The sequence below is a fragment of the Amycolatopsis sp. NPDC043889 genome, from assembly GCF_056435645.1.
The window spans coordinates 1-56,192 of sequence record NZ_JBWKEC010000008.1 but is presented as its reverse complement, the minus strand read 5'-3'; the positions used below and the strand labels follow the sequence as shown (position 1 = coordinate 56,192).

General features: G+C 69.0%; 50 protein-coding genes, 1 rRNA gene and 1 pseudogene (1 of these 52 running past the window's edge). 22 read left to right on the top strand and 30 right to left on the bottom strand.

The genetic code is table 11. From position 1 onward, the window contains the following. On the bottom strand, positions 1-728 hold the 5' portion of the coding sequence (locus AC0685_RS17535) for an alpha/beta fold hydrolase (RefSeq protein WP_478226464.1). 142 nt of this gene lie to the left of the window's left edge; the window shows 728 of its 870 coding nt (coding positions 1-728); its start codon is at positions 726-728; the stop codon falls past the left edge of the window. Between the two features lie 61 nt (positions 729-789). On the opposite strand from AC0685_RS17535, the gene AC0685_RS17530 reads away from it, so the two are divergent. Next, positions 790-1,527: a TetR/AcrR family transcriptional regulator gene (locus tag AC0685_RS17530; RefSeq protein ID WP_478226463.1), complete on the top strand. Its 738-nt coding sequence runs from the start codon at positions 790-792 to the stop codon at positions 1,525-1,527. Between the two features lie 391 nt (positions 1,528-1,918). On the opposite strand, the gene AC0685_RS17525 is transcribed toward AC0685_RS17530, so the two are convergent. Both AC0685_RS17525 and AC0685_RS17520 read right to left on the bottom strand, forming a co-directional pair. After that, positions 1,919-2,539, bottom strand: coding sequence for a TetR/AcrR family transcriptional regulator (locus AC0685_RS17525; protein WP_478226462.1), 621 nt, complete (start codon positions 2,537-2,539; stop codon positions 1,919-1,921). A gap of 221 nt (positions 2,540-2,760) precedes the next feature. Further along, on the bottom strand, positions 2,761-4,125 hold the full coding sequence (locus AC0685_RS17520) for a sensor histidine kinase (RefSeq protein WP_478226461.1): 1,365 nt from the start codon (positions 4,123-4,125) through the stop codon (positions 2,761-2,763). Between the two features lie 77 nt (positions 4,126-4,202). On the opposite strand from AC0685_RS17520, the gene AC0685_RS17515 reads away from it, so the two are divergent. From AC0685_RS17515 to AC0685_RS17505, 3 genes are read left to right on the top strand one after another with little or no spacing between them, the layout of a single operon-like run. Continuing rightward, on the top strand, positions 4,203-4,715 hold the full coding sequence (locus tag AC0685_RS17515; RefSeq protein WP_478226460.1) for a P-loop NTPase family protein: 513 nt from the start codon (positions 4,203-4,205) through the stop codon (positions 4,713-4,715). Then, entirely contained in the window at positions 4,712-5,371 is a 660-nt protein-coding gene (locus AC0685_RS17510) for an ATP-binding cassette domain-containing protein (RefSeq protein WP_478226459.1), read from the top strand. Before AC0685_RS17515 ends, AC0685_RS17510 begins: the two co-directional genes overlap by 4 nt. After that, complete coding sequence (locus tag AC0685_RS17505; protein ID WP_478226458.1) at positions 5,368-6,483, top strand: ABC transporter permease; 1,116 nt, start codon at positions 5,368-5,370, stop codon at positions 6,481-6,483. Before AC0685_RS17510 ends, AC0685_RS17505 begins: the two co-directional genes overlap by 4 nt. 161 nt (positions 6,484-6,644) lie before the next feature. Here AC0685_RS17505 and AC0685_RS17500 read toward each other — a convergent pair whose 3' ends face one another. The 5 genes from AC0685_RS17500 to AC0685_RS17480 all read right to left on the bottom strand — a co-directional run bounded on the left by AC0685_RS17500 (position 6,645) and on the right by AC0685_RS17480 (position 12,041). Beyond that, positions 6,645-7,346: a response regulator transcription factor gene (locus AC0685_RS17500; protein ID WP_478226457.1), complete on the bottom strand. Its 702-nt coding sequence runs from the start codon at positions 7,344-7,346 to the stop codon at positions 6,645-6,647. Positions 7,347-7,422: 76 nt separating this feature from the next. Next, a complete protein-coding gene (locus tag AC0685_RS17495; protein ID WP_478226456.1) occupies positions 7,423-8,895 on the bottom strand; it encodes an apolipoprotein N-acyltransferase in 1,473 nt (490 codons plus the stop codon). 69 nt (positions 8,896-8,964) lie between these two features. Continuing rightward, positions 8,965-9,771, bottom strand: a complete 807-nt coding sequence (locus tag AC0685_RS17490; RefSeq protein WP_478226455.1) for a sugar phosphate isomerase/epimerase family protein — start codon at positions 9,769-9,771, stop codon at positions 8,965-8,967. After that, on the bottom strand, positions 9,771-10,922 hold the full coding sequence (locus tag AC0685_RS17485) for a dihydrodipicolinate synthase family protein (RefSeq protein ID WP_478226454.1): 1,152 nt from the start codon (positions 10,920-10,922) through the stop codon (positions 9,771-9,773). The genes AC0685_RS17490 and AC0685_RS17485 overlap by 1 nt, the downstream gene beginning before the upstream one ends. Positions 10,923-11,000: 78 nt before the next feature. Continuing rightward, entirely contained in the window at positions 11,001-12,041 is a 1,041-nt protein-coding gene (locus AC0685_RS17480; RefSeq protein ID WP_478226453.1) for a LacI family DNA-binding transcriptional regulator, read from the bottom strand. A gap of 38 nt (positions 12,042-12,079) precedes the next feature. Between AC0685_RS17480 and pip the strand changes: the two are divergent. The 4 genes and pseudogenes from pip to lpdA all read left to right on the top strand — a co-directional run. Continuing rightward, a pseudogene (gene pip / locus AC0685_RS17475) lies at positions 12,080-13,018 on the top strand (prolyl aminopeptidase); the annotation flags it as partial. A gap of 63 nt (positions 13,019-13,081) precedes the next feature. Next, entirely contained in the window at positions 13,082-13,489 is a 408-nt protein-coding gene (locus AC0685_RS17470) for a nitroreductase family deazaflavin-dependent oxidoreductase (RefSeq protein ID WP_425342037.1), read from the top strand. Between the two features lie 63 nt (positions 13,490-13,552). Further along, entirely contained in the window at positions 13,553-14,323 is a 771-nt protein-coding gene (locus AC0685_RS17465; protein WP_478226452.1) for a lysophospholipid acyltransferase family protein, read from the top strand. Between the two features lie 47 nt (positions 14,324-14,370). Then, positions 14,371-15,756, top strand: coding sequence for a dihydrolipoyl dehydrogenase (gene lpdA, locus AC0685_RS17460; RefSeq protein ID WP_478226451.1), 1,386 nt, complete (start codon positions 14,371-14,373; stop codon positions 15,754-15,756). A 419-nt stretch (positions 15,757-16,175) separates the two neighbouring features. On the opposite strand, the gene AC0685_RS17455 is transcribed toward lpdA, so the two are convergent. After that, positions 16,176-16,547, bottom strand: coding sequence for a PH domain-containing protein (locus AC0685_RS17455; RefSeq protein WP_026467493.1), 372 nt, complete (start codon positions 16,545-16,547; stop codon positions 16,176-16,178). Positions 16,548-16,631: 84 nt separating this feature from the next. Here AC0685_RS17455 and AC0685_RS17450 point away from each other — a divergent pair, with 84 nt between their 5' ends. Further along, entirely contained in the window at positions 16,632-17,402 is a 771-nt protein-coding gene (locus tag AC0685_RS17450; RefSeq protein ID WP_478226450.1) for an FHA domain-containing protein, read from the top strand. 19 nt (positions 17,403-17,421) lie between these two features. Here AC0685_RS17450 and AC0685_RS17445 read toward each other — a convergent pair whose 3' ends face one another. From AC0685_RS17445 to AC0685_RS17435, 3 genes are all read right to left on the bottom strand, one after another. After that, entirely contained in the window at positions 17,422-17,718 is a 297-nt protein-coding gene (locus AC0685_RS17445) for a hypothetical protein (RefSeq protein ID WP_478226449.1), read from the bottom strand. A gap of 74 nt (positions 17,719-17,792) precedes the next feature. Then, the gene (locus tag AC0685_RS17440; RefSeq protein ID WP_478226448.1) at positions 17,793-18,872 is read right to left on the bottom strand and encodes a winged helix DNA-binding domain-containing protein; all 1,080 of its coding nucleotides are present in this window, start codon (positions 18,870-18,872) and stop codon (positions 17,793-17,795) included. A 2-nt stretch (positions 18,873-18,874) separates the two neighbouring features. Then, on the bottom strand, positions 18,875-20,002 hold the full coding sequence (locus AC0685_RS17435; protein WP_478226447.1) for an epoxide hydrolase family protein: 1,128 nt from the start codon (positions 20,000-20,002) through the stop codon (positions 18,875-18,877). 62 nt (positions 20,003-20,064) lie between these two features. Here AC0685_RS17435 and AC0685_RS17430 point away from each other — a divergent pair, with 62 nt between their 5' ends. Continuing rightward, positions 20,065-21,018 carry a helix-turn-helix transcriptional regulator gene (locus AC0685_RS17430; RefSeq protein ID WP_478226446.1) on the top strand — a complete coding sequence of 318 codons (954 nt, stop codon included), beginning with the start codon at positions 20,065-20,067 and terminating at the stop codon, positions 21,016-21,018. On the opposite strand, the gene AC0685_RS17425 is transcribed toward AC0685_RS17430, so the two are convergent. After that, complete coding sequence (locus AC0685_RS17425; RefSeq protein ID WP_478226445.1) at positions 20,996-21,457, bottom strand: GNAT family N-acetyltransferase; 462 nt, start codon at positions 21,455-21,457, stop codon at positions 20,996-20,998. The genes AC0685_RS17430 and AC0685_RS17425 overlap by 23 nt on opposite strands. A 98-nt stretch (positions 21,458-21,555) precedes the next feature. Here AC0685_RS17425 and AC0685_RS17420 point away from each other — a divergent pair, with 98 nt between their 5' ends. Continuing rightward, a complete protein-coding gene (locus AC0685_RS17420; protein WP_478226444.1) occupies positions 21,556-22,467 on the top strand; it encodes an NADP-dependent oxidoreductase in 912 nt (303 codons plus the stop codon). Positions 22,468-22,683: 216 nt separating this feature from the next. Here the strand turns inward: AC0685_RS17420 and AC0685_RS17415 are convergent, their stop codons facing one another. From AC0685_RS17415 to pstC, 4 genes are read right to left on the bottom strand one after another with little or no spacing between them, the layout of a single operon-like run. Then, positions 22,684-24,249 carry a substrate-binding domain-containing protein gene (locus tag AC0685_RS17415; protein ID WP_478226443.1) on the bottom strand — a complete coding sequence of 522 codons (1,566 nt, stop codon included), beginning with the start codon at positions 24,247-24,249 and terminating at the stop codon, positions 22,684-22,686. Next, positions 24,246-25,061 (bottom strand): phosphate ABC transporter ATP-binding protein, encoded by an 816-nt coding sequence (locus AC0685_RS17410; protein WP_378440308.1) that lies wholly within the window; start codon positions 25,059-25,061, stop codon positions 24,246-24,248. Before AC0685_RS17410 ends, AC0685_RS17415 begins: the two co-directional genes overlap by 4 nt. A 23-nt stretch (positions 25,062-25,084) precedes the next feature. Then, positions 25,085-26,209: a phosphate ABC transporter permease PstA gene (pstA, locus tag AC0685_RS17405; protein ID WP_478226442.1), complete on the bottom strand. Its 1,125-nt coding sequence runs from the start codon at positions 26,207-26,209 to the stop codon at positions 25,085-25,087. Next, the gene (gene pstC / locus AC0685_RS17400; RefSeq protein WP_478226441.1) at positions 26,209-27,198 is read right to left on the bottom strand and encodes a phosphate ABC transporter permease subunit PstC; all 990 of its coding nucleotides are present in this window, start codon (positions 27,196-27,198) and stop codon (positions 26,209-26,211) included. The genes pstA and pstC overlap by 1 nt, the downstream gene beginning before the upstream one ends. A 257-nt stretch (positions 27,199-27,455) precedes the next feature. On the opposite strand from pstC, the gene AC0685_RS17395 reads away from it, so the two are divergent. The 3 genes from AC0685_RS17395 to AC0685_RS17385 all read left to right on the top strand — a co-directional run bounded on the left by AC0685_RS17395 (position 27,456) and on the right by AC0685_RS17385 (position 32,784). Further along, positions 27,456-29,810, top strand: coding sequence for a hypothetical protein (locus AC0685_RS17395; RefSeq protein WP_478226440.1), 2,355 nt, complete (start codon positions 27,456-27,458; stop codon positions 29,808-29,810). Beyond that, on the top strand, positions 29,807-30,697 hold the full coding sequence (locus AC0685_RS17390) for a sortase (protein WP_478226439.1): 891 nt from the start codon (positions 29,807-29,809) through the stop codon (positions 30,695-30,697). Before AC0685_RS17395 ends, AC0685_RS17390 begins: the two co-directional genes overlap by 4 nt. 194 nt (positions 30,698-30,891) lie before the next feature. Further along, a complete protein-coding gene (locus AC0685_RS17385) occupies positions 30,892-32,784 on the top strand; it encodes a S8 family peptidase (protein WP_478226438.1) in 1,893 nt (630 codons plus the stop codon). Between the two features lie 70 nt (positions 32,785-32,854). Here the strand turns inward: AC0685_RS17385 and AC0685_RS17380 are convergent, their stop codons facing one another. Continuing rightward, entirely contained in the window at positions 32,855-33,946 is a 1,092-nt protein-coding gene (locus tag AC0685_RS17380; protein ID WP_478226437.1) for a substrate-binding domain-containing protein, read from the bottom strand. Positions 33,947-34,102: 156 nt separating this feature from the next. Beyond that, on the bottom strand, positions 34,103-34,510 hold the full coding sequence (locus AC0685_RS17375) for a YegP family protein (protein ID WP_478226436.1): 408 nt from the start codon (positions 34,508-34,510) through the stop codon (positions 34,103-34,105). Positions 34,511-34,731: 221 nt separating this feature from the next. On the opposite strand from AC0685_RS17375, the gene AC0685_RS17370 reads away from it, so the two are divergent. Beyond that, the gene (locus AC0685_RS17370) at positions 34,732-35,472 is read left to right on the top strand and encodes an SDR family oxidoreductase (RefSeq protein WP_478226435.1); all 741 of its coding nucleotides are present in this window, start codon (positions 34,732-34,734) and stop codon (positions 35,470-35,472) included. Between the two features lie 666 nt (positions 35,473-36,138). Here the strand turns inward: AC0685_RS17370 and AC0685_RS17365 are convergent. Beyond that, positions 36,139-37,173 carry an SDR family oxidoreductase gene (locus tag AC0685_RS17365; protein WP_478226434.1) on the bottom strand — a complete coding sequence of 345 codons (1,035 nt, stop codon included), beginning with the start codon at positions 37,171-37,173 and terminating at the stop codon, positions 36,139-36,141. 71 nt (positions 37,174-37,244) lie between these two features. Here AC0685_RS17365 and AC0685_RS17360 point away from each other — a divergent pair, with 71 nt between their 5' ends. Next, positions 37,245-38,144 (top strand): LysR family transcriptional regulator, encoded by a 900-nt coding sequence (locus AC0685_RS17360; protein WP_478226433.1) that lies wholly within the window; start codon positions 37,245-37,247, stop codon positions 38,142-38,144. Here AC0685_RS17360 and AC0685_RS17355 read toward each other — a convergent pair. Next, positions 38,124-39,560: a peptide ABC transporter substrate-binding protein gene (locus AC0685_RS17355; RefSeq protein WP_478226432.1), complete on the bottom strand. Its 1,437-nt coding sequence runs from the start codon at positions 39,558-39,560 to the stop codon at positions 38,124-38,126. The two genes, AC0685_RS17360 and AC0685_RS17355, sit on opposite strands and share 21 nt — an antisense overlap. Positions 39,561-39,679: 119 nt before the next feature. Between AC0685_RS17355 and AC0685_RS17350 the strand changes: the two genes are divergently transcribed. From AC0685_RS17350 to AC0685_RS17340, 3 genes are all read left to right on the top strand, one after another. Beyond that, a complete protein-coding gene (locus AC0685_RS17350) occupies positions 39,680-41,017 on the top strand; it encodes an LVIVD repeat-containing protein (protein WP_478226668.1) in 1,338 nt (445 codons plus the stop codon). A gap of 15 nt (positions 41,018-41,032) precedes the next feature. After that, positions 41,033-41,470: a hypothetical protein gene (locus AC0685_RS17345; RefSeq protein ID WP_478226431.1), complete on the top strand. Its 438-nt coding sequence runs from the start codon at positions 41,033-41,035 to the stop codon at positions 41,468-41,470. Positions 41,471-41,536: 66 nt separating this feature from the next. Then, positions 41,537-42,610: a hypothetical protein gene (locus tag AC0685_RS17340; RefSeq protein WP_478226430.1), complete on the top strand. Its 1,074-nt coding sequence runs from the start codon at positions 41,537-41,539 to the stop codon at positions 42,608-42,610. On the opposite strand, the gene AC0685_RS17335 is transcribed toward AC0685_RS17340, so the two are convergent. Both AC0685_RS17335 and AC0685_RS17330 read right to left on the bottom strand, forming a co-directional pair. Continuing rightward, entirely contained in the window at positions 42,576-44,045 is a 1,470-nt protein-coding gene (locus tag AC0685_RS17335) for a HAMP domain-containing sensor histidine kinase (protein WP_478226429.1), read from the bottom strand. The two genes, AC0685_RS17340 and AC0685_RS17335, sit on opposite strands and share 35 nt — an antisense overlap. Continuing rightward, positions 44,042-44,731: a winged helix-turn-helix domain-containing protein gene (locus tag AC0685_RS17330; RefSeq protein ID WP_478226428.1), complete on the bottom strand. Its 690-nt coding sequence runs from the start codon at positions 44,729-44,731 to the stop codon at positions 44,042-44,044. The genes AC0685_RS17335 and AC0685_RS17330 overlap by 4 nt, the downstream gene beginning before the upstream one ends. A gap of 149 nt (positions 44,732-44,880) precedes the next feature. Here AC0685_RS17330 and AC0685_RS17325 point away from each other — a divergent pair, with 149 nt between their 5' ends. Next, positions 44,881-45,543 (top strand): hypothetical protein, encoded by a 663-nt coding sequence (locus tag AC0685_RS17325; protein ID WP_478226427.1) that lies wholly within the window; start codon positions 44,881-44,883, stop codon positions 45,541-45,543. Here AC0685_RS17325 and AC0685_RS17320 read toward each other — a convergent pair. The 5 genes from AC0685_RS17320 to AC0685_RS17300 form a co-directional block, all read right to left on the bottom strand. Further along, positions 45,533-46,075 (bottom strand): DUF4232 domain-containing protein, encoded by a 543-nt coding sequence (locus AC0685_RS17320; RefSeq protein ID WP_478226426.1) that lies wholly within the window; start codon positions 46,073-46,075, stop codon positions 45,533-45,535. The genes AC0685_RS17325 and AC0685_RS17320 overlap by 11 nt on opposite strands. A 94-nt stretch (positions 46,076-46,169) precedes the next feature. Then, the gene (locus tag AC0685_RS17315; protein ID WP_478226425.1) at positions 46,170-47,951 is read right to left on the bottom strand and encodes a choline/carnitine O-acyltransferase; all 1,782 of its coding nucleotides are present in this window, start codon (positions 47,949-47,951) and stop codon (positions 46,170-46,172) included. After that, complete coding sequence (locus AC0685_RS17310; RefSeq protein WP_478226424.1) at positions 47,948-48,802, bottom strand: class I SAM-dependent methyltransferase; 855 nt, start codon at positions 48,800-48,802, stop codon at positions 47,948-47,950. Before AC0685_RS17310 ends, AC0685_RS17315 begins: the two co-directional genes overlap by 4 nt. Before the next feature lie 9 nt (positions 48,803-48,811). After that, positions 48,812-49,663, bottom strand: coding sequence for a HalD/BesD family halogenase (locus AC0685_RS17305; RefSeq protein WP_478226423.1), 852 nt, complete (start codon positions 49,661-49,663; stop codon positions 48,812-48,814). Between the two features lie 150 nt (positions 49,664-49,813). Beyond that, positions 49,814-52,369, bottom strand: a complete 2,556-nt coding sequence (locus AC0685_RS17300; RefSeq protein WP_478226667.1) for a bifunctional FO biosynthesis protein CofGH — start codon at positions 52,367-52,369, stop codon at positions 49,814-49,816. A 185-nt stretch (positions 52,370-52,554) separates the two neighbouring features. On the opposite strand from AC0685_RS17300, the gene AC0685_RS17295 reads away from it, so the two are divergent. After that, positions 52,555-54,153, top strand: a complete 1,599-nt coding sequence (locus AC0685_RS17295; RefSeq protein ID WP_478226422.1) for an IS1634 family transposase — start codon at positions 52,555-52,557, stop codon at positions 54,151-54,153. On the opposite strand, the gene AC0685_RS17290 is transcribed toward AC0685_RS17295, so the two are convergent. Together AC0685_RS17290 and AC0685_RS17285 are read right to left on the bottom strand one after the other, a co-directional pair. Further along, positions 54,092-54,850 (bottom strand): SDR family oxidoreductase, encoded by a 759-nt coding sequence (locus tag AC0685_RS17290; protein ID WP_340688535.1) that lies wholly within the window; start codon positions 54,848-54,850, stop codon positions 54,092-54,094. The genes AC0685_RS17295 and AC0685_RS17290 overlap by 62 nt on opposite strands. An 8-nt stretch (positions 54,851-54,858) precedes the next feature. Further along, entirely contained in the window at positions 54,859-55,656 is a 798-nt protein-coding gene (locus AC0685_RS17285) for an alpha/beta fold hydrolase (protein ID WP_478226421.1), read from the bottom strand. A 461-nt stretch (positions 55,657-56,117) separates the two neighbouring features. Between AC0685_RS17285 and AC0685_RS17280 the strand changes: the two genes are divergently transcribed. Then, a 16S ribosomal RNA gene (locus AC0685_RS17280) occupies positions 56,118-56,192 on the top strand; the annotation flags it as partial.

Genomic DNA, 56,192 nt, shown 5'->3' with positions numbered 1-56,192 from the left:
ATCAGCGGATCGCTCTCGCCGTGGACGACCAGCGTCGGGACCCGGACCTCGCGCAGTTTCGCCGTGCGGTCACCCGAAGCGACGATGGCGGCGGCCTGCCGCAACGCGCCCGCGGGGTGATTCGCCCGGTCGTAGTTCCGGGTGGCCTTCATCCGCAGGAATTCCTCGTCGGACGGGTGACCGGGCGAACCGACGAGCTTGAACCACTCGACACCGTCTTCGATCGCCCGCTCCCGGGTGGCCGCCGGCGGCCGCGTCAGCCCGGCGAGCGCGGCGGGCTCGGGATGCCCGACCGAGGGATCCCCGGTGGTCGACATGATCGACGTGAGGCTGAGCAGTCGCTCCGGCGAGTCGATCGCGAGCTGCTGCACGATCATCCCGCCCATCGACGCGCCGACGACGTGCGCGCGGCCGAACCCGAGCGCGTCGAACAGCCCGGTGACGTCGGCGGCGAGATCCGACAGCAGGTACGGCGCGGAGGTCTGGTCGCCCGCGGCGAGCGCGGCCAGATCCGGCGCGGGGAGATCGTCCAGATAGGACGAAAGGCCGACGTCGCGGTTGTCGAACCGGACGACGTGGAACCCGTCGTCGGCGAGCAGCTCGCAGAAGCCAACCTCCCACGTCACCATCTGGGCCCCGAGTCCCATCACCAGTACCAGCGGCGGATCCGCGGGGGAGCCGAAGGTGTCGTACTCGAGTTCGAGGCCGTTCACACGCGCGCGGGGCATGGCACGATCCTGCCGGAAGCCCCCGCCGTACGACCAGACGAATGCGGATACGGTAGCCCGCATGCCGACTTTCCCCGAAGACGCGGGTTCGCGCCCCAGGTCCCGTGCGGCTTCCGGACGGCCGGCCGTCACCAGGGACCGGATCGTCGACGCCGCGCTGGAGCTGTCGGCCGAGTCGGGCCTGGAGAACTGGACGCTGCGGCAGCTCGCGGCCGCCGTCGACGCCTACCCCGCGGTCGTCTACCACCACGTGGGCGACCGGGACACCGTCGTCGTCGCGGTGCTGGACCGGGTGGTCGGCGAGCTGACCCTGCCCGACGAGACTCTGCCGTGGCGGGAATGGTTCGACGAGTTCCTGCCGACGGTGCGGAGGGTGCTGCGCCGCTATCCCGGTTCGGCGCGGCGGCTGGCCCTGTTCGGGCCGTCGGTCGCCGCCGCCGTGCCGACCATGAACGCCGGCATCGGCCGTCTCCTCGCGGCGGGCTTCGGCACCGAGTCGCCGTTCGCGTACAACCTGCTGCTCGCCACCGCGTGCCAGTTCGTCGCGATGGAGGACGACCGCGAGAGCGCGATGGCGCTCCAGCTCGACCGCTGCGAGGGCTACGCGTCGTACCGCACGCGCGAGGACCTGCCGGGGATGGCGGCGCTGGGCGAGTCGGTTTCGGCGCTGGTCGCGGACCCTGACCTCGCCGCCGGTTACTACGAGCGTCTTTACGACTACGCCGTGCAGCGCTGTCTCGACGGATTGGAACTCAGGCTCACCCAGTTGAACGCTCTCAGAAGTTTGACAGAGCCGTGACAGGGAATCGGCGTAGTGTGGAGGAATACCGGTGCTCGTCACCGGTCCCGAAGCCCCTGGCACCCACCTCCCCCTCGAGGTGCCGGGGGCTTCTCCCTGAGCGATGGCACCGGTGGCGTATCGGCCGGAGTGGTGTCTCAGGTACCTGCCGCAGCATGTGGCGGGAGTTGGTTGCAGGTCCGTGAAGGCCTCCTTGCCTACCCTGAGGGTAGGGAAGGAGGCCTTCACGGACTGTGCGATCGCCATCCGCGGCCCCAGCGACACCATCAGCCCCAGCAGTCACAGCGGCGGCGCGTGAAGGACCCCTTCCCCTCAAGTAGCTGGAGGGGCCTTCATGTACGCACGGCTCCAGTCGCGGGGATAGCCACTCACGATTACCCCAGCCGGCGCCTCAGCCTCGCTGGATCTCGGGGAAGACCTCGCCGACCAGCGTGACCAGTGACTTGCTGAGCAACGTGTGCACCTGCGCGCGATCGAGCGAGCCGCGTACGAGCCATTCGCGGCCCGCCGCCTTGACCATCCCGCCGAACGCGCGGACCAGCGCGTTCAGCTCCTGCCCGTGTTCGCTCTCGCGGGAGAGCCCGACCGCTTCGAGCACCCGGTCCGCCGATTCGCGATCGGCCTCCTCCAGGATCCGTTCGACTTCGAGGTCGCGGCCGATGCCCTCCGGCGCGATCGCGGCCAGCCACATCTTCTCCTGGCTGGTGACCATGTCCAGGAACCAGTCGATCGCGACGTCGGCCCGCAGTTCGAGCGGCCCTTCCGGCAGGATCTCGACGGCGAGCCGCGGCACGGTCAGTGCCCGCCGGATGATCTCCAGATAGAGCTCGCGTTTGGTACCGAAGTAGTGGTTGATCAGCCCCCTGGCGACCCCGGCCTCCGCCGCGATGTCCGAAGTGGACACTTCCGAGTACGGGCGGTCGGAGAAAAGGCGGGCCGCGCAGGCGAAGATCTGCTCCTTGCGTTCGTCCGGTTCCAGTCTCCGCCATCTCGGCGCCGGCTCGGTGGTCATGTGGTCAATCTTCCCACGATCGATTCAGCGGGGCCGGGCAGCGGCCGAATCCCTTTTCGCCGCCGAAAGGCGCTGTGACATCCAAAAGCAAAGTGTCAGTTAATCCGGCGTGTACCGTCTGTTGGCCCGCTGGTCTTTACCGTCTTCATTCAGGTGGCATGCCGTGCGCGCTGTCGGGGCGCGTTTGCCTCCTACCGGCCCGGCCTGGCGAGTAACCCCCCCTAGCTCGCCAGGCCCGGGCCTTCTTCTTGCGGTGAGGGACGTTCGGCGGGCAGAAGCAGCGTGAACGTCGTCGGCGACGGGCTGGTCAGCCGCAACCGCCCGCCCTCCGCCTCGGCCAGGCTCCGCGCCAGCCGCAGCCCGATCCCGTTGCCTTCGTGTTCCTCGGTCCGGTCGGCGGTCGCGAACGGATCGCGACCGTCCGGGATGGCGCCCTCGTCGCTCACGTCGATGGCCAGCGCGTCCCCGGCGTCGCGCGCGAGGACGGAGACCGTGCCGCGCCCGTGGGTCGCCGCGTTGTCCAGAAGCACGGCGAGCACCTGCCGCACCGCCGCGTCCGCCGCCCGCGCCGGGAGGGCCTCTCGTCCGCTGATGCGCAGCGCCCTGCCACGTCCGGCGAGCAGGCCGTGCCAGGTCTGCCGGACCTCTTCGAAGAGTTTGCCCAGGTCGAGCCGCGCTCGCGGGGCCCTGGTCTGCTTGGCCAGCGCCAGCAGGTCGTCGATGGTGCGCTCCAGGCGGTCGGCCGAGGCGATGCCGTCGCGGATCGTCGCGTAGGGGTCGCGATCGGGGCTCTCCAAGGCCGCCTCGAGCTGCAGGCGCAGGCCGGTCAGCGGCGTCCGCAGCTGGTGGGAGGCGTCGGAGGAGAAGGTCCGCTCGCGTTCCAGCGTCTCGCCGATCCGCTCGGACGTGACGTCGAGCGCTTCGGCGACCTGATCGATCTCGCGGACCCCCGTCCGGCGGGCGCGGACGGTGAAGTCGCCCTCGCCGAGGCGTTCGGCGGTGGCGGCCAGTTCCTCCAGCGGGCGCGCCAGCCGGGTGGCGATCCGGCGCCCGATCAGCCAGCTGGCCCCGATCGCGAGCCCGGCGAGCACGATCATCTTGAGCCAGGTCAGCCGGATCTGGGCGTCCAGTTCGGACCGGGGGTGGGCGGCGCGGACCACGCCGACCAGCGACTGTCCGCTGAGCACCGGGACGGCCAGGACGACCTCGTCTTCGCGGGTCCCGGTCGCCATGTCGGTGTAGTGCGCTTCGCGGACGTATCGGTCTTCGCTGGCCGGGCCGTTTCCTGCCAGGAGCCTGCCGGTCGGGGTGTAGACCGCGACCCTGATCCCGCGGATGCGGTCCTTGTCCGGTTTGACCGGCCGGAGTTCCGGGACCCGGCCGTTGGCGAGATCGCCGGTCACGTCGAGCACGACCGTGTCGGCGACCCGTTCGAGGTCGTGGGTCGAGTTGCCCTCGTGGAACCTGGCGACCGCGACGGCCAGCGGTGCCCCGAACAGGGTGATCGCCAGCACCGCGGCCAGCACGGTGAGAGTGACGATCCGGCGGCGCACGGACAGAGTGTGGCCGACGAGCGTGAGGATCACCCACCCGACGCGATATTTTGCCGTCCGTTGACCTGAGATCAAGGCGATGTTGACCCCGTTCGCCTTACCTTGGGGCCATGCGCCGACGTGCCGCCGTCATGGCAGGCCCGGGGCCCGGATCCGTCCCCCTCGTCCGGTTCGCCGTCCCGGGCGAGTGTGTGGCCGTGCTGCCCGCCGGAAGCGGTGACGCCCCCGGCGGAACTTCTGGTGTCGGCATGCTGCTCAGACGCGGCAACCTCTTCGATCACCTCACCGTCGCACGGAACGTCGTGCTGGCGGGACGGCTGGCCGGCCGCTCTCTCCGCGCTGCGGACGACCTGCTCGACCTGGTCGGCCTGGCCGGACGCGGTGACGACTACCCTGGCACGCTGTCGGCGCTGGAAAGCGCGCGTGCCGGAGTCGCCGTCGTGCTGGCCGGAGCCCCTGAGACGGTCCTCGCCGACGAGCCGGCCGGTGAACTCGACGGGCTCGCCGCACTCGAACTGATGGATCTGCTGTGCGCCGTCGCGGCCCGCGGGACGGCCGTCGTCGTGGCGACCCGCGACCCCGAGATCGCGGCGGCCGCGCACCGGATCGTGAGAGTGGCGTGACGGCACCACTGGTCCGCACCGACGAGCTGGCGCACACCTATGGTTCCGGGCTGACCGCCGTGGTCGCCGTGCACGGCGTCACCTGCGAGATCTGCGCGGAGACTCGCGCGGTGGTGACCGGCAGGGCCGGTGCCGGGAAGACCACGCTGCTGCATCTGCTCGCCGGGATGAAGAAACCGACGGCGGGCACCGTCGACTGGCCCGCCTTCGAGCCGTCGCCGCCGGGCCCAGACCTGGTCGGGCTGATGCTGCAGGACGGCGGGCTGCTGCGCGATCTCGACGTCCGGCTCAACGTCGCCCTGCCGCTGGTGCTCGCCGGCCGGACCGGCACCGCGGTCCGCGACGCCGTCGACGGCGCGCTGGAGCTGGTGGGCCTGGCGGGCTTCGCCAAGAAGGCCCCCCGCGACCTGACCGGTGAGCAGATCCGGCTGGCCGTCCTGGCCAGGGCGCTCGCGCCCGCGCCGAAACTGATCCTCGCCGACGACCCGGCGGGCTGGCTCGACCAGCGCGAGGGGGAGCGGCTCCTCGGCAGGCTCCTGGGGGCCGCGGACCGGCTGGGCGCCGGACTGCTGGTGGCCACCGCCGAAGAGGCCCCGGCCGGGCTGTTCGGCGAGCGCTGGGGGATGGTCGACGGGAAGCTGGTGCGGGACCGGTGATCGCGGCGATGGCGTTGTGGGTCGGCGGGATCGCGCGCGTGCGCCCCGCCAGGCTCGGTGTCCCCGCGGCCGGGGTCGCGATCGTGACCACACTGCTCGCGGTGCACGACTGGGCCTGGACCCCGGCACCGCGCTGGATACCCGCGATGGTGCTCGTGGTACTGCTGGCCACCCCCTCGGCGCGGGTGCTGCGGGCGGATCAGGACCTGCTGCGCGCCCGCGGCGCCACCGGCGGGCAGGTATTCGGACTGGCCGCCGCCGAAGCCGCGGCGGCGGGGCTCGCCGGCGGCGTGACCGGGGTGACCCTGTCCCTGGCCTGTGGCTTCTCGGCCGGCACCGGCATAGCGGTCGTCCGGGAAATCGTTCTCTTGCTGGTCGCCGGGCTGCTCGTCGCGGCACTCGCCATCCTGCCCCCGGTGCTGCGCGAGTGGTACTTCGTCCCGGCCGACGGCGGACCGCCCTGGTGGTCGCCCTACGGCATCGACCTCATCCTGCTCGCGCTCGCCTTCGTCTGGCCGCTGTTCGGCTGGGCGGGCGGCACGATGCTGTTGTGGCGGTTGGTGGAGCTGGGTCTGCGCAAGGGGAAGCGGGCGATCGGCGGGATACTCCGGCCGCTCGTTTCGGGGCTCGCGGGCGTGATCGCGCTGTCCATTTCGTGGCGGAGCGCGCTCCTGGCGCGATCGGTGGTGCTGGTCGCGCTGGCGGTGGCGTTCGCCATCTCGACCGCCCTCACCAAGGACGGCTGCGGCGAGGCCGAGGTGGATCTGATCGCGTCCCTGATCCTCGCGGCCGCCGCGGCGGGCCCCTCGTTCGGGGCGGCGCTCAACGAACGTCGCCGCGATCTGCTGATCGTGAGCACGCTCGGCGGGAAACGCCGCCAGGTGGCGGCGTTCATCGCGGGCGACGCGCTGGTGGTCGGCGGCGGTGGCCTGATCGCCGGGCACCTGCTGGGCGTGCTGTTCGTGTTCCTCGCGCAGGTGGAGAGATCACCTTCGCCGCACGGGTACTTCGGGTTGCTGGCGGTGGTGGTGATCGTGTCGTGTGTGGCGGCGTCGGCGCGGATCGCGCAGCTGGCCGCCCGGGACGAGGTCTCCGACCTGCGCGACTACTAGCCGCACTCGCGTGCTCCAACTCCGCACACACGTGTTTGAAGACCGCACTCGCGTGCTTGGAGACCGCACTCATGAGTGCGGTCTCCAAACACGCGAGATCCGGGTTCAAGCACGCGAGATCCGGGCTTGAGCACGCGAGTGCGGTGTTCGCGCTCGGATCCCTAGCCCTCGAAGGGCTGTTCGAGACGGTAGCCGTGGCCGCGCAGCGTCGAAATCCTCGGCGCCTGCTCGGGGGTGGGCGCCGACTCGGTCAGCTTCCGGCGCAGCGCGGCGATGTGGACGTCGAGGGTCTTCGTCGAGCCGTACCAGTGCGCGTCCCACACCTCCGACATCAGCGTGTCCCGGCTGACCGCGACGCCCGGCTGCTCGGCCAACCGGGCGAGCAGGTCGAACTCCTTGGCCCGCAACGAGATCTCCCGTCCGCCGACGCTGACCCGCCGTCCGGCGGTGTCCACCCGCAGATGGCCGATGGCGATCGCGGGCCTGCTCTCCGGCGGAGCCGTCCCGCGCCGCAGATGTGCCCGGACCCTGGCGAGCAGCTCGCCGAGCCGGATGGGTTTGGTGAGGTAGTCGTCGGCGCCGGCCTCCAGGCCGACGACGACGTCCATCTCCTCCTGCCGCGCGGTCAGGATGACCAGGACGGCGCCGGGAAGCTCCGCCCTCAGCCGACGGCAGACCTCGACCCCGTCCAGATCCGGCAGGCCGAGATCGAGCAGGACGAAGTCGATGCCGCCGTCCGCCGCGGCCGCGAGCGCGGTGCGGCCGTCCCGCTGCCAGGAAACCTCGTAGCCGTGCAGGCGGAGAGTCGATTCGAGGACACCGCCGATCGCGTCGTCGTCTTCCACCACCAGCAGTTTCGGCATGCGGGGGAGCTTAACCGTTGAACACTGTTCTTTTCGGGTATGACGTTAGGAACACCACGCATTCCGTAACGGGGCGCTAACGGTTCCTTCGATATGTCCATAAAGGACAGAGCGCGGCCGCGACGAGGCACAGCCAGGCGAACACGTCACCGACACGGCTGTACACGGTCTGTGTTCTCGGCTGCACCGGCAGATCGGCGACGAGCGTCTGCTGATCCGTGCGGTAGTAGTCGGCGTGCCCGAGTACCCGGCCCTGGCTGTCCACAGCTGTGGAATTCCCGTGGGTGGAGTGCCGGAAGAGGGAGTAACCGTTTTCCACCGCGCGGAAGCCCGCCTTCTCAGCGTGCAACGAGCCGAAACCCGGCCAGTCGTTGGCGGGGACGAGCATCAGCGAGGTCCCCTTGTCCGCGGCTTGGCGCATCAGGCCGGGAAAGTCGGCGTCGTAACAGATCACCGCCGCGAGCCGTCCGTACGGCGAATCCGAGGTCGGGACGTTCCCCGGGCCAGGGGGCATCGGCTCCATCGGCGTCGGATGCGTCTTGTCGTAGGTCCACAGCACCTCGCCGGACGGCCCGACGAGCACGGCCACGTTGCGGATGTAGGGAGCCTGCGACGTGTAGAGCGCGTACGCGAGCCCGACGTGGATACCGGCTTGTTTCGCTTGGTCGCCGACCCGCTTCAGCAGCGCCGCCTGATCCCGTTCCAGGACGCGAGCATGAGTTTCCGGCCAGAGCACGATCTTCGCCCCCGCCGACGCCTGCTGCCCGGTCCTCGTCACGAGATCGTCGGTGACCGGCGCGAACGCCGTACCTACCGCGACCGGGTCGGCGGCGGCGACTTCCTCGGCACGCCAATACTTCACGCCGATGCGCTCCAGCGCGTCGGAACTCGACCGGTCCGCCTCGGACGACGGGCTGATCCCCGCGATCCGCACGGTCTCCGTCGTGGGAGCGTCGAACAGCAACCGCGCGCCACCGGCGGCGAACACCACGCCGAGCAGGCACACGTGGACGAGGACCGTGCGCTTGACCGGCTGCCATCCCTCCGACCAGACGGTGTTCGCCACCGAGGCGAACCACGCGAGGACGAAGGTGAGTCCGTACACGCCGGTCACTGACGCCGTCTGGAGCAGGGGCAGGTTCGTGGCCTGGGTGCTGCCGAGCGCGCCGAAGTCCCCGAAGCCGGTGATCACCGTGAAGAGGTACTCGCCCGCGACGAGTGTCACCGGGAAAACCAGTGTCCTCACCGGCCCGGCACGGTCGGCGAGCAGCCGATCGGCCAGGAACGCCGTCGTCTGAAGTACCGCGAGCACGGTGAAGGCGAGCAGCGCGGAGAGCACGAACAGCAGGCCGGTGACCCCGAGCCAGAACAGTTGCCCGATCAGCAGGGACAGGCCGACCATCAGGATCGCGCGCCGGAGCGGGACCAGACGGGCGTAGTGGAGAAGGAAGACCGGGAACACCCATGCCGCGAGCGGGACGTTCCAGTCGGTGTGGACGGCGAGCAGGAGCAGCGCTGTGCCCAGCCACCAGAGCAGCCGTGGTTTCATACCGCGAACGCTAGGAAACCACGGCCGCCCGGACAGCGGACCAAGGGCAGCGAGGGACCCTTACTTTCGTCAGGAAACGTGGTCCCGGTAGGCCTGGACGGTCTCCGCGAGCACCTCGCCACCGGGGCGGCGCCAAAGGTCGGCGTCGAACACCTCGACCTCGATCGGCCCGGTGTACCCGGCGGCCTCGACACACGCCTTCAGATGCCGATGGTCGATCGGGCCGTCACCGGGCAGCGCCCTGCCGAGCAGGGTGTCGGTCAGGGGCACCTTCTGGTCGCAGACGTGGAATCCGGCGATCCGGCCCGCCGCCGCGGCGATCGACTCCTCGATCCGCGGGTCCCACCACACGTGGAACTCGTCGACGATCACGCCGACCTGGTCGGCCGGATGTTCCCGCGCGACCGCCAGTGCCTGGTCCACTGTGGACAGGACCGAGCGTTCGGCGCACTGCATGGGGTGCAGCGGTTCCAGGCCGAGGCGGACCCCGCGCTCACCGGCGTATGGCGCCAGCTCGCCGACCGCGTCCGCGACCCGCTGCCTCGACGACGCCAGGTCGCCGTTCACCCCGCCGACGACCAGGACGAGGACGTCCGCGCCCAGTGCGGCGGCTTCGTCGATCGCCTCCCTGGTCTGCGCGACACCGTCCACAGAGGACCCTTCCGGGGTGATCCCGGTGAAGAAACCACCGCGGCACAACGACGACACGCCGACGTCGTACTCCTTGAGCAGCCGGGCGGTCTCCTCGACACCGGTCTCGGCGACCTTGTCCCGCCACAGGCCGATCCAGCGGACGCCCGCTTCGGCGCAGCCCGCCACGGCTTCCGGCAGCGACCAGGCCTTGGTGGTGATCTGGTTCAGGCTCAACCGGTCCATCAGAGCGCCCCCGCCGCGGCCAGCAGCGGCCGCATCCGCGCGACGGCGAGATCCGGGTCGGTGAGCACCCCCGCGGCGTCCGCCAGGCGCAGCAGCTCGGCCAGATGCGTGATGGAGCGGGCCGACTCGCGGCCGGCGACCATGCGGAAGTGGTCCTGGTGCCCGTTGAGATAGGCGAGGAAGACGACACCGGTCTTGTAGTTCCTGGTGGGCGCCCGGAAGATGGCCCGGCTCAGCGCCACCGTCGGATCCAGCAGGCCGTGGAAGCCGTCTTTGTCGCCTTCGTCGAGCCGGGCGAGCGCGGCGCCGGCGACCTGCGCGACAGCGTCGAAGATGCCCAGGAGCGCCTCGCTGTGCCCCTGGTCGTCCCCGGCGATGAGCTCCGGGTAGTTGAAGTCGTCGCCGGTGTAGCACTTGACGCCGTCGGGCAGCGCGCGGCGGAATTCGGTCTCGATCGAGGCGTCGAGCACCGACACCTTGACCCCGGCGATCACGCCGGCGTGCTCGGCGCAGAGCCTGCCCAGTTCCTTCGCGGCCGCGCGGACGTCGCCGTGGCCCCAGTAGCCCGCCAGCGCCGGGTCGAACTGCTCGCCCAGCCAGTGCAGCAGGACCGGGCGGTCCGCGCCGGAGAGCAGTTTCCCGTACGCGGCATGGTAGTCCGCGGGCCCGGAGGCCGACGCGGCGAGCGCCCGGCTGGCCATCACGACCGGGATCGCGCCCGCCTCGCCGACCAGGTCCAGCTGCTCGCGCCAGGCGTCCACAATGGACTCGACGGTCGCTTCGCCGTGGGGAAGCTGGTCGGTGCCGACACCGGCCACCCACGGCCGTCCGGCGGCGAGTGCGCCGGTGCGCCGGATGAGGTCCTTGGTGGTGGCCCAGTCGAGGCCCATCCCGCGCTGCGCGGTGTCCATCGCTTCGGCGACGCCGAGACCGCAGGACCACAAGTGCTCGCGGAAGGCGAGCGTGGTGTCCCAGTCCAGCGCCGCGCCTTCTTCGGGATCGGCGAGGGCGAGCGGGTCGGCGACCACGTGCGCGGCCGCGTAAGCGATCCGGGAGGTCGGCGGCGTCGCCGGTTTCGCGGGCGTTTCCGCCCCTCGGGGCGTCCACTCCGCCAGTCCGCCGTCGGCGGTGGGCAGGGCGATCAAGGTCATCGGGTCTCCGTGGCGCGGGGGTGAGAAAGCGCTTTCTCGGGCCACGGTAAGTCACCTCGTGGGCCGCACACAAGGGTTTCAGCGAGCGGGGGCGGCGGTGCTGCGGCGCAGGACGACCTCGCCGGACATCCGCACCGTCCGCGGCCGGGTGCCGGGGGAGGCCTTGAGTGCCAGGTCCATGGCCCGTTCGCCCAGCTTCTCCAGCGGTAGCGCGACCGTGCTCAGCGCGGGCGTGAGATCGCGCACTACCGGGATGTCGTCGAAACCGGCGATCGACATCTCGCCGGGTACGGAGACGCCGGCGTCGCGCAGCGCCGACATCGCGCCGATGGCCATCACGTCGGTCACCGCGAACACACACGTCGGCCACTGCTTCCGCGGCCGGGCGAGGACCTTCTCCATCGCCTCGTAGCCGCCGTCGCGGGTGAACGCCGCCTCGAAGACGTCGTCCTCGGCCAGCTCGACACCGTGCTCCAGCAGTTCCGCCGCGAAACCGTCGAGACGGTCCACGACGGTCGTCAGGCCCTTCGGCCCGGCGAGCACGGCGAATCGCCGGTGCCCCAGGTCCAGCATGGCCTTCGCCAGTTCGGCGCCCCCACCGCGGTTGTCGGGCTGGACGGTGTCCACCTTGAGCCCGCGATGCCTGCTTACCGCGGCGACGTGCCCGCCGCCGCGCCGGTACGGCTCGAGTTCGGCGGCCATCGCCTTTTCCCACGCCTTGTCCTCGAACGCGGAACCGATCAGCAGAATGGCCGACGCGCGCTGGGCGCGCAGCGTCGAAACGTAGGCGACCTCCTTGGCCGGATCGCGGAACGTGCTCGCGAGCATCACCAGAAGATCGTTTTCACTCGCCACGCGCATGACCCCGCCGGCGATCGCGGCGAAATACGGATCGCCCACGTCGTGGCAGATCACCCCGACGGTGGGCTGTGAGCCACCGGCCAATGCCTGAGCGTGAGCATTGGGGGTATAGGACAGCTCGGAGGCCGCGGCGATCACTCGTTCGCGGAGATCTCCCCGGACGGTGGCGGTGCCGTTGAGTACGCGGGACGCGGTCGCTAGCGACACGTCCGCGGTGCGCGCCACATCTTCCAGCGTCACGTGGGGGCGGGCCTTCATCGATCCTCCAAGCTGGCGTTTGGGGCATAGTGGCGGGCATGCTCGGCCTTTATCCGGAAATCGAACCTTACGTCCAAGGGATGTTGCCTGTCGGTGACGGCAACGAGATCTATTGGGAGGAGTGCGGCGATCCCGAGGGCAAGCCGGTGATCTTCCTCCACGGTGGCCCCGGTGGCGGTTCGACTCCGAGACATCGCAGACTGTTCGACCCCGACCGATACCGGATCGTCCTTTTCGATCAACGCGGTTGCGGGCGCAGCACGCCGAACTGCGCCACCCCGGAGGCCGATCTTTCGGTCAACACGACGTGGCATCTGGTCGCCGACATCGAGCGCTTGCGCGAGCATCTGGACATCGAACACTGGATGGTCTTCGGCGGCTCGTGGGGGAGTGTGCTCGGGCTGACCTACGCGGAAACCCACCCCGGCCACGTCACGGAACTCGTTCTCCGCGGCGTCGCCACTTTGCGGGTGAAGGAACTGCAATGGCTCTACGGCGGGGGAGCGGCGTTCCTCTTCCCCGAGGCGTGGTCGCGTTTCCTCGCCCCGGTGCCGTATTCGCGCCGCCAGGAGAACCTGATCGAGGTCTACCACGAACTGCTGAGCCATCCGGATCCCGCCGTGCACGGCCCCGCCGCGATCGCGTGGAGCCGCTGGGAGGGGGAGACGGTCAAACTGCGCCCTCAGGACGAAGTGATCGACGCGTTCAGCGATCCTTCGTTCGCCCTCGCGATCGCGCGGATCGAGAACCACTACTTCCGGCATGGCGGCTGGCTGGCCGAAGATCAGCTGCTGCGCGACGCCGGGAAGCTCCGGGACATCCCGTGCGTTCTGGTCCAGGGACGCTACGACGTGGTCACCCCGGCCATCACCGCGTGGGAGCTCAGCCAGGTGCTGCCCACCGCGGAACTGAAGATCGCGGGCGACTCGGGTCACGCGTTCGACGAACCCGGCATCCTGCACGAGTTGATCAGCGCGACCGACCGGTTCGCGTCAGACTGGCAGGACGCCGGTATACGCCAGGACGAGAGGAACTCAGACATGCTTTTCGGTGACGAGCACGTCCGTCGCTACGAAGAGACCGACGGCGAGGTGGGCCACGACTGGGAGAAGGGCGCCCCTTGCCTCATCCTCACCACCAAGGGCCGCAAGACCGGCGAGGACCGCAAGTTCGCGCTGATCTACCAGTTCGACGACGACAACAACCCGGTGATCGTGGCGTCCAAGGGCGGCGCGCCGGAGGACCCGGGCTGGTACAAGAACCTGCAGGCCAACCCCGAGGTCAAGGCCCAGGTCAAGGCGGACAAGTTCACCGCGCGGGCCCGGACGCTGGAGGGCGAGGAGCGCGCGAAGCTGTGGGAGAAGCTCGCCGCCGTCTGGCCGGACTACAACGAGTACGCGAAGAAGACCGACCGTGAGATCCCCGTGGTGGTGCTCGAGCGCGTGTGATCCCCGCCGCGTTCGCGCGTGGTTTCAGCCGAACCCGGGCGGGTTCGGCTACGAATTACGTCCATGGTGCTGAGACCCCGTGAACGCTGGACCGCGCTGAGCCCCGCTTCGGGTGACCTGCTGACGTTCCGCCAGATGATCGCCTTCGGCCGGCGCTTCGCCCGCGCCGGCCGGGGCGCCTGGTTCGCCTTCGCGATCAACGTCGTGTGGCCGTTCCTGGTGCTGTTCACCCGGTTCAGGGTGCGCGGCGGGGAGCACCTGCCCTCGTCGGGCGGTTTCCTGGTGGCGTCGAACCACCTCTCGTTCGCCGACCCGACGACGGTGACCGCGTACTGCCTGGCCCACGGGCGCGTGCCGCGGTACCTGGCGAAGGCGAGCCTGTGGGACGCGCCCGTCATCGGCTCGGTGATGCGCTCGGGCAAGCACATCCCCGTCTACCGCGGCGCGGCCACGGCGTCCGACGCGTACCGCGACGCCGTCAGCGCCGTCCGTGAGGGTGAATGCGTCGTCATCTTCCCGGAGGCGACCTTCACGGATCACCCGGACGGGTGGCCCATGCGCGGCAAGACCGGGATCGCGCGGATCGCGCTGGAGACCGGTGTCCCGGTGATCCCGCTGGCGAACTGGGGCACGCACCACCTGCTGCCGTCCAACGCCGTGCTTCCGCGCGCCTTCCCGCGCAAGACGGTGAACCTGGTCGCCGGTCCGCCGGTGGACCTCTCGGACCTCATGATGCCCTCGCCGTCCCGTGAGGTGCTGGAGGAGGCCACGAAGCGGATCATGACCGCGGTGACCGACCTGCTGATCGAGATCCGCGGCTCGCGCCCCGAGTAGGCAGTCTCACCCTTCGGACCGTCCCGGTGAGGGGTAGGTTTCGGGGTATGAGTGCACACTATGACGTCGTTGTCCTGGGGGCCGGAGTCGGCGGTTACGTGGCGGCGATCCGGGCGTCGCAACTGGGGCTGAGCGCGGCGGTCGTGGAGGAGAAATACTGGGGCGGCGTTTGCCTCAACGTCGGCTGTATCCCGTCGAAGGCGCTGCTGCGCAACGCCGAACTCGCGCACATCGTGACCAAAGAGGCGAAGTCGTTCGGGATCCAGGTCGAAGGGAAGGTCAGCTTCGACTACCAGGCCGCCTTCGATCGCAGCCGCAAGGTCGCGGACGGGCGCGTCAAGGGCGTGCACTTCCTGATGAAGAAGAACAAGATCACCGAATACGACGGGCACGGCACCTTCCTCGACGCCAACACCATCGAGGTCAACGGCGAACGGGTCACCTTCGACCACTGCGTGATCGCCACGGGCGCCACCGCGCGCCTGCTGCCGGGCACCACGCGCAGCGACCGCGTGGTCACCTACGAACAGCAGATCATGGAAAACGAGCTGCCGGAGAGCATCATCATCGCCGGCGCGGGCGCGATCGGCGTCGAGTTCGCCTATGTGCTGCACAACTACGGCGTGAAGGTGACCATCGTCGAGTACCTCGACCGGATGGTCCCGCTCGAGGACGCCGAGGTCTCCGCGGAACTCGCGCGCCGCTACCGGAAGCTCGGCATCGAGGTGCTGACCTCCACCAAGGTCGAGTCGATCGACGACACCGGCTCCGGCGTGCGCGTGACCGTGTCGAAGAACAGCGAATCGCGCGTCCTCGAAGCGGACAAGGTGTTGCAGGCCATTGGTTTCCAGCCGCGGGTCGAGGGCTACGGCCTGGACAAGACCGGCGTGGAACTGACCGAACGTGGCGCCATCGCCGTCGACTCGCGCGGCCGCACCAACGTCCCGCACATCTTCGCGATCGGCGACGTCACCGCGAAACTGATGCTCGCGCACGCGTCCGAGTCCATGGGCGTCGTCGCCGCCGAAACCATCGCGGGTGCCGAGACCATGGAGCTCGACTTCGTGATGATCCCGCGCGCGACCTACTGCCAGCCGCAGATCGCCAGCTTCGGCTGGACCGAAGAACAGGCCCGCGAAAAGGGCTTCGACGTCCAGGTGGCGAAGTTCCCCTTCACCGCCAACGGAAAAGCGCACGGCCTCGGCGAGGCGGTTGGCTTCGTGAAGATCCTGAGCGACGCTACGCACGGCGAGCTCTTGGGCGCGCACCTGATCGGCCCTGAGGTGACCGAACTGCTGCCGGAGCTGACTTTGGCGCAGCAGTGGGACCTGACGGTGCATGAGATCTCGCGGAACGTGCACGCTCACCCGACTTTGGGGGAAGCAGTGAAGGAAGCCGTGCACGGGCTCGCAGGCCACATGATCAACATGTAACTGGCCTCGTGAGTGGTAAGGACGGTTCTAACCGTCCTTACCACTCACGAGCACCTGTACCGCACCGGCGGTCTCGCGTGCTTGTTGGGACGACACGTGTGATCCGGCGGGCGACGCGCGTGACTGGATGGACGACACGCGCGCGACGGGTGTTTCGCCGCGAGTCGTCCGCCTGAACACGCGTGTCGTCCCGTCAATCACGTGTGTCGTCCGTCCAATCACGCGAAACGGCCACCCGCGCACTCGCGAGACGCAGGCGACCAGCGTTGCGAAAGCCACAGCGCAACACCCGGGGCAGCAGGGACCAAGATCGGCCAGGTGGGTCGTGAGTGGCAATAAGGGTTAGAACCCGAATCGCCACTCACGACCCACCGGGCCCAGCGCCCACCGCAGCCCGCCTCCCGCAAGCAGCCGGCGAGCTAAAGCGTGTGGGTGGCGATCAGTTGGCCGATGGCGCGGATGTCCGAACCCCGGAACTCCAGCCGCACGTTCCCCAGCCCGCTGAACCAAAGGTCCAGCTCGGCATCGAGGTCGAAGGTGCCCGCGGTTTCGATCGAGAAGGCCTGGATCCTGTTGTACGGCAGCGAAGTGAAGTCCTTCTTCTTGCCCGTCATGCCCTGGACGTTCACCGCGATCAGCCGCTTGTTCGTGAACACCACGAAGTCGCGCACCGCCTTGAACGACGAGATGATCTCCTCGCCGGGGATGATGATCGGCTGCACCGTCGGCGCGATGTCCTTCGGCTTGCACGGCGTGAGTTTGAAGACGGTGTCCTTGGAGAAGTCAATCATGTAGTCCAACATACGGACGAACGCGACATCGGGACCCGTCCCCGGCTGCGTCCCTCATAATGCCGGGCAACAGGAGGAGGCACGATGAAGCGGCTCACGACGACGCACGAGAGCCTGGCGCTCGGCGTGCCGCCGTCGGCTCCCGGCGCGGTGTTCGCGCTCACGCTCGCGGGCGGCGTGTCCGTCGACCCCGGCGAAGGCGGCGAGATCACTTTCGGACGCAATCGGCCGCAGGTCGACGTCTGTGTGGGGGAAAACGACCTGCAGGTCAGCCGCAGGCACGGGCTGCTGAACTTCACCGACGGGCAATGGTGGGTCAGCAACACCGGCCAGCTGCCCATCCGCTTGCCGAATTCCCGCTGGCTGTCCCGCGGCGAGGAGCCGATCCCCCTGTCGGACGGCTATACACCGCTGTTCGTGCGCGGTTCGGGCAGGCGGGAGCACCTGCTCGAGTTGTACGTCGCGGGGCCCGAGGGAGGGCAGCCTGTCACTCGGCACGACGACGTCACCGTGCCGCCCCGCCGCTGGCGCCTCAGCGCGGAAGAACGCCTGGTCCTGGTCGTCTTCGGGCAACGGTATCTGCTGCACGACCTCAATCCGCAGCCGTTGTCCCGTCAGCAGACGGCCGAGGTGCTCGCCGAACTCCGGCCCGGCGAGACGTGGACCGCCCGCCGCGTCGAGCACGTCGTCATCGACGTCCGGGCGCGGCTGTCCGCCGGCGGCGTTTTCGGGCTGCGGCGAGAAGAAGTCGGCGAGCCGGTCGGCAACGCGTTGAACGACAACCTGTTGCGAGAGCTCGTGCTGTCCACGACCCTCGTCCCGCCGGATCTCGTCCTGCTCGAGGCGCTCGACTAAATGTGTCCATAAAGGACAGTCAGTTCACGCCTTCCATCGCCGCCTTCGCGACGTCGCTTCCCCTGTCCGCCTCGCCCGCGACCTTCACCAGCGCCGCCGTCGCCTGATCCCGGCTCTCTTCGGCCTTCACGCGTCCCGCCGAGGCCGCGTTCACGCCGAAGAAGGCGCCCACCACGGTGCCGATCACCGTTCCCGCCGCGGTGATCACCGCCGTGACGTCGGAGGTGTTCGGGTACCGCCAGACCGCCGCGACCGCGATCACCGCGAGCGCGCTCAGCCCCGCCAGCACCGTCATGAATCCGTAGTTCTTGCTCATGGCCCGCTCCCTTCAGGCTCTTGGCGGCTGCTTCGCCCGAACGGCGCCCATCGTTACGGCGAAAGGCCCGACTGTTATCCGCCGATGCCGAAACGGACGTCGTGTGCCGAGCCCGGCACTACGAATTCCAGGAGCCGTGTGCCCTCTTCGGCGATCGAATCCTGATCCCGCAACGGCTTCCGCGATTCGATCGTCAACGTCGCCCCTTTGATCGCCCAAATGGCCAGGAATTCACCGTCGACGAGCAGGGTGCCCCGGCGGCCGCCGTTTCCCGGCGGCAAGGGCACGCGACGGCCATCGGGGATCACTCGGACGCGGTCGGCGTGGGAGAGCAGGACGTTGTCGTACTCGGGAAGAAACCGGGTCGGCGCCGGGGTTTCCGGGTCTGGCCGCGGGGCGTCGGGAAGGTCGAACAGTTCCTTTCCCTCGGTGTCGCGGAAGGTGATCAGCCGTGGCCGGAGTCGCTCGAAGACCTCCTTGAGCCTGGTGAGCCCCGACCAGACCTGCGCGTCGCGGACGGTCGCCGGGCCGAACGCCTTCAGGTAACGCAGCACCAGGTCGTCGAGGGAGATCCCGGACGTGACCGGCTCACCGACCCACTCTTCGAGCAAGGCGAACGCGGCCGGGCCGGTCTGGCCCCACAGGCCACGCGGGGTCACGTGCGCGAGCGGGAGCAGGCTGTTGACCGCGTACGCGAGAGTCTGCGGGTCGGCGTCGGGCCATCGAGGCGCCAGCGCGGTCCGGATTTCGGCGCGTGTGCGGGGCCGTTCGGCCAGCAGTGCCCGTCCGGCTTCGGCGATCGCGGCGAGGTCGAGTCCGGCGATCTCCCGCGAGTAGTGGCCGAGGAAACCGCGCTCGACCACTGATCTGACGGTCGGCCACAGGGCGAGGCCGTCGGCGGCCGTGACCAGGTGGACCGTGCCGCGCATCAGCGTCGACCGGACGACCTCGCGGGCGGCCAGCGGTTTCGCCAGCTCGTCCACCTGGAAATCCCGCAGTCGTGACCACAGCCCGACATAGGACGAGTCGGGGGCCTGCGCCTGGAGGCCGGCCAGCCGCTCGATCGCGGTCACGGCGGGCAGATCGGCGCGATCGAGCAGGAGCTGCCTGGCCAGCGTCGCGCGGTTGAGGGCCCGTGGGCTCAGCTGATCCATGGTCAGACGCACTTTCGCAGGAAGGAACGGAGGTCTTCGGCGAACAGACCGGGGACCTCCATCGCCGGGAAGTGGCCGCCGGTGTCGTACTCGGACCAGTGTTCCACCGGGCCGTCCTGCAGGCTCCGGATCGTGGTGTCCCCGGCGAAGACGGCGATCCCACGCGGCGGACCGGCGGGCGCCTCGCCCCAGCCGCCTTGCGACATCTGCCGGTAGACCTCCATGCCTTCGTACACGGCGTGCGCGGAGGAGGCGCCCGCGCCGGTGAACCAGTAAAGGCTGACCGCGGTCAGCAGGTGGTCGCGGTCGACGGCATCGTCCGGCAGTTCCTTGGCCGGATCGGTCCATTCGGCGAACTTCTCCACGATCCAGGCGAGCTGGCCGGTGGGGGAGTCGTTCAGCGAATAGGCAAGCGTCTGCGGCCGGGTGGCCTGCAAGTGCAGGTAGCCGAGGCCGTCGGACTGGAACCGGTTGAAGCGTTCGCCGCGCTCGCGGTCCTTGTCGTCGAGGCCGTCCAGGTCGACCGCGGGTCCGAAGGGCATCCCCGCGCTCGTCCCGGTGAGGTGCACGCCGACCACACGGTGCGGGGCAATCATCGACAGGATGCCTGCGACCCCGGCGCCCGCGTCCGTGCCGTGGACGCCGAAGCGCTCGTAGCCGAGGCGGTCCATCAGCGTGGTCCATGCCTGGGCGACGCGGAACAGGTTGCCCCAGCCGGGGCCGCTCACCGGGTTCGAGAACCCGTAACCGGGCAGGGACGGGATGACCAGGTGGAACTCCTCGGTGAGCTCCTCGACGACCCGCCGGAATTCGAACGGCGAGCTGGGCCAGCCGTGCGTGAGGAGCACCGGCAGCGCGTCCGGGGCGGTCGAGCGGATGTGCAGGAAGTGGATGGTCTGGCCGTCGATCTCGGTGGTGAACTGCGGGAACTCGTTCAGCTCGGCTTCCTGGGCGCGCCAGTCGAAGCCGTCGGCCCAGTACTCGGCCAATCCCTTGAGGTAGGCGACCGGGACGCCTCTGCTCCAGTCGCCGGTGACCTCGCGGGGCCAGCGGGTGCGGTGCAGGCGGTCCTTGAGGTCGTCGAGTTCGGCCTGGTCGATGGCGATGCGGAAGGGCTTGATTTCGGTCATGGGGCTAGATTAGGAACGATTGCGGAAAGGTTCGTTCCGCGATTGCGGACAAGGTGGAATCCATGGCGGAAACTTCGGCGAGACTGCTGCGACTCCTGTCGTTGCTGCAGGCCAGGCGTAATTGGACGGGGCCGGAACTGGCGGACCGGCTCGACGTCACCACCAGGACCATCCGGAACGACATCGAGCGGCTTCGCGGCCTGGGCTATCCGGTCGACGCCACTCCCGGCGTCTCCGGTGGCTACAGCCTGGGCGCCGGCGCGGCGATGCCCCCACTGCTGCTCGACGACGAAGAGGCCGTCGCGGTGGCGATGGGCCTGCGCACGGCCGCGGGCGGCACGATCGCTGGGATCGAGGAGACGTCGGTGCGCGCGCTGGCGAAACTGGAGCAGGTGCTGCCGTCGCGGCTACGGCGCCGAGTCGCGGCGCTGAATTCCGCGACGCTCGCGGTGCAGGGCGGAGGGCCCACGGTCGACGCCGAGGTGCTCGCGGCCATCGCTGCCGCCTGCCGTGACCGCGAGACCCTGCGCTTCGACTACGTGGGGCACAGCGGATCCGAGACACGAAGGCAGATCGAGCCGCACCGCGTCGTGCACATGAGCCGCCGGTGGTACCTCGTCGGCTGGGACGTCGACAAGCAGGACTGGCGCACGTTCCGCGCCGATCGGGTGCGGCCGCGGATGCCCAACGGCCGACGGTTCGAGGAACGCGAACCACCCGAAGGCGGCGTGGTCGCCTACCTCCAACGTGGCGTCGGCGCCGCGTTGTGGCGGCACCACGCGACGATCCGGCTGCACGCCCCGGCCGCCGATGCCGTGGCGAAGGTGCCGCCCGCCGTCGTCGTCGAAGCCCTCGACGAGCGGACCTGCCTGCTCAAAGCCGGTGCGGACACGCTGGAGTACCTGGCGCTCTACCTGGGCCTGCTCGACACCGACTTCGAGGTCGTCGACTCCCCGGAATTCGCCGGGCACCTGCGCAAACTGATCGGCCGGTTCAGTCGTGCGGTGGATGCTTGATGTCGAAGACCAGTTCCGGGCGCTCCCAGGTGATCTTCGGCGGGCTGGGCGGTACGACGCCGACGCGGCGGGCGCCCATCCGCTCGTAGAACCCGGCCGCCGGCGGATGGGAGACGACGCGGAGCTCGGTCATGCCGAGGTCCGCGGCCTGCCCGAGCATGTGCTCGATCAGCCACGCGCCGATGCCCGTGCCCTGAGCCGAATCGGCGACGAACAGCAGGTCCAGCTCGGCCGGGTACTCGATCAGGCTGTAGAAGCCCACCACATCCCGCTGCGCGTGGGCGACGAACGCGGGATGGGTGGCGAGGTAGTCCTCCGTGACCTGGTAGTTCTCGAGGATCGACGCGTACTCCCCTTGGTAGGCGGCCGATTCGTGCATCAGCGCCGTCAGCCTGCCGGCGTCGGAAGCGCTTGCCCTGGAGATGCGGTAGCTCGTCACGAGCGCAGCTTAGAACGTCACACCGACAATTCTTGACCTCCAGCTATCTGGAGGTATGAGGCTGGGTTCCGACAGCAGGGACGAACTGGAGGAACAAGATGAAAGCGGCCGCGTTCACGGAAGCCGGTGGCCCGGGAGTGCTCCGGGTGCTGGAGCTGGAGGAGCCGCACGCCGGGGCGGGGGAAGTCCGGGTACGGGTGAAGGCGGCGGGGGTGCAGCCGTACGACGCGGCCGTGCGGGCGGGATGGGAACCCGCGGGGCTCGAGCTGCGTTGGCCGCGTGTCCCCGGGAACGAGTTCGCCGGGGTCGTCGACGAGGTCGGTTCCGGGGTTACCGGCCTCGTCGCGGGGGCCGAGGTGCTCGGCTTCACCACCGTGCAGGCATACGCCGAGTACATCGTGGTGCCCGCGGAGAACGTCACGCCGAAGCCGGCGGAGATGCCGTGGGAGGTCGCGGGCGGGTTCACGGCGGGGACCCAGACGGCGTATCTGGCGCTGGACGCCCTCCGGGTCGCCCGCGGCGAGACACTGCTGATCCACGGAGCGGCGGGCGCGGTGGGCACGGCCGCCGTCCAGCTCGCCGGGCTGCGCGGGGCGAAGGTGATCGGGACGGCGAGCGAGGCGAACCAGGACTACGTCCGTTCGCTCGGCGCCGAACCGGTGGTTTACGGCGACGGCCTCGCGGACCGGGTGCGTGGCCTCGCGCCGTCCGGCATCGACGCGGCGCTGGACGGCGCGGGCGGGGAAGCCTTCGACCTTTCCCTGGAGCTGGTCGGGAATCCGGACCGCGTGCTCACCCTGGTCGAGCACGGGCGCGCGCCCGAGGCCGGGGCGCGAGTGGTCACCGGGACGCGGTCGGCCGAGCGGCTGGGGATGCTGGCGTCGTCGTACGTCAAGGGGGAGTTGCGATTCCTCGTCCGGCGGACGTATCCGTTCACCGAAGCCGCGGCGGCGCACCGGGAGATCGAGACCGGGCACGGGCGGGGCAAGGTCGTGCTGACCTTCCCGTAGAGACCTCGTGAGTGGTAAGGACGGTTAGAGCCAACGGTGTCTTGCGTACCTACCGGAGGTGGCTGCCGGTCGATCGCGGGTCCGTGAAGGCCTCCTTCCCTACGCTCAAGGTAGGGAAGGAGGCCTTCACGGACACCAGAACGCCGGCAACGGCACGTTAAGGCTGGCCCAGGTCCCCTCGTGAGTGGTAAAGACGGCTAGAACGACCCGAAACACTCACGAGCCCCAAGATCCCCGCAGCTTCCTCACCACTCCGCGCACCACGAGCGGCGTCACGATCGCCACGAAGAGCACCAGCGCCGCCCAGCCCCCGAAGCCGCCGAACCCGCCTTCGTCGTAGGCCGCCGGTGCGGCTTCCCGCCAGTTCTTCGAGCCGCCGCCCGCCGATTCCTCGTCGGGGCTCGCCGTCGCGGTCGCGGTCTTGTCGCCGGTGGCCGGACCGTTGGCGGGCCCCGCCGACTTGCTCGGCCCACCCGCACTCGGCCCGGCCGCGGGTTTGCCGTTCGGGGCGATGATCCCGGCGGTCACCAGCGGGTCGGGCGGGCTGGTGGCGCCCGCGCCGAGACTGCCGCGGAAGGTCGGGTTGGCGCAGTTGCCCGCGTTCAGCTGTTTCGGCGGCTGCCCGGTGAGCCGCGCGTTGGAGTTCATGATCTCCTGCGACAGGTTCGGCGGCAGCGGCGAGTAGCCGATACGGGCCATGTTGATCTGGCCGTCGCAGGCCACGTGTTCGAGGAACGCGGTCATCGTGTCGGTCTTGCCCTGGTCGCCGTAGCCACCGCGGCAGGTGTCACGGCCGCTCGTACAGGGCATCATGATGTAGGAGTACGCCGAAATCGGGTAAGTCTTCGGGTCCGCGTTCGAGTAGACCTTGTCGAGTTTCTGGCTCAGGTCTGGGCGGAGTTCCGCGAACTTCAGCGCGGAGGCGATGTTCTCCGCGTAGGGCTGTGTGTACTGACCCGCGCCGTTCTGCACCCAAGCCGACGGCACGTTGTGGCGCTGCGCGTAGGCGAATTCGTCGTAGGCGATCGAGAACGGGATGGTCGCTTTGCCGATGGCCTGCGCGATCTGGTCCGAGTCCGCGAGCAGCCGGTACCAATCGGCGTCCGGTCCTCGTTCGGGCAGCTGGATCGGGCGCACCCCGGCGGGCAGGCTGCCCATCCCGTTGCCGACGTTGCGGGAGACGAAACGCTGGTAAGCGTCGGGTGCCGCGTGCGCGACGAAGTCGTAGAACAGTGCCGTCGTCCCGGATTGCCCGGTCCGCCCGACGAGGGTGATGGGCTGGTCCGGCAGCGACTTCCCGCCGTTGGTCGCGGTGATCGCCGGATCACTCCAGCGGGTGATGTCCCGGCTGAAGATCCGGCCGATCACCTCGCGCGTGAGGTGCAGGTAGTCGACCCGCTTGCCCGCCTGGTCGGTGACGTTGTACATGACGGCGACCGCGCCGGCGACGTCCGGAACGTACTGGTAGCCGCGGGTCTGCGCGGTCACGCCGCCACCGCCGGCCGCGAGGAGTGAGGAGACCTCGGCTTCGGTCCCGCCGAAGTCGACCGTCCGGTCGCCGTACTGGTTGACCCCGGCGGGTGAGTTGGTGGCCGAGTAGTTGACCGGGATACCCCGCGACGTCGCGCCGTTCTGCCAGTCGGTCATCGCCACACCGACGTAGCTGGACCCCGAGCCGGTGACCCTGCTGAGCGCCGCCGCGCCGGGCGCGCCCGCCACGGAGATCGAGAGCAGCAGCGCCGAGATCCCGGCCAAAGCGCCCACCCCGCGCAAGGTCGTCATCCGAACCGCCCGTTCACGTAGTCGAAGGTGCGTTCGTCCGACGGCGCGTTGAAGATCGTGTCGGTCGGACCGTGTTCGATCACCCGGCCCGGTTCGTTCTCGGCCGCGAGGAAGAACGCGCAGTGATCCGAAACCCGTTGGGCCTGCTGCATGTTGTGCGTGACGATCACGACGGTCACCTCGTGCCCGATCTCGGCGATCGTCTGCTCGATCCGCCGGGTGGACGTCGGGTCGAGGGCGGAGCAGGGTTCGTCCATCAGGAGCACGTTCGGCTGGACCGCGAGCGAACGGGCGATGCAGAGCCGTTGCTGCTGCCCGCCGGACAGGGCGCCGCCGGGCGAGCTCAGCCGGTCGCGGACCTCACGCCACAGCCCGGCGCGTTCGAGACTCTGTTCCACGAGTGCGTTCTTGTCGTCGCATTTGACCCCGGCGAGTTTCAGCCCGGCGAGCACGTTGTCCCGGATGGACATCGCCGGGAACGGGTTCGGCTTCTGGAACACCATGCCGATGCGCAGCCGGACCTGCTGCGGCCGGGTTCCGTCGGCGTAGATGTCCTGGCCGTCCAACAGGACTTCACCGGTCAGCGAAGCGGACGGGACGAGCTCGTGCATCCGGTTGAGGATGCGCAGGAAGGTCGACTTGCCGCAGCCCGACGGACCGATCAGCGCGGTCACCTCTTTGGCTGGCATCCGCAGCGACACGCCTTCGAGGACCAGCCGGTCGCCGAACCAGGCGCCGATCTCGCGCGACTCGAGTTCCGCCGCACCGGGCGGCGGGCCACCGGTCAAGGTGACCTGAGGCCTGCCGTCCACAGTGGACAAATCGATGGTGTCGGTCACCGGTTCTCCTTCGTTCTTTTCGCCTTGCGCTTCGACCGGTCGCGTCCGACGATCCTGGCGATCGCGAACAGGCCGAAGATGAGCAGGATCAGCACGAGCGCGCCGACGTAACCGCGCTGCTGGACGTTTTCCAGCGGCTGCTTGATGAAGCGGTAGATGAACAGCGGGATGCTCTCCTGTGGAGCGGAAAACGGGTTGGCGTTCATCGCGAGCGAGCCGAACGAGGTGAACAGCAGCGGTGCCGTTTCGCCCGCCACCCTGGCGATCCCGAGGATCACAGCGGTGGTGACGCCGGTGCGCGCGGTGGGCAGGACCACCGACCACACCGTCCTGGCCCGGCTCGCGCCGAGTGCCAGCGACGCCTCGCGCAGCCCGTCCGGGACCAGCCGGAGCACCACGTCCACGGTCCGCGTCACCGTCGGCAGCATGACCATCGTCAGCGCCAAGGTGGCCATCAAACCGTTGTAGCTGAACAGTCCCACCCCCGCCTGGATCCCGGGGATGATCAGCGCCGCGTAGATGAACAGACCGGCCACGATGGACGGGAGCCCGCTCATCGCGTCGACCATGATCCGCACCGGGCGGCGGAACCTCGACCGGGTCTCGTTCAGGAAGATCGCGGTGAGCACGCCCAGCGGAACGACGAACACCAGGGTCAGCGCGGTCTGCTGAAGGGTGCCGACGACCGCGTGCAGACCGCCGGTCGCGGTGACCGGATCGGTCGGCGCGACCGCGGACATGTCGTGGGTGAAGAAGCCGAGACGCAGGTACGGGGCGCCCTCGATCACGATGTAGGTCAGCAGGAACAGCAAGGGGACGAGCAGGGTGAGCGCCCCGGAGACCACGATCGTCGACACGAGCCGGTCCGACGCGGCCAGTTTGCCCAAGCGGTCGCGGGTGACGAGGTAGAGCATCGCCAGGTACAGCAGGTAGGCGACGATCAGATCCGCCAGCCAGCCGGGGGAATCCAGCAGCAGGTGCATGACGAACCAGGTGAGCAGCGTGGCCGACACCGCGCAGCCGAGCGCCGCCAGCCGGTCCTGCCGCGTGGTCTCCGACGGGCGCCGTTTGACGAGTTCGCGCGGGCCGGACGCGACCGGAGGAGTCAGTGTCGTGGTCATCAGGCATCCACTCCCGCACCCGACCGGCTCTTCGAGATGATCACCGACGCGGTGAAGTTCGTAGCGAGGGTGAAGACGAACAACACCAGGCCCGCCGCCATCAGCCCGGACAGCGAAAGGCCTGAGGCGCCGGAGTTGTTGGCGATGAACCCGGAGATGGTCGCGCCGCCGAACTGGAGGATGTGCTGCGTGATCTCCGGAACCTGGGGCAGCAGCAGGGAAACGGCGATCGTCTCGCCGAGCGCGCGGCCGAGCCCGAGCATCGAACCGCCGATGATGCCGCCCCGGCCGAAGGGCAGCATGACCGTTTTGACCATCCCCCACCGCGTACTGCCCAGAGCGAGCGCCGCTTCCTTTTCCCCGGGCGGAGTCTGCGCGAACACCTCACGGATCACCGAGGTCGTGATCGGGAGGACCATCAGGGACACCACCAGCCCGGCGATGAACATGGACTGGATGTACAGCGTGTTCTCTTTGGACGCGAACAACGGGAACCAGCCGAGGTTCTCGGTCAGCCACGTCGAAACCGGGACGATCTGCGGGCCGAGGAAGCTGAATCCCCACAGGCCGTACAACAGGCTGGGAATGGCGGCGAGCAGGTCGACGAGGCCGGTGAGGAAGCCGCGGATCCGGCCGCTGGAGTATTCGGTGATGAACAGCGCCGCGAGGATGCTCAGCGGCACGGCGACCAGGACCGCGATGAGCGCGACCACGATGGTCCCGTAGAGCAGGCCCAGCACGCCGAGCACGCCGGAGGCAGGGTCGAACCGGATGGTGGTGAAGAACCCGAAACCGCTGTTGTCGAAGGCAGGCCCGGACCGGTAGACCAGGAAGAAGCCGATGACCAGGAGAATGCCCAGCATGGTCAGCCCGGCGCCGGTGGTGACCCGGCGGAACGCCCGGTCGGCCCGGGAAAGGACTTCGGTGATCGCCCGCCGCACCGGGGCTCCCGGTGAGGACGGGTCGGGCCGGGGTGGCGCGACGGTCACGAGCGGCCTTCCTTCGTATCGGTGGGCAAACGAGTTCAGGGCACACCACGTCGCCCCTCGATGCGGCCAGTATGTGGTGCCCGATACCGCGAAAGGTGTCCAAGCGGGGAACGCCCGACGGGGCGCGTGTGAATCTGTGCCGGGGCGGGTCCGGGGGCGGTTGACCCCGAACGGGCGACTCGGGGACGTTGGTTCCGGCGCGGCTCGTGATCGAGTCCCGCTCTCCGCCGTATGCCCGCGCACCTTGGGAGTCGTCCGTGTTCTTCGTCCGCGCAAGACAAGTCGGGATCTTGCTGATCTGCGGGGTGCTGATGGTCACGGGAGTGTCCGTCCCCGCGGCGCAGGCGCAAGCGCCGGCGAACCCGCCGTACACCCTCAAAACCGAGCCCGCCGATCTGTCGGCGGCCCGGAACGGCGACCCGGTGCGGATCACGGTGTCGGGATTGGCGAGCGGTGCGCAGGCGTCACTGAGAGTCTGCCCCAAGAGCTTGCCGGACAATCTGATCAAGGTCGCCGGTAAACCGCCTTGGGCGCGGGACAGCAGCGTCAGCGCGCGCGTCCGGGCCTACTGCGGAGAGCTGAAGGACGAATTCATCGCGAACGCGGCGCATATGGACAGTGCCACGGGCCGCCGGAGCAGCAGAACCGGCGACATCGTCATCGACACCCAGATCCCGCTCGGTTCCTCCACCCCGAAACCGATCGTCTGGGACCCGCTGTACACCACCTTCAACAAGAACGCCGAAGGCCAGCCGGACAAGCCGCCCACGGTTTCCTGGGCGGCCAATCCCGACGTCGTCGATCCGGCGACCGGTGCGAAGACCCGCAACAAGTATTCGTTCCGGTGCGACGAGAACAATCCCTGTTCGGTCGCGGTCACGATCACCGCGAAGAACGCGGACGGCGCGTTCGTGACCTGGATCGACAGCTCGATCGAGTTCACTCCGTCGCAGCAGGCGATCGGCGTCGAAGGCTGTAAGGGCGCCGGTCAGAACACGCTCAGCGCCAGCATGCCGGAGCGGCTGGGCCGCACCGCGGTCGCTTGGAACCAGGCGCTCTGCGCGCCCACCCAGGCCGAGCAGCCGGCGAACATCGTGAGCGAGACGGAAAACGCCGGTCTGACCGCGTTCGACAAGGGCACCTCGGATCTCGTGATCACCGGCAGCGGAAACGCGCTCGCCCCCCAGACCGTCCGGGACCGGCAGTACATCCCGGTCGGGATCAACGCGGCCGTCGTGGCCGCGGTCGGCTGGTCGCCGACCGACACCGACGACAACGGGAGTTCGCTCAACGCGAAGTTCACCGGCACCCTGCGGTTCACCCTCGACGAAGTGGCGAACATGGTCACCAAGGGGGGACAGCAACCCGATCTGGACGGCCGGGGCGGCATTTTCCGGAACGGTACCCCACTGGTCGGCCGTAATCCGGGGCTCGCCGCCGTCACGCGGGAGAACGAGGCGAACGCGGCCAGCGCCAGGGCCGGCGCCGAGAGCCTGGATTTCTTCGGGGTGACCGGGGAATCCGGGCCGGGCACCGTGCCGCTCGCGCTGAGCAGGGTCCTCGCCGGGGCGGCGCCGGAGGCCTGGGTGTTCCCGAAGAAGGGGACCGAGTACTTCGGTGAGCTGAACGGGAAATCGCCAGGGGTGATCTCCGATCTCAACGCGCTCGATCCCGGTGCCCGCTCGCTGCACAACGTCGACGCGAAAACCGGTCAGCTCGCCGTGCGCAAGACGGTGCAGAACGGTGTCGTGGGAACGGGATTCGTTTGCACCGGCGGCTGCATGAGCTGGGTGATCACCGATCTCGCGACGGCGAGGGCCTATGGCTGGGCGCCGGTCGCGCTCCCGGACGGCAAGGGGAACTTCGTCGCGCCGACCAGGGAAAGCCTGCAGCTGGCCGCCGATTCGATGGAGGTCGGCGCGGACGGGACCGTGCAGCCGGGCACCGTGACCAAGGACGGCGCGTACCCGCTGACCTTCGTGGAATACCTGGCGGCACCGGTCAATCCGTTGATCGACGCGACCTGCAAGCCGATGACCGAAAAGCAGGCGCAGCTGAAGGCGGTCGCCGAACTGGCGAGCGGCTACGGCCAGTCGCTGCTCCCACCGGGGATGACCCCGTTGAGCCCTGGCCTGGCGGCCACCGTTCCCGCGCGAGTGGCCAAGATCGGCACCGGGACGGTCCAAGACGCCTGTCAGGAAAGGGAAGAAGCGAAGAATCCGCCACCGGCGGGCGGGAACGGTGCCACGACGGCCGCCAATTCCTCGTTGACCGGTCCCAGCGGGGGAACGGGTTCGCCTGCGGGGACGTCGGCGACGGCGGCCGCCTCCGGTCCCGCCGCCGCGGCCGCGCCGACGCCGGAAAGCGTGCTGGCGGCCAAGAATCTCGCCGAGTCGATCGACATCCCGAAGTTCCCGGGGGCGGGCGTGCTGGGCGCGCTCATTCCCTTGGTGGCGTTGGTGATCCTGGCGACGTTGCCGTCCGCGACGGCGTACGTCGCCGCCGGACGCCCGGTGCCGAGGTGGCTGGTCGTCGCCTTGGCCGAGATCGGGGCCGCGTTCGCGATGCTTTTCGGTCTCCTGCGGCGTAAATCGGCCGGAGGGACGGCGTGAGCACCTCCGTCGAAGAACCGGAAACCCGCTTCCTGAGTTTCGGTCCGGGATGGATCGGCACCGTCCTCGCCGCTTGGCTGGTCACCACCTTGGTGGCGCTGGCCCTGGTCGTCTACGCGCTGGGGCCGATGCTCCAGGCGAGCGACCAGCGGAAGGCACTGGGCGAGATCCGCGGTGAGATCGGCCTGGCGCTGGGGGCCGGCCAAAGCCTCTTCGGTGCCGCTCCGCCCACCGAACCGGTCGAGTTCGGCAAGCCGGTCGCCGTGCTGGAGATTCCCGCGCTGAAACTGCGGCAGGTCGTCGTCGAAGGCGCGTCGAGCGGGGAAACCGCGTCCGGGCCGGGCCACGTGCCGGGGACCGCCGGTCCCGGGCAGCCGGGCAACGCCGCGATCGTGGCGCGCAACGCGGGTTACGGCGGTCCGTTCGGTTCGCTGGAGGCACTGGGGCCCGGTGACGAAATCGTCGTCGCGACGACTCAGGGCAAATCCGTCTACCGCGTGACCGAGAAGGCCACGCGCCCGCTCGACGAGGGTGCCGACTACGGCAAGACCCAGAACGATCGGCTGACCTTGGTGACCTCCGCGTCCTGGTGGCCGCTGGCCTCGCAGGAAGCGACCGTGGTGACCGCGGTCCTGGAGGGCAGGCCGTTCCGGCCCACCCCGCAGAACGGCAAGGCGGACGCGCAGGACGGGCGGACCGGCGACGGCGACGCGTGGGCCGGGCTGGTGCTGGCCTTCGGCGGATTCGTGGCGGCGGCGGCCGGGGCGACCTTCCTCTACCGCCGGTGGCGGCCGGTTTCCACCTACGTCATCACCGGGCCGGTGCTGCTCACTCTGGCGTCGCTGGCGGCTTTGGCACTTTGGCGACTGTTTCCGGCTTGGGCTTAAGAGCGATTTCGGTCTTTTCGGACCGAAATCGGTCTCACCATGTGGCGCTTCCCCCGATACCGACTTTGGTCGGTGGACTCCTCACTGATCGCTCTTTAGGTTCTCCCCATTGCACCCGGTCAGGGTAATTCATTCGGGCGACCGAAGGAATTCCTGTCACGGGCTGTGCCGGTGAAAAACAGGGAGAGAGTTCGATGAGCAGATTCAGCCGGGTGGTCACATGCTCGGTTCCGGTCGCGGTCGGTGCTTTGCTGCTGTCGACCGCGGTTTCCAGTGCCCAGCCGTCGGAAGAGGTGCGCACCCAGGCCGGGATCAGCGCACTGCAGAGCATCAAGAAGAGCCTCACCCCGGCCGAGCGCAAGCAGTCGAGCCAGCTCGTCGTCGAGAAGCGCCTCCGCGCCGACAAGGGCCTGGCCGGCAAGCTGCCCGAGTACCGGACCGGGCTGGGCGTCAGTGACGCCGGCACGGTCGCGGTGGACATCAAGGGCGCCGGACAGTCCCTGGTGGACGCCGTCAAGGCGGCGGGCGGCACCGTCCGCTACGCCTCACCCGCCGGAGCGATCCGCGCCGATCTCCCCCTGACCGCGGTGGACGCGATCGCCGGACGCGGTGACGTCGCCGAGGTCAAGGCCGCTTCCCAAGCCATGACCTGGAACGAATCCGCGCCGCAGGACCGGCGGCAGGCCGCGGCCAAGAAGACCGCCGCCGCGCTGCAGGTCGCCGAGGGCGACAAGGCGCACGGCAACGACACCGCCCGGACCAAGTACGGCGTCACCGGCGCGGGCCAGAAGGTCTGCGTGCTCTCGGACGGCATCAAGTCGCTCCAGGCGTCGCAGACCGCCGGCGAGCTCCCCGCCGTCGACGTCCTCCCCGGCCAGGCGGGCAGCGGTGACGAGGGCACCGCGATGCTGGAGATCATCCACGACATGGCGCCCGGCGCCGCGCTCGGTTTCGCGACCGCCTTCACCAGCGAGCAGAGCTTCGCCGACAACATCCGCGCCCTGCGCGCCACCGGCAAGTGCACGATCATCGTCGACGACGTCTCCTACTTCGACGAGTCGCCGTTCCAGGACGGCCCGGTCGCGCAGGCCGTCAACGACGTGACCGCGGACGGCGCGCTCTACTTCTCCTCCGCGGGGAACTCGGGCAACCTGACCGACGGCACCAGCGGCTACTACGAGGGTGACTTCCGCGGTTCCGGCAGCAAGATCTCCGGGATCACCGGGACGCCGCACGACTTCGACCCGAGCGCCACGACCCAGCTGTACAATGCGCTTTCGCCGAACTCCGTCGGCCGCTACGTCACCCTGTTCTGGTCCGACCCGTGGGGCAAGGCCACCAGCGACTACGACCTGTTCGTCCTGAACTCGTCCGGTGCGGTCGTCGCCTCCAGCGAGGGCGCGCAGAACGGCACCCAGAACCCGTACGAGATCGCCCAGGTCCCGGCCAGCGGCTCGGGCTTCAAGGTCGCCGTGGTCAAGTACAGCGGCGCCGACCGGTTCATCGCGCTCAACGTGATCCGCGGCCGCTTCGTCGCCTCCGGTGACCTGAAAGCCTTCAGCACCAACGGTGTCACCTCCGGCCACTCGGCGGCCGTCAACGCCTTCAGTGTCGCGGCCGCCCCGGCCGCCGGTGCCTTCGGCCGCGCGCTCGAAGCCGGTGACCCGGCGAACCCGGCCGGTCCGTACCCGGGTCTGTTCACCGCCGCCAGCAAGTGGGAACGGTTCACCTCGGACGGTCGCCGTCACCAGTTCTACCACCCGGACGGCTCGATGATCACCCCCGGCAACGTGTCCTCGACCGGTGGCGCGACGCGGAACAAGCCGGACATCACCGCGGCCGACGGCGTCGCGACCTCGGTGAGCGGCTTCCAGCCGTTCTTCGGGACCTCGGCCGCCGCGCCGAGCGCCGCCGCCATCGCCGCGTTGCTGAAGCAGGGCAAGCCGACCGCGACCCAGGCGGAGATCAGGAACGCGCTCGTGTCGACCGCGATCGACCTCGGCGCCCCGGGCTTCGACCCGGTCACCGGCGCGGGCGTGATCATGACCGACCCGGCGCTCGCCGCACTGGGCGTCGCCCCCAAGTAGTCCCGTTGCGCGTGAAGGCCCCCTTCCCTCGGCTCAGCAGAGGGAAGGGGGCCTTCACGCACTAGGAGGGTCAGGACTTGACGCAGGACAGGCCGTTCGGGCCCGAGACGGTCAGGAAGCCGTACCGCTTGATGGTGGTGGCGAGCTGGCCACCACACAGCGGGCTGGCGGTCGCGGCGGTGTCACCGGCGGCGAAGCCGACGGCGCGCTGGGCCTGGTCGTAGCTCGGCGTGCGGGTGTCGAGCACGTGGTAGACGCTGCGCGAACCCAGGAACGCCGTGGTGAAGGCCGGGGTGTAGTTGCCCGCCGAACCGGCGACCGGGGACCCGTTGAAGCCGGCGCCGGTCAGCGGGTTCACGGTGAAGCCCGCGCGCTTGTCCGCGGTCACCGCGTTGCCCTGGGCGATCCACTGCGCGATGGAGAACGGGGCGATCGCGTTGGCGCGGTCGGCGGCGAGGATCGAGTTGCCGTCGTGCTCCTGGAACCGCTTGATGGTGACCGGCTTGGTGGTGGGGTCGAAGCCGAGGACGGTGGTGGTGAAGAAGCTCAGTGTGCCGGAGCCGGTCTGGGGCAGGTAGACGACGATGGCGGCGTTGGCGCCACCGACCTGGTTCCAGTTGGTGATGGAGCCGTCGTAGATACCGCGCAGCTGCGCCAGCGTGAGGGACAGGCCCGCGCCCGAGCCGGTCGCCGAGGACGACCAGGTGACACCGTCGGTGGCGAAAGCGTAGTACTCGAACGACGCGGGGTCGGACGAGCCGCGGGGCGACGACGACCGCGCGATGTCGATCTTGCCGTCGCCCGCGTCGCCGGAGGCCTTGAGCGCGGCCTTGCCCTGGGACGAGCCGTTCGGCGGCAGGGTGGTCGTGGTGTTGTAGACGACCTCGTCGGCGTACAGGTCACCGGGAACGGTGAAGGTGCCGCCCGGCGCGAGCAGCGGCGGGATGTTGACGTGGTTGTCCGGGTCGGTGTTCCAGGCGGCGCCGTTGGCGTTGGCCAGGATCGCGCCGGTGATGTCGACGGTGGTGTCCGAGCCCGCCGCGGCCAGGACGTCTTCGAGGCCGTTGGCCGGGGCGACCGCCGAGGCGGTGCCGGTCAGGGTGAGGCAGGCACACGCGGCGATCGCGGTGGCGCCGAGAAACCGAGTGGTACGAGCACGCATCTTGTTTGCACTCTTTCTCTAGTCCCCAAGTCGTCACGGGATTCCGTGACTTGCCACAATCCTCGCTCCGCAACACTGTCCGGCGACGGTGCTTCGCGTTCCCGCCCGACGTCCTGGTGGTTAATCTCCGGGGAACGCACTTTCCGTGAGCGGTCGTCACGGAGAACGATTCGGTGAAATACCGCCGGAATCGCGACGGTATTTCCGGCGCCAATCGGCGATGGTCTCGATGCCTTCGCCGATGGACGCCTCGGTGGTGGCCGAGCGGAATCGGTCGAGGCCGCGTTGCGCCTCGATACGCCGCCCGTAGGCATGGCTGGCGATCGCGACGATGCGGTCTTCCCGATGCAGGCGCCAGCGCCAGCGTCCCCCGCTGAGATGACTGAAATCGCTGGTCAGCTCGGAAACATGGGCGCTGAGCCAGGCGATCGCGGCGAGGCATTCCTCGGCTCGCGGATAGTCGTCGGGCGCCGAACCCAGCGACACGTTGTTGCCGCCGAGCAGCCGCCATCGGATGGTCTGTTCGCCGGTCTGGACCAGCTGGAAGCGCGGATTCTTCTTCACTGTCCACCACTCCGGCGACGAAGTGAACGGTGTGAATTCCCCCTGGGCACATCCGGTGAATCGCCTCGACGCGGTGAAGGGGTTACCGATTTTCGTGAAGGCGCGACGGCCGACGGGTGAACGTTTTCCGCCGACGGCGGCGCGCTAGCCTGAACGGACGCGGGTAATCGGAAAACAATCACCGAGCCGGATCGGTCCGGCACGGTCTGCGAGGAGGTTCGATGGGCAACGGCAGGACCGCGGTCGTCACCGGGGCGGGTTCCGGGCTCGGCAGGGAGATCTCCCGCGCGTTACTCGGCGCCGGTTACCGGGTCGCCCTCGCCGGCCGCCGCGCGGACGCGCTGGTCGAGACCGCCGACGGCGACACGAACGCGCTTCCCGTACCCGCCGACGTCGCCGACCCGGAGTCCGTCGCCGCGTTGTTCGAGACCGTCCGTGCGGAATGGGGGCGGCTGGATCTCCTGGTGAACAACGCGGGTGTTTCGGTGGGCGGGACCGTCGACGAACTGTCCTTCACGGACTGGAAACGCGCCGTCGACACCAACCTGACCGGGATGTTCCTGTGCGCGCAGCAGGCCGTGCGGCTGATGAAGGCGCAGGACCCGCGCGGCGGGCGGATCATCAACAACGGTTCGATCTCCGCGCACGCCCCGCGCCCCGCGTCCGTCGCCTACACCGCGACGAAACACGCGGTGACCGGGCTGACGAAGTCGATCTCCCTCGACGGGCGGGCCTGGAACGTCGCTTGTGGACAGATCGACATCGGCAACGCCGCCACCGAGATGACCCTGCGGATGGCCGACGGGATCCCGCAGGCCGACGGCAGCGTCAAGGCCGAGCCGACCTTCGACGCCCGGCACGTCGCGGACGCCGTGCTGTACATGGCCGGGCTGCCGCTGGACGCGAACGTCCAGTTCCTGACCGTCACGGCGACCGCGATGCCGTACATCGGGCGGGGTTAGCGTCAAGCCTCGTGAGTGGTAAGGACGGTTATCGAGGGGTAAGGCAAACGTGGCGTGCCGGAGTCGGCGGCAGGAGCGGGACTCGTCGAAGAGGCACCTTCCTGACTGTCCATAAGGGACGTTTTCCGAGGTGTCAGTGCCCGAGTTGAGCGATTCGCGCGGTTTGGCGAGGGGGTCGTGAGTGGCAAAGAGGGTTATTGAGGGGTAAGGCAAACGTGTCGGGTGCGGTGGGCGGTCCGCTCATGGCCGCCTTCGATCGTGTCGCGAAAGCCACGTCGACGGCGTAGCGAAGGGCCCCTTCCCTACCTTCAGAGTAGGCAAGGAGGCCTTCACCACCACCCGGGGCGATCACTTTGAACAGACGGTGCGAAAGTGGCTTTCGCAACACGCCACATTTGCCTTACCTCTCAATAGAAACCCTACTTGCCACTCACGACCCCCTTGGCAAACCGGACATATGCCCTTTGGGTCGACATTTCGTCGCTGAAAAGCGTCCCTTGTGGACACTGGGAGCGCGGTCGACTCCTGTCGGCCAGTTCAGAACCACGCCGCGAAGGCCTCCTCTCTGCCCTTGACCCAGCGAAGGGGTCTTTCATCGCAGAGGCTCTATCACACCCACAATTGACTTACCGCTCAATAGAACCGTCCTAGCCGCTCACGAGAGCGTCAGGGGATCACCTTCGCCTTCCGGAACTCGTCGAACAGCCGGAAGAACATCGCCGAGGTCTCGGTGTATTCGTGGAAACCGGCCCGCCGGGCCTTCGAGCCGTCCGCGAACATGTCGTAGTCCCAGCCGAACACGAAGTCCGCGAACGCCCACGACGACGAAACGGCGCTGTACGGCACGTCGAGGCCGTACTTCGCGGCGATCGACGTCCAGAGTTCTTCCTTGTCCGCCATGACGACGTCCAGCGACATCGGCAGCGGCGGCGCCACCTCCAGGTCGAAGTACCGCGCGATCCGCGGCCAGAGGTCGCTCCATCGGAACAGGTCTCCGTTCGCGATGTTGTACGCCTCGTTCTCCGAACCGGTGGCCCACACGGTGGCCTTCGCCAGCAGCCCGGCGTCGGTCATCTCCAGGAGGCTGTCGTACGCGCCGGGTTTGCCGGGGAAACGCAGCGGCAGGCCGAGTTCCTTCGAGATCGACGCGTAGACCGCGATGGCCAGCGCGAGGTTCATCGGGTTGCCCAGCGCGGTGCCGCCGACCACCGACGGCCGGATCGCCGACCACGTCCAGGATTTCCCGGCCTGGCGCTTCTCCAGGAACTCCTGCTGGTCCACATTGAACTCGGGCGGCATATGCCCGGCGTCGTCTTCGCGCGCCGGGGTCTTGAACGGGCCGAGGTGGGCGCCGTAGACCTTGTAGCCCTGCATGAGGCTGATGTGGCGCAGTCCGGGCGCGACGGGCTCGATCGCGTCGACGAGGTTGGTCAGCATCGCCAGGTTCGGCGCGACCAGTTCGGCCCAGGTCGGCTTGTCGACATAGGCCGCGTAGAACACGTGCGTGACGTCGTCCAGGCCGCCGAGCTTCGCGCGAGTGTCGTCCGCGTCGAGCAGGTCGACCGCGATCTGGCCCGGGCCGCCGCGGCGCGACAGGCCGATGACACGCCAGCCGGGCAGGGTCTCCAGGTGTTCGATCAGGTTCTTGCCGATGACCCCGTTGGCCCCGGCGACCAGGGCGACCTTGCGTTCTTCGTTCATGTCTTCAAGCCTGGACCCGCCACAGAGATAAGTCCAAGGCATAGATATCACCGCTCCGATAAACTCTCTTCATGACAAGCTTGCGGCAACTCGAGTACCTGGTGACCGTCGTCGACACCGGCTCGTTCACCAAGGCCGCCGAGTTGCTGCACGTGACGCAGCCCGCGCTGTCGCATCAGGTGCGCGCGCTGGAGAAGGGCGTCGGCGGCCCGCTGCTCGAACGGCTGCCGCGCAGCGTCCGGCTCACCCCGATGGGCCGCGCCATGCTGCCGCACGCCCGCGCCACCCTCGCCGACGCCGAACGCGCGCGGTGCGCGGCCCGGCAGGCGTCCGGGCTGGAGGCCGGGGAACTCCAGATCGCGACGGTCTACTCGGTCGGCATCGGGGTCCTGCCCGCGGCGTTGCGGGTCTGGCGCCGGGAGCGGCCGGAGGTCGACGTGCGGCTGGTGGAGTTCCGGCACGCGGACGAGCTCCGGGAGGCCATGGCGGCAGGGGAGGCCGACGTCGCGGTCGGCCCGGTCCCGCGGGCTTGGGAGGGGCCGGTCCGCGAAATCGGTGCCGAGGAGTTCGTCGTGGTCCTGCCGATCGACGGGCCGCGCGAGGACGACGGCACCGGCGTCGTCGATCTGGCGACCCTCGCCGACTGCGCGTGGGTGCACTACGCGCCGGGCAACGGCCTCGCCGACCTCGTCGACCAGGCGTGCGCCGCGGCGGGGTTCCAGCCGAGGGCGGCGGTCCAGACCGAACAGAGCGCGGCGGCCCCGGTACTCGCGGCGGCGGGGCTCGGTCCCGCGCTGGTCCCGGCCAACGTCCTGCCCGCAGGCTTCCACGGCCGCGTCCTGCGGCCCGAACCGGCGATCCGGCGCACGCTCGCCGCCTATTGCCGCGGCACGCCCGACCCGCTGACCTCGGCCTTCATCGACGTCGTCGCGGGCGAGTGCACGCTCGGGTCACCGCACGGAGGCACCTGACAGGTCCACCCCGCCGAACGCCGTCGCCTTGACGTCGCCCACCCTGTCCGCCCAAACGGCGTGCCCGTGCCCGGACCACAGCGGCACGACCGGGAGATCCCGGAGCAACTGGTTCTCCACCAGCCGGTAGACCTCGCCGCTCTCGCCTGCTTCGGTCTCCTCGGCCGATTTCAGCAGGTCGGCGAACCCGTCGCTCTGATATCCGGTCGCCTTCGCGAGCTCGGCCAGCACCTCCTGCGGGCTCGGCGTCATCAGGGCCACGTCGATCGCGAACGGTCCCTGTCCGGGCTCCGCGGCGAGCGGGACGCCGACCGCCGCGCCGACCTGCTCCGCGAGCGGACGCAGCCAGCTCGCCTGCGACTGTCCGAAGTGGACGGGTGTGGCCGGGAACTCCGCCTGGGACAGCAGGGATTTTCCGGCCTCGGCGTCGAACGTGCAGGGACGGCAGGTGCTGCTGCGCTCACCCGGCGCGACGGCGGGCGGCAGCAGCGATTTCGCCGGGTCCACCTGCTTGCCGAGGACGCCGGCCTCCAGCGCCGCGCGGTCGATCCCGAGCGCGAAGCCGTGCCGGACGGTCGCGTCGGAGAAGTGCTGTGCGGTCAGGGGAAACCCGAGGTAGGCGACGGTGGGCAGGGCCCACATCACGTGCCGCCGCGCGAAATCGGCGTGCATGGCTTCGTGGCGATCGCCGGGGACGAAGGTGGAGAGGTCGAGTTTCCCGGCCTTGACCTCGTCGTACTGCGCCGCCGCGTCGCCGGTCTTGAGTTCGATCACGCGCGCCTTGCCCGGCGCGTCCGCCACGCGGATCAGTTTGCCGCCCGATGGCTGCCACGGGCCGTCCAGCCGGAACGGCCCGTTGCCGACGGGACGCTGCGCGAAACCGGTCCAATTACGGGAAGTCAGTGCCGACGCGGGCAACGGGACCAGCGCGGGCGAGGAGAGCAGGGCGGGAACCTGACCGGACGCCCGGTCGAGCACGAGCCGGATGGTCAGCGGGTCCGGTGCGGTGATCTCCTTGGCCCGCAAGAGATCCTTGATCACCCGCGACGCCTGCCACTGTTCCGCGCCGATCGTCTTCCAGGTGTCCACATAGGACTGCGCTGTCACCGGGGTGCCATCGTGGAACTTCCCGCCGTCCTTGAGCTTCACCGTCCACGTGATCCGATCGGAGCTGGTGAACGCTTCGGCCGCCCGCGGCGTCGACCTCCCCGTCGCCGGGTCGTAATCGGCCAGCGGCGTCCACAGCGCGCCGGCGAGCATCCGCCCGGACTGGTCGCGGACGTCCGCGGGCAGCAGGGTCGCCGGGGCGGCCAGGCCCACGCGCAGAACGTCCGGTGCGGGCGGTTCGCCGGATTCCGAGCAGCCCGCCGCGACCAGGGCGGCGGCCAGGAGTGGGACCAGAAGACGCAAGCGCATGAGGATGTCATAGCAGTCCCGCACCGAGCAGTCCCACAGACCAATGGCGGTTGTGCGGGCAAAGTGGCGATCATAAGGTGCAGGGACCAGCCTGGGAGGTTTCTGTGCGAGGAAACTGGTTGCTCCGTTCGTGCTTGGCGCTCGCCACGGTCACCGCGACCCTGATCGCCACCGGTCTGCCCGCGGCGGCCTGCGGCGAGGAGGACAAACCGGCCGGCGAGAAGGTCCGGGTCGCGGGTGCCCCCGGCGCGGTGAAGAACGTCAAGGCCGTCGGCAACGTGCCCGACGCGCAAGGCGCCATCGCCATGGGGTTCCTGCAGTACGGCAACCGTGACGTCATGGCGGTTTCCGGCGAGTTCGGCCTGAAGGTCTACGACCTCACGAAGAACCCCACCGCGCCGAAGCTGATCGGTGAAGTCAGCCTTCCCGGTCTGTGGGAGACCGAGGACACCGAGGTCGACGTCAAGCGCAAGCTCGTCTTCCTCGCGCGCGACCCGCGGGCCTACGGCGGTACCACGCAGACCGGCGAGTCCGGTATCTACATCATCGACCTGAAGAACCCGGACAAACCGGCCATCCTCAGCTATACCAAGGTGCCCGCCGGCCACACGACCAGCTGCGTCGACGACTGCCGGTATCTGTGGACCGGCGGTCCCGCGAAGGCCGCGAACCAGCCCGCGGAGTGGGGCGGCCGCCCGATCTGGGTGACCGACATCCGCGACCCGCGCAACCCCAAGACGTTCCCGAACCCGATCGAACTCGCGCGCAACGACGGCAAGACCGACTACGTGCACGACGTCCAGGTCGACGCCGAGGGCGTGGCGTGGGTGTCCGGACGAGGCGGCGTCCGCGGTTACTGGACCAACGGCCACCACCGCGATCCCGTGCGGGGGAAGGTCCGCCGCGCGACCGCGTTCGACCCGGTGCCCTACGCGGGCGGCGGGATCGAGGAGACGGCGGCGCCGTCGAAGTTCATGCACAACAGCTTCCACCCGGCGGGACACCGCTCGGCCGACGGCGCCGACGCGAACCGCTGGCACGGCCGAGACCTGATCTATGCCACCGAAGAAAGCTTCCTCGACGGCTGCGCCGGTGACGGCGTGCTGACGATCTCGTCGCTGAAGAACTCGTACAACGGCGAGGGCTGGCGCTCGACGCCGGAGAAGCCGTTCCGCCTCGAGTCCGTCGGCACCTGGAGCGTCGCCGGGCAGGAAGGCAGCGACCCGGCGTCGGGTGACTGCTCCGCGCACTACTTCGACATCCGCGGCAAGGTCCTCGTGCAGTCGTTCTACGCGCAGGGCACGCGATTCCTCGACGTCAGCGACCCGACCGACCCGAAGCAGATCGCCTACTTCCGCCCGGCGGACGCCAGCGCGTGGGCGCCCTACTGGCACAAGGGTTACGTCTATGTCGCCGACAACACTCGCGGAATCGACATCCTGAAGCTCACCGCCTGAGGGAAGATGTTCCCCATGCGCACCATGGGGAAGACGTCGGGGATCACGGCCGCGGTCGTCCTGATCGCGGCCTGTGCCCCGGCACCGCCGGAGGAAATGGCCGTCCGCACCGATCCGGCGCCGGTCGCCGAGGATTTCCCGGAGGTCGGCGAGATCGTCCAGGCGTCCTGGGTCGAGGAGAGGATAGGCGCCTCCGAAGGGCGGGAGGCGGCACCCGGACCGAGCGACCTCCGGTTTTCCGCTCTGGTGAAGCTACGTCGTGAGGCCGTCGCGAAGGTGCTGGACGGCTACAAGTGTCAAGCGGGTTCTCCGGCCGTGCCCGAGTCCTTGACGGGACTCTTCCCGTCCGGGGTGAAGTGGCTTTCCTGCGAGCTGCCCACGACCACCAAGGCACGGACCGCGTTCGTCGCCGACGGGTCCGAGCAGGCCTTCCTCACGTCGACGACCATGTGACAGAACCGTGCGAAGCCGGTGATCAGCGGTCATGGTGGTGACATGATCCGTTTCTAGCTTGGCGCCATGACCACTTTGCTCGACCGGGCCCCGGTGCACGCTCCCGGGAAGACCCCGCGGCGAAGCGTCACCGCGCTGTTCGGCATCGCCGTCCTCGTGGCCGGATACACCGGGTTCCGGTTGCCGGGGGAGTGGGCGGCGACCCTGCAGTCCGTGTCCCTGGCCGACGGTTTCCACCGGCGTTTCCTCGTCGGGACGCTCCTGAAGCCGTTCGGACATGACTACCTCGTCTTCGCGGTCGCGAGTTTCGTGGTCCTCGGCGCGGTGCTGGCGACCGTGGCGCTCGCCTTCTTCCACAGCCGCACCGAAAGCCGTCGGCTGCTGATCGTCGCCTGGCTCCTGCTGCCGTGCGGCGGCTACCTGTTCCACGAGGTCGGCTACTTCGACCAGGTGCTGTATCTCCTGCTGTTCGGCGCGCTGTGGGCGTTGCATCGGAACAGGCTTGTGTTCGCGAGCGCGGTGATGGCGCTTTCGGTGACGGTGCACGAGATCGCGCTGCTCACCGTGCTGCCGGTATTCGGGTTCGCCCTGCTGCGAAAGCTCCCGTTTCGGCGCGCGTGCGCACTGCTCGCTCCGGGCGCCGTGCTCGGCCTGGGGATCCTCGCGCTGCCACCCGCCGCACCCGGCGCTGTCGAAGGACTCCGGCGGTCACTGTCCACAGCGGACTTTCCCTACCGCGTCGACGCGCTGGATCTGTTCGGGCGCACCCAGGCCGAGAGCTGGCGGCTGTACTCGATCACCGCCGTGCTGCTCTATCTGCTGCCCATCGCGGCCGTGGTGATCGGCGGTTTCCTGTACCTGCACCGGCCCACGCTCGCGGCCGTGGTGCCCGCCGCCGCGATCGGGGCGCCGGTGCTGCTCGCGTTCGGCGGCTGGGACGACGCCCGGTGGGGCTTCCTGCTGGTCACGAACTTCGTCCTGGTGATGTGGCACCGGCTCGGTCACCGTGAGCTGAAGCTGTCCCAGGCAGGAGTGCTGACCGCGTTGTTCCTGATCCTCACCCACGTCCCGATGCCGTACTTCGACGGCTACGCGCCACGCGGGCTCACGCTGGTGACTCCCGTGGAAGACGCACGGTGAAGACGGCGCCGCGGTCGTTGCGCACGGTGATGTCCCCGCCGTGGATCAGCGCGTTCTCCCTGGCGATCGACAACCCCAGCCCGCTGCCCTCGGTCGCCTGGCGCGCGTGATCGCCGCGCACGAACCGGTCGAACAGGATCGGGCGCAACTCCTCGGGCAACCCTGGCCCGGAGTCGGCGACCCGGATCGTCACCGAGTCGGAAAGGCCTTCCATGGACACGGTGATCGGGGTCCGGCCGTACCGTTCGGCGTTGACCAGCAGGTTGCACACGATGGTGTGGACGCGGCGCGGGTCGGCGGAGACGGTCGTGTCGCCGGTGCTCGTCACCTGGACGGGCGTCTCCGGCACGCTCACCTCGATCGCGTCCTCGACGAGCGCGGGCAGGTCGACGAGTTCGGGGCGCAGGTCCGCGGAACCCGCGTCGAACCGCGAGATCTCCATCAGGTCTTCGACGAGCCGCGCCAGGCGCCGGGCCTGCGTGCCGAGCAACTCGGTCGCGCGGGTCCTGATCTCGGGGCTGGCGTCGTCGAGGGTGTCGACCGTGGCGACCATCGACGCGAGCGGGGTCCGCAGGTCGTGGGCGACGTCGGCGACGAACCGTTGCTGCTGACGGTCCTTGGCGCGCAGTTCTTCGATCGCCGCGCCGACCCGATCGGCCATCGTGTTGAACGACGCGGCGAGGTCGGCGAGTTCGTCGCGGCCCTTCACGGGGACACGCACGTCGAAGGCGCCGTCGCCGAGGTCGCGGGCGGCGGAGGCGACTCGCAGCACCGGTCGCCGGACCCGGCCCGCCGCGAAGACGGCGGCCGCCACACCGAGGACGGCGACACCGAGGGCGATCCACCCCAGCTTCCACCGCTGGGCCGCCAGATCCTGCTCGAACGTGGTGAGGTCGAAGAACTGCACCACCCAGTACGCGACGAAGTTCGCGCTCACCACGAGGAGCCTGCGGCCGGTCGCCGGATCGGTCGTGACCGTCGACAGCAGCTTTCCCGGGCCTGTGGTTCGCAGGAGGACCACGTCCTTCACGCTTTCCAGCGCGGCTCGCCGGTCGGGAGGGTTCACGTTCTTGGTGCCAGTCGCCCAATCGAGGCTTAGTGGCGAGGGCTTGACGACCACGGGAGGTCCTTCGGGTGCCTTGAAGTCGTCGTTGGTCAGTTGGGGGTGGCTCGTGACGAGCATCCAGTCCGCCGCCGCCGTATCCATCCCCTGGGAGAACAGGTCCAAGGCCTGCGGGTTGCCCGCCATGAACTGTTCGAGATGGGGCCATGCCTGTCCGAACGTCGCCCCGAACGACGTCTTCGCCGCGGCGGTGAAACTGTCGAGCGCGTCGTCCTCTTGGATTTTGGCCGCACTGAAGGCCATCAAGACCGTCGCCGTCGTGGTCACCACCACGACCGCCGCGGTCACCCGGGCACGGAGTCCGAACCTCATTCGCCCACCAGCCGGTAGCCGAGTCCGCGCACGGTCTTCAACACCACGGGATTCGCCGGATCGTCCTCGATCTTCGCCCGCAGCCGCGCGACCGCCGCGTCGACGATCCGCGAGTCGCCGACGTAGCCGTAGTCCCAGACCCGTTTCAGCAGCGTCTGCCTGCTCAGTACCTGGTTGGGATGTTCGGCGAACTCGACCAGCAACCGGATCTCGGTCGCGGTGAGCGCCAGTTCGACGCCGTCGCGCGTCACGCTCATCGCGGTCGCGTCGATCTCCAGCCGTCCCACCCGCAACTGACCGGCCGACGGCCCGGGAGCGGTGACGGCACGCCGTCCGATCGCCTTGATCCGTGCGTCGATCACCCGCGGTTCGGCGGGTTTGACCACGTAATCGTCGGCGCCACACTCCAGGCCAGCGACGATGTCGATCGGGTCGCCGCGGGCGGTCAGCAGGACCAGCGGCAGACGGCTGCGGGCGCGGATCCGGCGGCACACCTCGAAGCCGTCCATCCCGGGCAACATGACGTCGAGCAGGACGAAGTCGAGTTCGAGCCGGTCGGTGAACAGCGCCTCCAGCGCCCGCTCCCCGGTCGGCGCGACGTCGACATCGTGCCCGAGTGCCTTCAGCGCGAGTGTGAGCGCTTCGGCCAGTGCTACGTCGTCCTCGACGAGCAGGATGCGCGGCATGGTTCTCCCAAGATCGAAAGGCTCACCGATCGTAAGGGCGCTCTGTCGCACTCGCCCGGATCGGCGGCGGAACCGTCGCAGAGCCGTGCGGTCTCGTCACAAACCCCGGTTCTCTGTTTCACTGTCGTATTCGCGAGCGAGGGGGAACCATGTCGGTCGAGGTGGGGAACGATCCTGCGGGAAAACGCGCGTCCGGCTACTTCGGATTCTCCGATGTGGCGGTGATCGCGGCCGGTGCGGTGTCCGGTGCTGTCGGCGCCTACGCCTACTACAGCGAGCCGCTTCGGCCACTGGCGCACAGCTTCACCCTTTGGATCGTGCTGATCGTCGCCGTCGTCCCCGGGATGCCGAGGCGTCGGGCAGTGGTTCGAGCGGTTTGCGCGCTGATCGCGGCGGTACTCGCGTTCTATCTCGGCAAGGCGGTGATGTACGGCGTCAAGTACGCGGGCATGCCCTACCGGATCGACCTGCCGACGCTCGTACTGTGGTGTGGTCTGGCTGTTGCCGGTGGCCTCGTCGCCGGACTCGTGCTCGATGCCGTCGGGCGGACCGACCGGCGCGGCACCGTGGCCACCGCGGCGGTCATGGGTCTGCTGGTCGCCGACCTCGTCCGGCGGTCCGACCGGTCCGGAGTCGGAACCTTGGCGGTCGTGACGGCCCTCGCGATCGCCTTCGTGGCTTGGCGGGGAATCCGCTCGCGCCGGCAGGCCGCCCAGGTCGCCTTGGCCGCTCTGCCGATGGGACTTGCCGGTCTCGTGGTCGTGTCAGCGCCGGACTTCTTCGAGGGCTTGTTCGGCAACCTCAGTTTTTGAGCTTCGGGTTCCAAGCCGTCAGCGTCAGCTTGCCCGTGGTCCCGAGGTCGGTGTCGACCGTGATCCGCTGCTCCGGGTCACCCTTCGCGGCCGCGACCGTCACGTAGGCGCCCGCTTCCGGCGAACCCACGGTGACGGTGTTCGACCACGAGACGACCGAGAGCAGTGTCCCGCCGGGCTGAACCGTCTGCGCGCTGACACCGGGATCGATCGCCATGTACGACGTCCCGTGCTCGACCTCGACCGCCATCGGCCGCTTTTCCTTGTCCAGCAAGCGGACTTCGGGATAGCCGGTGAGCGTGCGCGGTGTCGTGCCGCAGTTGGTGAGGGTGAGCACGATCGCGCGATGGCCCAGCGCGGCCTCGACCGGCCCGGATTTCACCGCCACCCCGGTGCCGAGACAGCCCGCCGGTTCGACGGTGCCCGGCACCGGCGTGGGCACGGGCTGAGGGACCGGCGCCGGGGGCGGGGGCTCAGCGCACCCCGCCACGAAGAGCAGTAGTCCGCCCAGCAACCCCAGTTTTCCCAGCACGCCGGAACCCTATCGCTGTCCGTGAAGGCCTCCTTCACTACCGTCAGGGTAGGCAAGGAGGCCTTCACGGACACGCCATGGTTTGCCTTACCCCTCAAGAAGCCAGCAACTCCTGTAACTCGCGGATGGCGTTGGCCAGTTCGGTCGCGAACAGCTCCATCTCGTGTGCCACGTGCTTCGGCGTGCACAGGTACAGATTCAACGACTCCGGCAGCAGCACGTACGCGACACCGATGCACTGCGGGCTGGTCGACCCGAAGCCGAAGTACTGGATGTTCACCGACGGCGCCGAGCTCGTGCTCAGGTAGTCGTCGCGCATCTTCAACCAGCCGGGTGACGAGTACAGCGCCGGAGAGTCCTCGACGCCGCGCCGCTTCTGGATCAGCTGCAGCTCCCACAGGTGCTGCTCCGGCGCGTCACCCGCCTGACACTCCTTCGCCCGCGTGACGTGCTTCGCGGCCGCCGCGCGGAAGGCCGCCTGACGCGTCTGCCGGTCGGCCTGCGGGTCGTCCATCACCTGGACGAACCACTGCACCTCGGGCGTCACCACGCGCATCGCTTCGGTGCGCCCATTCTGGTACTGCCGCGTCGCGATCGACTCGTACGTCGCGCCGGTGATCCCCTTCGCCCGCTTGTGCGCGAGCTGGTACGCCATCTGCGCGAAGGCGTCCGGGGACATCCCCAGCTCCTTCGCCCGCTTCGCGCCGAAGTCGGTGAAGGACACCGTCTTCGTAGCGGTCGCCTCGGCGTACTCGGCGAAGGACGCGGCAGCGGCGCGGGCGTCCTCGCGCAGCGCCTCACCCAGGACGAACTCGATGAGCTCGGACGCCGGGACGCCGTCGGCGGGCGGCCGCTCCAGCCGCGTTCCGCTCAGCAGCGCGTCGGTGAACCCGAGGATCGTGGTCCCGTCCAGTTCACAGTGCTCGACGTTGATCCCCGCCGTGCCGTCCTCGAAGACGATCAGCGAAACGGCCTTGTCGAACCAGCGGTTCCCACTGTCGCCGTGCAGCAGGTTGTCGCACGCCTCCTGCGTGTTCGCCGGCGTGAAGTCCTCCAGGCACAGGCAGAACAACGCCGTCTCGATGTCGTCGAGCGCGGCCGCGTTCCCGGCGGCGAGCAGCGCTTCCCGCGTCGCCGCCCACTCCGCCCTGGCCTTGGTGGTGAAATGCCCGGCGGCGGTCCGCGGGTCTTCGATGAAGTTCCCCGACTTGACGATCACCTGCAGGCCCGCGACCAGCTGTTCGGGGGAGTACGGGCGGCCGTCCGGCGCGATGACGTCCATCCGGAACGGGGTGTCGCGGTGGAAGACCACGATATGCCGCGCCCTCGACGGCCCCGGCCAGTCCTCGCGGTACGGCGTGCGCGCGGTGTCCTGCACGGCGCCGGGGATCCGCGTCGCCGAGAACAGGTACTTGTGCTGCACCATCGACTGCGGCTGCCCGCGCAGCACGATCGGCGGCACCAATTCCTCGTCGAGCTTCAGCTTGTAGTCCACCGCCGACGCCGCCAGTTCTGCCGCGCACTCGAGCTGTTCCAGCGGGGATTCGGTGAACAGGAAGAAGAAGTTCGCGTTGAGCGCGATCCGGTCGCGGCGGCCGAGGTAGCGGTACGGCCAGAAGGTGTCGAGCCAGCTGCGGACGCCTTCCCGCTTGTCGTAGGCCTCGAGCGCGCTCTGCAGTTCGTGCGCCGGGCTTCCTGCCGCGAGGAACTCGGCGACGGCGCCTTCGGTCTCCGCGAGCTCCCCAGGGGTGAGCAGCGGCGAGCACCACTCGAGAAACCGGCGGCAGGTGTCGTCCAGGCTGGGGACGGGGACCCGCGGCAGGATGTCCTCGTTGCCGAACGTGCGGGTGGACGGTTCCGGACTGCTCACGATCATCCTTGATCTCGAAGGGGAAGGGCGTTCAGCGCGGAGGCGAGCTCGCCCGCCGCGCCGTTCGGCCGGGAGACGAACAGCCGCGCGTACAGCCGGCCGTCGGCTTCCAGCCCACGCGGGTCGACGCCCGCGACGGAAAGATTGTCCAAGATCTGCGACTGTTCCTCAGCAGAAGCGAATCTCCGCTGCCGGAAGAGGCCGTCGACCCCGGTCGTCTCGTACTCGAATTCGGCGAGGCTCTCGGCGACCGGCCCATAGGAGAACATCCGGAGGACGAAATGCGCCATCCACGGCCGGTTTTCCCGCGCGATCCGGACGAGGGTCTTCTCGGTGACGTAGCCGACGCAGCCGGTCGAGATGACGATGTCGACGTCGGCCAGCAGCGCGCGCTGCTCCTCTGTCGGGTCTTCGCTCTCCAGATCCGCGTGGATCGCGTCGTCGATGAAGCCCGCGGCGAGCGCGTAGTCCAATGCGGGCGCGGAGGCGTCGAGGCCGATGAAGCGGACACCGTCGCCGACGGCGAGCTTCTCGACCATCCGGCGATCGCGCGCGATCAGCTCGTCCCGGCTCAGCGACTCGCCGTCCCGGTAGTGGTCGTACAGCCGGTCCATCGAGATGTCACAGCGATGCAGCGCCGCGTTGACGCCGTAGGAACAGCCGAGGTCGAGCACCGTCGGGACCTTGACGTCGGCCTCCGCGCGGTACTCGTCGATCAGTTTCGCGAAGTACGCCTTGGCCTGCTGGGGGATGTCGTAGTCCAGTCTGCGCAAGGTGCCGAAGAACGCGCGAGGATCGGGCTCGGTGTAGATGTCGTCGAAATTGATCTTGCCGGTCGAATCCAAAGGCACGGCCATGCTCCTGACTTAGTCGAGCAGCTGATCGCCCCGGACCGCCGCGGAAGCGACGTGTTCCGGCAGGACCCGGCCGAACAGCTGTCTCGTCCGTTCCGGACTGCCGATGACCCCAGGGCGCTCGCTGTACGCGAAGATCGCGGAATGGCGGGCGACTGCCCCTTGAACCCTACTCACCCGGTGCAGCGCGAAGCGTCCGCGAAACAGCTGAAGATCGCCAGGACGCAGAGTGAGCCGCTTGATCAGATGATCACGTTCGCCCGCCAGCACGGCGCGGACGTCGTCGAAGTTCTCCGCCGTTTCGGAGCGGATGTTCGGGCAGTATTCGAAGACTCCGCCGTCGGCCGCCTCCTGGGTGAGCATGCTGACCGTGTACTCGTTGGTGTCGAAATGCCACGGATGCGAGCGGCCCGGCTCGATCACGTTGAGCACCAGGCCGGACAGCGGATCGGCGAGTTCGTGCAGCTCGGGGAGTTCGAAGCAGTCGGCGACGAACCGCTGGAACTCACGGCTCGAGTACAGCTGCTGGATCACCGCGGTCGCCGGGATCCGGTCGCGCGCCACGAAGGCGTTGCCGCGTTCCATGATCGTGCGGCCGGGGTGGTCTTCCGGCAGCGGAGTGTCGATGGCGATGTTGTAGGCGTTGACGCGTTCAACCTTCGCGTACGCCTCCGGAGCGATCTTCGCGCCTTCGTCGCGAAGGACGTCACGCAACTCCGGACGGATGAAGTCGGCCAGCACACTGCAGCCCGTTTCCCGCAGTTCGGCGCGGGTCCGGGAAACGATTTCGCGCCACGCGGGGCTTCCCGGTTCGGACAACGGATAGCGGGCGGTATCGGCCACCTGGACTGCGCTCGCGGTCATCGACGTCCTCTCGGCTGCCCGGAAGTGAGTCTCGGGTTTAGCACAGAAAACGCCCGCGAACCCCGCGCCTTGTGAGCGGTGCCACACGGAACGTGACGGCCCCCTTGCCCGCGGTCGTACGCGGGTAAGGGGGCCGTCAATGACTTTTCGTCAGCTGGTGACAAGCGGCAACAGCGGCCGCCGCACCGCCGTCGCGACGCCGTCGGATGCCTGGGCCGCGGCGATCCGCTCGGCCGTCGGCGTGCCGTACTCCGTGGTCCGCTGCCGCAGCGGACGGCCCAGCGGTTCGACCATCGCGCGCATGTCGCTGATCGTCTTGTACGACCCGTTGGCCGCCCCCGCCATCCGGCTGATCGTCTCCTCCATCAGCGTCCCGCCGATGTCGTTGACCCCGCCCTGGAGCACCGCGCGGCTGCCTTCCTCACCGAGTTTCACCCACGAACTCTGGATGTTGTCGATCATCCCGTGCAGCAGCAGCCGGGACAGCGCGTGCACCGCGCGGTTCTCGCGCAGCGTCGTCCCGGCCCTGGCGAGCCCGGCGAGGTAGATCGGGGAACTCTGGTGGATGAACGGCAGCAGCACGAATTCGCTGAAGCCCCGCCGTCCGTTGCGCTCCAGGCCCTCCCGCTGCAGCTTCGCCAGCAGCTTCAGGTGCCCGACCCAGTGCGCCGGCGTGTCGACGTGGCCGTACATCATCGTCGACGTCGTGGTGATGCCGAGTTTGTGCGCGGTGGTGACGACGTTGATCCATTCCGACGTCGGCAGCTTGCCCTTCGTCAGCACCCAGCGGACGTCGTCGTCGAGGATCTCCGCGGCCGTGCCCGGCAGCGAGTCGACGCCGGCCTCCTTCGCGCGCGCCAGCCAGTCCTCGATCGAGAGGTTCGTCCGCGAAGCGCCGTTGACGACCTCCATCGGCGAATACGAGTGCAGGTGGATGTCCGGCTGACGGCGTTTCACCTCCGCCGCGAGGTCGAAGTACGCGGTGCCCGGCAGATCCGGGTGGATGCCGCCCTGCATGCAGATCTCGGTCGCGCCCGCGGCCCACGCCTCGTCGACCCGGTCGCCGACCTGCTCCAGCGAGAGCGTGTACGCGTCCGCGTCGGTGCGCCGCTGGGCGAACGCGCAGAACCGGCAGCCGGTGTAACAGACGTTGGTGAAGTTGATGTTCCGCGTGACGACGAAGGTGACGTCGTCGCCGTTCACCTCGCGACGCAGGTCGTCGGCGATCTTGGTGAAGGTGTCAAGCTCCGGCCCGTCGGCGTGCAGCAGAGCCAGAGCCTCGTCGTCCGAAAGCCCGGCGGGGTCCTTTTCCGCGCTGCGCAAGGCATCCCGGATATCGAGGTCGAACCGCTGCGGCGCGGTCTTGATATTGCCCTTGATCTCGGCCCAGTCGCCGTAGACCGAGTCGAAGTCGCTGCGGCGGTCTTCCGTGCGCCCGACGGTGTCGACCTCGACGTGCAGATCGGTACGCCCGGCCTCCTTCCAGCCGCCGTCCGGCTCCTGCCATGGGATGCCCACCGGGATCGCCTCTTCGATGGCGAGCCCGGTCTCGGTGTCGGTCAGCGGCGCGAGATGCGCGTTCATCCGCGGGTCCAGCCACGGCTCGCCGGCCTTGACGTACTCCGGGTAGATCGGCAACCGCTCGCGCACGGTGAAGCCGAGCGCCTCGGTGCGGCGTTTGAGCTCGTCGATCTGCGGCCACGCGCGTTCGGGGTTCACGTGGTCGGGGGTCAGCGGCGAGACGCCGCCCCAGTCGTCGATACCCGCGTTCAGCATCAGTTCGTACTGCTGGCCGATCAGGTTCGGCGGCGCCTGGATCCGCATCCGCGGCCCGAGCACGAGACGCGCGACGGCGATGGTCGCGGCGAGTTCTTCGAGATCGGCGTCCGGGGTCGCGCGCATCTTCGTGTCCGGCTTCGCGCGGAAGTTCTGGACGATGACCTCCTGAATGCCGCCGTAGGTCTTCGCGACCTTGCGGATCGCGAACAGCGAGTCGGCGCGTTCCTCGAAGTTCTCGCCGATGCCGATCAGGATCCCCGTGGTGAACGGCACCGAACTGCGTCCGGCGTCCTCCAGCACCCGCAGGCGCACGTCGGGGTCCTTGTCGGGCGAGCCGTAGTGCGGGCCGCCCTTCTCCGTGTACAGCCGCTTCGCCGTCGTCTCCAGCATCATGCCCATGGACGCCGAAACCGGCTTGAGCCGCTGGAAGTCCTGCCAGCTCAGCACGCCCGGGTTGAGGTGCGGGAGGACACCCGTCTCCTCGAGAACCCGGATCGCCATCGCCCGGACGTAGGACAGCGTGTCGTCGTAGCCGTGCGCGTCGAGCCAGTCCTTCGCCGCCTTCCAGCGGTCTTCCGGACGGTCGCCGAGGGTGAACAGCGCTTCCTTGACCCCCATTTCGGCACCCTTGCGGGCGATGTCGAGGACCTCGTCGGGGGAGAGGAACGGCGATTCGACGCGGCCGGGGACGGTCGCGAAGGTGCAGTAGCCGCATCGGTCCCGGCACAGCCGGGTCAGCGGGATGAACACCGAACGGCTGTAGGTGACCACGCCCGGACGGCCTGCCGCGACGAGTCCGGCGTCGCGGACCCGGGAGGCGTGCTCGGACAGCGTCTTGAGATCGTCGCCGCGCGCCTGGAGCAGGATCGAGGCCTCGGTGAGGTCGAGGGTCTTCCCGTCGCGCGCCCTGGCGAGTGCCCGGCGCATCGCCGAGGTGGTGGGGGCGTTCGCGTCAGCAGGGGATGCCATTCCCGCACGCTATGGCCGGACCTGCTCCACCTGCCAGTGTGCATCCCGCCACCGCGTCACCCACGTGGGTGTGATCACTGTTCTCGCTGGTCAGGGCGCGATCTTGGTTGCCGATCGATGGGTCGGAGTGTATTACCTAAAGTGTGGCTTCGGTGATCGGCAAGAAGGTCGGCGGGCGGACGTACTACTACCTCGTCACCTCCGCGCGGGTCGACGGCGAGCCGAGGGTCGTGTCGCAGCGCTACCTCGGGACGGCCGAGGAGATCGGGCGCGCGATGGAGGGCGATGTCTCCGCCCCCGGCGAAGCGCGTCACCGGACCTTCGGTGACGTCGCGGCGGTGTGGGCCACGCTGCGACGGCTTGACTTCGTGCGCCGGGTCGACGAAGCCGTCGGAGCCCAGCGCGCCGCGACCACTCTCGGGACGCATCTCGCGCTCGCCGTTCTGCACCGGGCGACAGCGCCCGAAACGCAGTTGGCCGACTGGTGGCGTGAGTCCGTCGCCCGGGAATTCATCCAGGCAGACCTTCCGAATCACTGGCGGGCGCTGCACCGTCTCACCGGCGAACGGATCGCCAGGATCGAGACCGCCGTCGCCGACGCGGTGCTCTCCTGGCTGGGGACGGGCGACGCCGCGCTCGCCGTGGACGTCGCGCAGTTCGCCACCTTCACCACGGCAGACCCCTGCCGCTGCGAACTCGCCGGACTCGGCCTGGTGGTGACCAAGGACGGCGCGATCCCGCTGGCGTCACACGTGTACCCGCGGGAAGAGGCGCCGCCGTTCGCCGCGCTCGCCGAGCGACTCCGCTCGCTGTACCCCGTCACGCTGGTCTTCACCGCCGGCCAGGCCGCGCAACTGGACCTCGGACGGCACTTCGTCGGCGCGCTGCCTCTTTCGGAGCATCCGGAGCTGTTGGCGAAACCGCCGTCCGCGCGCAAGCCCGTCGACCCGGAGCGCTTCGCCGGGCTGACCGCTCTCGACACCAGAGCCGTGGTCGCGGGCGTGCGGCGGCGCGTGATCCTGACCCATTCGGAGACCCTGCACAACGCGCAGGCCCGCGCGTTCGGCGAGGAACTGGGCACCGCGACGCGGGAACTCGCCGGCCTCGACGCCGCACTCGCGTCGGGCGTCCACCGGGGTGACCGCGGCCAGGTGAACGCCGAAATCGCGCGGATCACCCGCGGCCGCCGCGTCGAACGGGTGCTCTCCCCTTCCCTGACGGGGACGAAGCCGGGGGAGATCCGGCTGACCTGGAAGGTCGACGATGCCGCCGTGTCGCGGCTGCACGACGAGTTCTTCGGCAAGCAGGTGCTGGTCACCGACCACGACTGGCCGGTGTCCGAAGTCGTCACCGCGTACCGGGCCCGGACCCACCTCGACTCGACGTTCCGCTGGCTGACCGGTCCCGCCGTCACCGGCCCGGCCCCGCGCTGGGAGTGGACGCCGCATCGGATCGCGGTGCACACCCTGGTCACGGTGCTCGCGTCCACGGTCACCCACCTCATGCGGCGCGAGGCCGACCGGGCCGGGATGAACCTGTCGGTCCGTGAGCTGATGGACAGCCTCGCGGGGATAGGGGAGACGGTGCTGCGGTATCCGTCCACCGGCGGCCGCCCTCGGACGCGGCGCCTGCTGACCGAGCGGAGCCCGGAACAGCAGGCGCTCTTCGACTTCTTCGGTCTTAGCTCTCTCGGTGAATATGAAGCGCGGAGAAGCTCTGCACCACCGGCATCAACTCGATGACGTTGATGTTCACGTGCTCCGGCTGCGAAGCCGCCCAGAAGACGGACTCGGCGACGTCGGCGGCCGTCAGCGGCGTCGTGCCCTTGTAGACGTTGTCGGCCTTGCTCTGATCACCCTCGAACCGGACGACGGAGAACTCCGTGCCGCCGACCAGGCCCGGCTCGACGTTGGTCACCCGGACGCCGGTGCCCTGCAGGTCCGCGCGCAGGTTCAGGCTGAACTGGTGGACGAACGCCTTGGTCGCCCCATAGGCGTTGCCACCGGGATAGGGGTAGGAGCCCGCGACCGACCCGATGTTGATCACGTGCCCGCGGCCGCGCTCGACCATGCCGGGCAGCAACGCGCGGGTGAGGTGCGCGAGCCCCCTGATGTTCGTGTCGATCATCTGGTCCCAGTCGTCGAGCTTCGCCCGATGGGCGGGTTCGAGTCCTTTCGCGAGGCCGGCGTTGTTGACCAGCAGGTCGACTTCGGCGAATTCGGCGGGCAGCGTGCCGGGGAGCGCGGCCACCGCGTCGGCGTCCCGGACGTCGAGCTCGAAGGGGAGGACGTTCTCGCCCAGCTCGACGGCCAGCTTGTCGAGCCGGTCCTTACTCCGCGCGGCCGCGACGACCTTGGCGCCGTCGGCGGCGAACCGGCGGACGATCTCGACGCCGAACCCGGCGCTGGCACCGGTCACGAAAACGGTCTTCTGGGACATGGAAGGCATCACTCGATCTCTTTCAAGAACTGTGCGAACACGGTGTTGAACTCGGCCTCGCGCTCCAGGTTAGGCATGTGAGCGGCGCCCTCGATCACCGCCAGGGTGGAGCCAGGGATGAGGTCGTGCATGAGCTCGGCGTCCGCGACCGGCGTGAACTCGTCCTCAGTCCCGACGACGACCAGGGCCGGCACTTCTACGCGAGTGAGGCTGTCGCGGTAGTCCGGACGCTCGGCGCGCCCCCTGAGTGCGGCCGCCGCTCCTTCCTTGGGCGTCGTGCGCATCATCCCCAGGACGTGCGCCGCCACGTCCGGCATCGTGCGGACGTTCTCCGGGGAGACCATCTTCGTCAGGACTTCCTCCGCGTAGGGGTTCAGTCCCTCCGCGAGGATCCGGTCCGCCATCTCGTCGCGGACGCGTTTGCCCTCTTCTGTCTCTTCCTGGGGAGAGGTGTCGGCGAGCAGGAGCCCGGCGACGCGGTCGGGGTAGGTGCGGTGGAACTCCATGACGATCTGCCCGCCCATGGAGAGGCCGCCGAGGACGAAGCGCCCGAGGCCGAGTCGATCCGCGAGACGCGCGATGTCCTTGGCGAAGACGTCGAGCCCGGTCTTGCCCGGGACCACCGTTGTCTCGCCGTACCCGCGGAGGTCCGCTGTGATGACCCGGTAACCCTCCTGACTGAAGCGCTCGGCCTGGGGACGCCACATCGAACGGTTGAAGGGGTGGCCGTGGACGAGGACGACGGGCAACCCGGTGCCGAGGTCGTCGTAGGCGACGGAGATGCCGTCGAGTTCCGCAGTGCTCATGAGCCCGACGCTAATCGGAGCAATCATCAGGATCAATACGGTGCAATGTACTCGGAGCAATATTCTTCGCCGGAAGTTCGCCGGGTGGTTCCCCGGCCGCCTGTGGGGCGATCGCCGGCTTCGACCCTGTATATGGCCTCTGACCTGCGTAAACGCCGTTAAGGTACCCCCCTGTTTTCGGGGGTTTCCGGACGTGTAATCTTCTCTTCGTCGCCAGGGAGACCGGGCGGCCGACCGGGACACGAACCAAGCTCTCGCTCAGTGCGATTGAGTGGGTGTCTCACCAAAAACTGCTAGGAATGACTGCTTCGGATAAGGCCGTGTGATGGCGGTGCGATCTGGGGTGTGTTGCTTGAGAACTCAACAGTGTGCTAGTGAACTAAGCCAGTAGAGCTTATGTTTTTTGAACCTCGTTTTGGGGTTCCTTTGAGAGCATTAGATTGCCTCGATCAAATTTGACATTGTTGGAGAGTTTGATCCTGGCTCAGGACGAACGCTGGCGGCGTGCTTAACACATGCAAGTCGAACGATGAAGC

What these genes read in the sequence shown, in the direction of transcription:
- AC0685_RS17315 (WP_478226425.1), bottom strand. Translation starts at nt 47,951, where the DNA reads ATGATCGTGAGCAGTCCGGAACCGTCCACCCGCACGTTCGGCAACGAG.
- AC0685_RS17480 (WP_478226453.1), bottom strand. Translation starts at nt 12,041, where the DNA reads ATGAAGGCCCGCCCCCACGTGACGCTGGAAGATGTGGCGCGCACCGCG.
- AC0685_RS17415 (WP_478226443.1), bottom strand. Translation starts at nt 24,249, where the DNA reads ATGACGACCTTGCGCGGGGTGGGCGCTTTGGCCGGGATCTCGGCGCTG.
- AC0685_RS17305 (WP_478226423.1), bottom strand. Translation starts at nt 49,663, where the DNA reads ATGACCGCGAGCGCAGTCCAGGTGGCCGATACCGCCCGCTATCCGTTG.
- AC0685_RS17530 (WP_478226463.1), top strand. Translation starts at nt 790, where the DNA reads ATGCCGACTTTCCCCGAAGACGCGGGTTCGCGCCCCAGGTCCCGTGCG.
- AC0685_RS17360 (WP_478226433.1), top strand. Translation starts at nt 37,245, where the DNA reads ATGACAAGCTTGCGGCAACTCGAGTACCTGGTGACCGTCGTCGACACC.
- AC0685_RS17380 (WP_478226437.1), bottom strand. Translation starts at nt 33,946, where the DNA reads ATGCGTGCTCGTACCACTCGGTTTCTCGGCGCCACCGCGATCGCCGCG.
- AC0685_RS17525 (WP_478226462.1), bottom strand. Translation starts at nt 2,539, where the DNA reads ATGACCACCGAGCCGGCGCCGAGATGGCGGAGACTGGAACCGGACGAA.
- AC0685_RS17445 (WP_478226449.1), bottom strand. Translation starts at nt 17,718, where the DNA reads ATGAGCAAGAACTACGGATTCATGACGGTGCTGGCGGGGCTGAGCGCG.
- AC0685_RS17345 (WP_478226431.1), top strand. Translation starts at nt 41,033, where the DNA reads ATGCGCACCATGGGGAAGACGTCGGGGATCACGGCCGCGGTCGTCCTG.
- AC0685_RS17440 (WP_478226448.1), bottom strand. Translation starts at nt 18,872, where the DNA reads ATGGATCAGCTGAGCCCACGGGCCCTCAACCGCGCGACGCTGGCCAGG.
- AC0685_RS17335 (WP_478226429.1), bottom strand. Translation starts at nt 44,045, where the DNA reads ATGAGGTTCGGACTCCGTGCCCGGGTGACCGCGGCGGTCGTGGTGGTG.
- AC0685_RS17500 (WP_478226457.1), bottom strand. Translation starts at nt 7,346, where the DNA reads ATGCCGAAACTGCTGGTGGTGGAAGACGACGACGCGATCGGCGGTGTC.
- lpdA (WP_478226451.1), top strand. Translation starts at nt 14,371, where the DNA reads ATGAGTGCACACTATGACGTCGTTGTCCTGGGGGCCGGAGTCGGCGGT.
- AC0685_RS17450 (WP_478226450.1), top strand. Translation starts at nt 16,632, where the DNA reads ATGAAGCGGCTCACGACGACGCACGAGAGCCTGGCGCTCGGCGTGCCG.
- AC0685_RS17435 (WP_478226447.1), bottom strand. Translation starts at nt 20,002, where the DNA reads ATGACCGAAATCAAGCCCTTCCGCATCGCCATCGACCAGGCCGAACTC.
- AC0685_RS17495 (WP_478226456.1), bottom strand. Translation starts at nt 8,895, where the DNA reads ATGAAACCACGGCTGCTCTGGTGGCTGGGCACAGCGCTGCTCCTGCTC.
- AC0685_RS17490 (WP_478226455.1), bottom strand. Translation starts at nt 9,771, where the DNA reads ATGGACCGGTTGAGCCTGAACCAGATCACCACCAAGGCCTGGTCGCTG.
- AC0685_RS17330 (WP_478226428.1), bottom strand. Translation starts at nt 44,731, where the DNA reads ATGCCGCGCATCCTGCTCGTCGAGGACGACGTAGCACTGGCCGAAGCG.
- AC0685_RS17290 (WP_340688535.1), bottom strand. Translation starts at nt 54,850, where the DNA reads ATGTCCCAGAAGACCGTTTTCGTGACCGGTGCCAGCGCCGGGTTCGGC.
- AC0685_RS17355 (WP_478226432.1), bottom strand. Translation starts at nt 39,560, where the DNA reads ATGCGCTTGCGTCTTCTGGTCCCACTCCTGGCCGCCGCCCTGGTCGCG.
- AC0685_RS17285 (WP_478226421.1), bottom strand. Translation starts at nt 55,656, where the DNA reads ATGAGCACTGCGGAACTCGACGGCATCTCCGTCGCCTACGACGACCTC.
- AC0685_RS17325 (WP_478226427.1), top strand. Translation starts at nt 44,881, where the DNA reads ATGTCGGTCGAGGTGGGGAACGATCCTGCGGGAAAACGCGCGTCCGGC.
- AC0685_RS17310 (WP_478226424.1), bottom strand. Translation starts at nt 48,802, where the DNA reads ATGGCCGTGCCTTTGGATTCGACCGGCAAGATCAATTTCGACGACATC.
- AC0685_RS17370 (WP_478226435.1), top strand. Translation starts at nt 34,732, where the DNA reads ATGGGCAACGGCAGGACCGCGGTCGTCACCGGGGCGGGTTCCGGGCTC.
- AC0685_RS17470 (WP_425342037.1), top strand. Translation starts at nt 13,082, where the DNA reads ATGCTTTTCGGTGACGAGCACGTCCGTCGCTACGAAGAGACCGACGGC.
- AC0685_RS17340 (WP_478226430.1), top strand. Translation starts at nt 41,537, where the DNA reads ATGACCACTTTGCTCGACCGGGCCCCGGTGCACGCTCCCGGGAAGACC.
- AC0685_RS17365 (WP_478226434.1), bottom strand. Translation starts at nt 37,173, where the DNA reads ATGAACGAAGAACGCAAGGTCGCCCTGGTCGCCGGGGCCAACGGGGTC.
- AC0685_RS17515 (WP_478226460.1), top strand. Translation starts at nt 4,203, where the DNA reads ATGCGCCGACGTGCCGCCGTCATGGCAGGCCCGGGGCCCGGATCCGTC.
- AC0685_RS17465 (WP_478226452.1), top strand. Translation starts at nt 13,553, where the DNA reads ATGGTGCTGAGACCCCGTGAACGCTGGACCGCGCTGAGCCCCGCTTCG.
- AC0685_RS17485 (WP_478226454.1), bottom strand. Translation starts at nt 10,922, where the DNA reads ATGACCTTGATCGCCCTGCCCACCGCCGACGGCGGACTGGCGGAGTGG.
- AC0685_RS17430 (WP_478226446.1), top strand. Translation starts at nt 20,065, where the DNA reads ATGGCGGAAACTTCGGCGAGACTGCTGCGACTCCTGTCGTTGCTGCAG.
- AC0685_RS17420 (WP_478226444.1), top strand. Translation starts at nt 21,556, where the DNA reads ATGAAAGCGGCCGCGTTCACGGAAGCCGGTGGCCCGGGAGTGCTCCGG.
- AC0685_RS17455 (WP_026467493.1), bottom strand. Translation starts at nt 16,547, where the DNA reads ATGATTGACTTCTCCAAGGACACCGTCTTCAAACTCACGCCGTGCAAG.
- pstA (WP_478226442.1), bottom strand. Translation starts at nt 26,209, where the DNA reads ATGACCACGACACTGACTCCTCCGGTCGCGTCCGGCCCGCGCGAACTC.
- AC0685_RS17385 (WP_478226438.1), top strand. Translation starts at nt 30,892, where the DNA reads ATGAGCAGATTCAGCCGGGTGGTCACATGCTCGGTTCCGGTCGCGGTC.
- AC0685_RS17300 (WP_478226667.1), bottom strand. Translation starts at nt 52,369, where the DNA reads ATGCGCCGGGCACTCGCCAGGGCGCGCGACGGGAAGACCCTCGACCTC.